At 60.5% G+C, this 57671-nt stretch carries 44 protein-coding genes, 1 tRNA gene and 1 pseudogene (1 of these 46 running past the window's edge); 18 read left to right on the top strand and 28 right to left on the bottom strand.

Going from position 1 to position 57671, the window contains the following annotated elements; genetic code table 11:
• Nucleotides 1-795 carry the 5' portion of a hypothetical protein gene (locus tag ACTHND_RS02630; RefSeq protein ID WP_440175737.1) on the bottom strand. The gene continues 444 nt to the left of window position 1, outside the view, so 795 of the gene's 1239 nt are visible here — the first part of the coding sequence; its start codon is at nucleotides 793-795; its stop codon lies beyond the left edge, outside the window.
• Nucleotides 795-2027, bottom strand: coding sequence for a hypothetical protein (locus ACTHND_RS02625; protein WP_440175736.1), 1233 nt, complete (start codon nucleotides 2025-2027; stop codon nucleotides 795-797). The genes ACTHND_RS02630 and ACTHND_RS02625 overlap by 1 nt, the downstream gene beginning before the upstream one ends.
• Before the next feature lie 220 nt (nucleotides 2028-2247).
• On the opposite strand from ACTHND_RS02625, the gene ACTHND_RS02620 reads away from it, so the two are divergent.
• The gene (locus tag ACTHND_RS02620; protein ID WP_440175735.1) at nucleotides 2248-3417 is read left to right on the top strand and encodes a glycosyltransferase; all 1170 of its coding nucleotides are present in this window, start codon (nucleotides 2248-2250) and stop codon (nucleotides 3415-3417) included.
• 167 nt (nucleotides 3418-3584) lie between these two features.
• On the opposite strand, the gene ACTHND_RS02615 is transcribed toward ACTHND_RS02620, so the two are convergent.
• From ACTHND_RS02615 to ACTHND_RS02605, 3 genes are all read right to left on the bottom strand, one after another.
• The gene (locus ACTHND_RS02615) at nucleotides 3585-4016 is read right to left on the bottom strand and encodes a glycine zipper domain-containing protein (protein ID WP_440175734.1); all 432 of its coding nucleotides are present in this window, start codon (nucleotides 4014-4016) and stop codon (nucleotides 3585-3587) included.
• Between the two features lie 160 nt (nucleotides 4017-4176).
• The gene (locus ACTHND_RS02610) at nucleotides 4177-4659 is read right to left on the bottom strand and encodes a glycine zipper domain-containing protein (RefSeq protein WP_440175733.1); all 483 of its coding nucleotides are present in this window, start codon (nucleotides 4657-4659) and stop codon (nucleotides 4177-4179) included.
• Nucleotides 4660-4851: 192 nt separating this feature from the next.
• The gene (locus ACTHND_RS02605; protein WP_440175732.1) at nucleotides 4852-5280 is read right to left on the bottom strand and encodes a hypothetical protein; all 429 of its coding nucleotides are present in this window, start codon (nucleotides 5278-5280) and stop codon (nucleotides 4852-4854) included.
• Nucleotides 5281-5437: 157 nt separating this feature from the next.
• Between ACTHND_RS02605 and ACTHND_RS02600 the strand changes: the two genes are divergently transcribed.
• Nucleotides 5438-6694 carry a class I SAM-dependent RNA methyltransferase gene (locus ACTHND_RS02600; protein WP_440175731.1) on the top strand — a complete coding sequence of 419 codons (1257 nt, stop codon included), beginning with the start codon at nucleotides 5438-5440 and terminating at the stop codon, nucleotides 6692-6694.
• A complete protein-coding gene (locus ACTHND_RS02595) occupies nucleotides 6691-7362 on the top strand; it encodes a glycosyltransferase (RefSeq protein WP_440175730.1) in 672 nt (223 codons plus the stop codon). Before ACTHND_RS02600 ends, ACTHND_RS02595 begins: the two co-directional genes overlap by 4 nt.
• Here ACTHND_RS02595 and ACTHND_RS02590 read toward each other — a convergent pair.
• Nucleotides 7359-9569, bottom strand: coding sequence for a transglycosylase SLT domain-containing protein (locus ACTHND_RS02590; RefSeq protein ID WP_440175729.1), 2211 nt, complete (start codon nucleotides 9567-9569; stop codon nucleotides 7359-7361). The genes ACTHND_RS02595 and ACTHND_RS02590 overlap by 4 nt on opposite strands.
• 250 nt (nucleotides 9570-9819) lie before the next feature.
• Entirely contained in the window at nucleotides 9820-10485 is a 666-nt protein-coding gene (locus tag ACTHND_RS02585; protein ID WP_440175728.1) for a uracil-DNA glycosylase, read from the bottom strand.
• A 309-nt stretch (nucleotides 10486-10794) separates the two neighbouring features.
• On the opposite strand from ACTHND_RS02585, the gene ACTHND_RS02580 reads away from it, so the two are divergent.
• The 3 genes from ACTHND_RS02580 (at nucleotide 10795) to ACTHND_RS02570 (ending at nucleotide 15263) form a co-directional block, all read left to right on the top strand.
• Complete coding sequence (locus ACTHND_RS02580) at nucleotides 10795-12483, top strand: electron transfer flavoprotein-ubiquinone oxidoreductase (RefSeq protein ID WP_440175727.1); 1689 nt, start codon at nucleotides 10795-10797, stop codon at nucleotides 12481-12483.
• A 135-nt stretch (nucleotides 12484-12618) separates the two neighbouring features.
• On the top strand, nucleotides 12619-14364 hold the full coding sequence (locus ACTHND_RS02575) for a tetratricopeptide repeat protein (protein WP_440175726.1): 1746 nt from the start codon (nucleotides 12619-12621) through the stop codon (nucleotides 14362-14364).
• Nucleotides 14365-14369: 5 nt separating this feature from the next.
• A complete protein-coding gene (locus tag ACTHND_RS02570) occupies nucleotides 14370-15263 on the top strand; it encodes a 4-(cytidine 5'-diphospho)-2-C-methyl-D-erythritol kinase (RefSeq protein ID WP_440175780.1) in 894 nt (297 codons plus the stop codon).
• Here the strand turns inward: ACTHND_RS02570 and ACTHND_RS02565 are convergent.
• Both ACTHND_RS02565 and ACTHND_RS02560 read right to left on the bottom strand, forming a co-directional pair.
• Complete coding sequence (locus ACTHND_RS02565) at nucleotides 15201-15668, bottom strand: DUF6157 family protein (RefSeq protein WP_440175725.1); 468 nt, start codon at nucleotides 15666-15668, stop codon at nucleotides 15201-15203. The two genes, ACTHND_RS02570 and ACTHND_RS02565, sit on opposite strands and share 63 nt — an antisense overlap.
• Nucleotides 15669-15729: 61 nt before the next feature.
• Nucleotides 15730-17043 carry an AmpG family muropeptide MFS transporter gene (locus ACTHND_RS02560; RefSeq protein ID WP_440175724.1) on the bottom strand — a complete coding sequence of 438 codons (1314 nt, stop codon included), beginning with the start codon at nucleotides 17041-17043 and terminating at the stop codon, nucleotides 15730-15732.
• 128 nt (nucleotides 17044-17171) lie between these two features.
• Here ACTHND_RS02560 and ACTHND_RS02555 point away from each other — a divergent pair, with 128 nt between their 5' ends.
• The 5 genes from ACTHND_RS02555 (at nucleotide 17172) to ACTHND_RS02535 (ending at nucleotide 25073) form a co-directional block, all read left to right on the top strand.
• The gene (locus tag ACTHND_RS02555) at nucleotides 17172-18065 is read left to right on the top strand and encodes a glycine--tRNA ligase subunit alpha (protein WP_440175723.1); all 894 of its coding nucleotides are present in this window, start codon (nucleotides 17172-17174) and stop codon (nucleotides 18063-18065) included.
• Nucleotides 18065-20341 carry a glycine--tRNA ligase subunit beta gene (glyS, locus tag ACTHND_RS02550; RefSeq protein WP_440175722.1) on the top strand — a complete coding sequence of 759 codons (2277 nt, stop codon included), beginning with the start codon at nucleotides 18065-18067 and terminating at the stop codon, nucleotides 20339-20341. The genes ACTHND_RS02555 and glyS overlap by 1 nt, the downstream gene beginning before the upstream one ends.
• 187 nt (nucleotides 20342-20528) lie before the next feature.
• The gene (gene ppdK, locus ACTHND_RS02545) at nucleotides 20529-23195 is read left to right on the top strand and encodes a pyruvate, phosphate dikinase (RefSeq protein ID WP_440175721.1); all 2667 of its coding nucleotides are present in this window, start codon (nucleotides 20529-20531) and stop codon (nucleotides 23193-23195) included.
• A gap of 146 nt (nucleotides 23196-23341) precedes the next feature.
• Nucleotides 23342-24274 carry an OmpA family protein gene (locus tag ACTHND_RS02540; RefSeq protein WP_440175720.1) on the top strand — a complete coding sequence of 311 codons (933 nt, stop codon included), beginning with the start codon at nucleotides 23342-23344 and terminating at the stop codon, nucleotides 24272-24274.
• A gap of 127 nt (nucleotides 24275-24401) precedes the next feature.
• Nucleotides 24402-25073, top strand: a complete 672-nt coding sequence (locus ACTHND_RS02535) for a hypothetical protein (RefSeq protein ID WP_440175719.1) — start codon at nucleotides 24402-24404, stop codon at nucleotides 25071-25073.
• Nucleotides 25074-25080: 7 nt separating this feature from the next.
• Here ACTHND_RS02535 and ACTHND_RS02530 read toward each other — a convergent pair whose 3' ends face one another.
• Both ACTHND_RS02530 and ACTHND_RS02525 read right to left on the bottom strand, forming a co-directional pair.
• Nucleotides 25081-26034, bottom strand: a complete 954-nt coding sequence (locus tag ACTHND_RS02530) for an NUDIX hydrolase (protein WP_440175717.1) — start codon at nucleotides 26032-26034, stop codon at nucleotides 25081-25083.
• Between the two features lie 4 nt (nucleotides 26035-26038).
• The gene (locus ACTHND_RS02525) at nucleotides 26039-26677 is read right to left on the bottom strand and encodes an HD family hydrolase (protein ID WP_440175716.1); all 639 of its coding nucleotides are present in this window, start codon (nucleotides 26675-26677) and stop codon (nucleotides 26039-26041) included.
• A gap of 139 nt (nucleotides 26678-26816) precedes the next feature.
• Between ACTHND_RS02525 and ACTHND_RS02520 the strand changes: the two genes are divergently transcribed.
• Nucleotides 26817-27659 (top strand): universal stress protein, encoded by an 843-nt coding sequence (locus ACTHND_RS02520; RefSeq protein WP_440175715.1) that lies wholly within the window; start codon nucleotides 26817-26819, stop codon nucleotides 27657-27659.
• Nucleotides 27660-27665: 6 nt separating this feature from the next.
• Here ACTHND_RS02520 and ACTHND_RS02515 read toward each other — a convergent pair whose 3' ends face one another.
• Genes ACTHND_RS02515 through ACTHND_RS02505 form a run of 3 tightly spaced genes read right to left on the bottom strand, consistent with a single transcriptional unit; the run spans nucleotide 27666 to nucleotide 32236 of the window.
• Nucleotides 27666-28823, bottom strand: a complete 1158-nt coding sequence (locus tag ACTHND_RS02515) for an FkbM family methyltransferase (RefSeq protein WP_440175714.1) — start codon at nucleotides 28821-28823, stop codon at nucleotides 27666-27668.
• Between the two features lies 1 nt (nucleotide 28824).
• Entirely contained in the window at nucleotides 28825-30357 is a 1533-nt protein-coding gene (locus ACTHND_RS02510) for a tetratricopeptide repeat protein (protein WP_440175713.1), read from the bottom strand.
• Nucleotides 30347-32236: a tetratricopeptide repeat protein gene (locus ACTHND_RS02505; RefSeq protein ID WP_440175712.1), complete on the bottom strand. Its 1890-nt coding sequence runs from the start codon at nucleotides 32234-32236 to the stop codon at nucleotides 30347-30349. The genes ACTHND_RS02510 and ACTHND_RS02505 overlap by 11 nt, the downstream gene beginning before the upstream one ends.
• A 199-nt stretch (nucleotides 32237-32435) precedes the next feature.
• Between ACTHND_RS02505 and flbT the strand changes: the two genes are divergently transcribed.
• Together flbT and flaF are read left to right on the top strand one after the other, a co-directional pair.
• Nucleotides 32436-32831: a flagellar biosynthesis repressor FlbT gene (gene flbT / locus ACTHND_RS02500; protein ID WP_440175711.1), complete on the top strand. Its 396-nt coding sequence runs from the start codon at nucleotides 32436-32438 to the stop codon at nucleotides 32829-32831.
• Complete coding sequence (gene flaF, locus ACTHND_RS02495) at nucleotides 32821-33213, top strand: flagellar biosynthesis regulator FlaF (protein WP_440175710.1); 393 nt, start codon at nucleotides 32821-32823, stop codon at nucleotides 33211-33213. Before flbT ends, flaF begins: the two co-directional genes overlap by 11 nt.
• Before the next feature lie 52 nt (nucleotides 33214-33265).
• Here flaF and ACTHND_RS02490 read toward each other — a convergent pair whose 3' ends face one another.
• From ACTHND_RS02490 to ACTHND_RS02480, 3 genes are all read right to left on the bottom strand, one after another.
• A complete protein-coding gene (locus tag ACTHND_RS02490) occupies nucleotides 33266-34660 on the bottom strand; it encodes an efflux transporter outer membrane subunit (protein ID WP_440175709.1) in 1395 nt (464 codons plus the stop codon).
• Between the two features lies 1 nt (nucleotide 34661).
• A complete protein-coding gene (locus ACTHND_RS02485) occupies nucleotides 34662-37838 on the bottom strand; it encodes an efflux RND transporter permease subunit (protein WP_440175708.1) in 3177 nt (1058 codons plus the stop codon).
• An 86-nt stretch (nucleotides 37839-37924) separates the two neighbouring features.
• Nucleotides 37925-39085, bottom strand: coding sequence for an efflux RND transporter periplasmic adaptor subunit (locus tag ACTHND_RS02480; RefSeq protein WP_440175707.1), 1161 nt, complete (start codon nucleotides 39083-39085; stop codon nucleotides 37925-37927).
• A 228-nt stretch (nucleotides 39086-39313) separates the two neighbouring features.
• Here ACTHND_RS02480 and ACTHND_RS02475 point away from each other — a divergent pair, with 228 nt between their 5' ends.
• The gene (locus ACTHND_RS02475; RefSeq protein ID WP_440175706.1) at nucleotides 39314-39943 is read left to right on the top strand and encodes a TetR/AcrR family transcriptional regulator; all 630 of its coding nucleotides are present in this window, start codon (nucleotides 39314-39316) and stop codon (nucleotides 39941-39943) included.
• A 12-nt stretch (nucleotides 39944-39955) separates the two neighbouring features.
• On the opposite strand, the gene ACTHND_RS02470 is transcribed toward ACTHND_RS02475, so the two are convergent.
• The 8 genes from ACTHND_RS02470 to ACTHND_RS02435 form a co-directional block, all read right to left on the bottom strand.
• Nucleotides 39956-40924, bottom strand: coding sequence for an alpha/beta hydrolase fold domain-containing protein (locus ACTHND_RS02470; RefSeq protein WP_440175705.1), 969 nt, complete (start codon nucleotides 40922-40924; stop codon nucleotides 39956-39958).
• A gap of 103 nt (nucleotides 40925-41027) precedes the next feature.
• Nucleotides 41028-41492 carry a hypothetical protein gene (locus ACTHND_RS02465; protein ID WP_440175704.1) on the bottom strand — a complete coding sequence of 155 codons (465 nt, stop codon included), beginning with the start codon at nucleotides 41490-41492 and terminating at the stop codon, nucleotides 41028-41030.
• Nucleotides 41489-44797, bottom strand: coding sequence for an amidohydrolase family protein (locus tag ACTHND_RS02460; RefSeq protein WP_440175703.1), 3309 nt, complete (start codon nucleotides 44795-44797; stop codon nucleotides 41489-41491). The genes ACTHND_RS02465 and ACTHND_RS02460 overlap by 4 nt, the downstream gene beginning before the upstream one ends.
• 32 nt (nucleotides 44798-44829) lie before the next feature.
• Complete coding sequence (locus ACTHND_RS02455; protein WP_440175702.1) at nucleotides 44830-46086, bottom strand: amidohydrolase family protein; 1257 nt, start codon at nucleotides 46084-46086, stop codon at nucleotides 44830-44832.
• Nucleotides 46083-47552, bottom strand: coding sequence for an amidohydrolase family protein (locus ACTHND_RS02450; protein ID WP_440175701.1), 1470 nt, complete (start codon nucleotides 47550-47552; stop codon nucleotides 46083-46085). The genes ACTHND_RS02455 and ACTHND_RS02450 overlap by 4 nt, the downstream gene beginning before the upstream one ends.
• 85 nt (nucleotides 47553-47637) lie before the next feature.
• Nucleotides 47638-49779 carry a TonB-dependent siderophore receptor gene (locus ACTHND_RS02445; RefSeq protein WP_440175700.1) on the bottom strand — a complete coding sequence of 714 codons (2142 nt, stop codon included), beginning with the start codon at nucleotides 49777-49779 and terminating at the stop codon, nucleotides 47638-47640.
• Between the two features lie 248 nt (nucleotides 49780-50027).
• Nucleotides 50028-51098: a PepSY-associated TM helix domain-containing protein gene (locus tag ACTHND_RS02440; protein ID WP_440175699.1), complete on the bottom strand. Its 1071-nt coding sequence runs from the start codon at nucleotides 51096-51098 to the stop codon at nucleotides 50028-50030.
• A 14-nt stretch (nucleotides 51099-51112) separates the two neighbouring features.
• Nucleotides 51113-52612, bottom strand: coding sequence for an amino acid permease (locus ACTHND_RS02435; protein WP_440175698.1), 1500 nt, complete (start codon nucleotides 52610-52612; stop codon nucleotides 51113-51115).
• Nucleotides 52613-52739: 127 nt separating this feature from the next.
• Here ACTHND_RS02435 and ACTHND_RS02430 point away from each other — a divergent pair, with 127 nt between their 5' ends.
• Complete coding sequence (locus tag ACTHND_RS02430; protein ID WP_440175697.1) at nucleotides 52740-53546, top strand: AraC family transcriptional regulator; 807 nt, start codon at nucleotides 52740-52742, stop codon at nucleotides 53544-53546.
• Here the strand turns inward: ACTHND_RS02430 and ACTHND_RS02425 are convergent, their stop codons facing one another.
• Nucleotides 53547-54164, bottom strand: coding sequence for an FMN-binding negative transcriptional regulator (locus tag ACTHND_RS02425; RefSeq protein ID WP_440175696.1), 618 nt, complete (start codon nucleotides 54162-54164; stop codon nucleotides 53547-53549).
• 204 nt (nucleotides 54165-54368) lie between these two features.
• A tRNA-Thr gene (locus tag ACTHND_RS02420) sits at nucleotides 54369-54444 on the bottom strand.
• Between the two features lie 174 nt (nucleotides 54445-54618).
• On the opposite strand from ACTHND_RS02420, the gene metG reads away from it, so the two are divergent.
• Complete coding sequence (gene metG, locus ACTHND_RS02415; protein ID WP_440175695.1) at nucleotides 54619-56334, top strand: methionine--tRNA ligase; 1716 nt, start codon at nucleotides 54619-54621, stop codon at nucleotides 56332-56334.
• Nucleotides 56335-56414: 80 nt separating this feature from the next.
• Nucleotides 56415-56819: a DUF805 domain-containing protein gene (locus tag ACTHND_RS02410; protein ID WP_440175694.1), complete on the top strand. Its 405-nt coding sequence runs from the start codon at nucleotides 56415-56417 to the stop codon at nucleotides 56817-56819.
• Nucleotides 56820-56987: 168 nt separating this feature from the next.
• Here ACTHND_RS02410 and ACTHND_RS02405 read toward each other — a convergent pair.
• Nucleotides 56988-57622 (bottom strand): annotated as a pseudogene (locus ACTHND_RS02405) (IS5 family transposase); the annotation flags it as partial.
• Between the last annotated feature and the right edge of the window lie 49 nt (nucleotides 57623-57671).

The raw sequence follows: 57671 nt of genomic DNA, 5'->3' as shown, positions 1-57671 counted from the left end.
CGAAGCCGTGCTCAGGCCTAGGGCCGAGGTGGTGGCGAAGAAGCCGATACCGGGCTGTTCGAGGATGACGATGGCCTTCAGCGCCGTATGCCAGTTGGCACTGAACCGGCCGGCGGTCAGGAGGAGGGCCAGCAAAGCACTGACGGCCACTGTGGATGATAACAGGAAGGTGCGCAGGCGGGCCATGAGGGGCCTGTCCTCCAGCACCAGGACGACGAGATAGGTCACGAATACAGGCTTGATCAGCGCGCCGCAGATAACGATAGCGATAAAGGGCAGGCGCGATTTCGACATATGCAGGGCGGCAAGTATAGTCAGGGCGTGCAGCAGCAGGCCGATATTACCGCACGACAGCACACTGCCGACCATGGCCGCCAGCGTCATCAGGCGGAAATGCCAGGGCGCCTTGTCCATCGGTTTCAAAATGGCATACCAGAACAGCCACAGTATGGCGGGGGCATAGACGAGGGCGAAAGCCCAACGCGCGCCTTCCAGGCCAAATGCCTGCTCAAGCGGTGCGAAGAAATGCCCGACCTGTGGAGCGTAAACATAGGGTGTGGGGCGGATGCCGGCACAGACCGGATGCAGGCTGTAAGGGGATATCCCGCGCGAGACATTATGCGCCCCGCAGATCAGGGCGTCGAAATCCGGCAACCAGTAGCGCGCCTTGGTCAGGCGGCTGATCAGGTTGCCGACCAGGGGGCACAAGAAGAACAGCGAAAAGAACCACAGGTTTCGCTTGCGGGCGGTGAAACATTCAAACCAGGTGAGGGCGTCCGTTGATAAGCGGGGCATCAGTTCACCGCCGTTTCGGATTTGCGCGCAAAGGTCACATACGGCGCCAGGATGTGCGGCAGGCGCGTGCGGATCATGTGCTGACCGAGCCAGAGGACGTACAGGCAAAGGCAGAGCAGGGCGACGGGTTCGCTGTAATCGGCCAAGCCGGTCATGGCGCCGGCGAGGGCAAAGACGCACAGCGCCAGGACAATGCCGCGGCCATACCTGAGCATAGTTTGGCCTTGCCCGTTCAGACTGGCGCTTTTGTCGGCCAGGATCAGCAGACCTGGTCCGATGAGGCAGATGTCCTCGCTCATGATGCGCGGAATAAGCAGGGCGGCGAGGCTGAGGCCCAGCCAGATGCGCTCGCGGCGGTTCAGTTGCAGCCCTTTGACCAGGGCCAGACCGCTGACGGTAATCAGGCCGGCAAAGACGAGATAGGCGAGCTTAACGCCGACATGCGCCGGGTCCAGGCCAATCAGGCTTGTCCAGCCGAAGAAGCCGACACCCGGCGTGACCTCGTAAACATAGTGGGACAGCAGGGCGTACCATTGCTGGGTCAGGGCGCCGCCGGTCAGGATGAAATGACCCAGCGGCAAGAGGCCGATGATGACGCCTGAGGCCATCAGACCGATACGACGCCTGAGCGGGATGTCGAGCAGCAGGACGACCATCAGGTATGTGAGGAAGGTCGGCTTGACCCACGCCGCCACGGCCACCGCCGCGATAAACAGCCACGGGCTGATCTCGATCGCCAGCGCGCCGACAAGGACAAGGCCGTGCAGGATGACGGCGATATTGCCGAGCATGAAGGCGCTGCTGCTTAAGAAGACGGCAAAGGGCAGTTTGTCACGCCAGTTGCCGGGTGTCTTGCGGGCGGCGAGGGGGAAATAGATCAGGGCCGCCGCCGCGGCCAGGTAAAAAACCAGGTAGAGTATCAGGAAGCCGGGTTCGGTCAGGAGGCGCTCGAAAAAGGCCGCCATCTGGGCCACGCCCGGCAAATACACGAAACTGGCAGCGCGCATTCCGGGGCATTGCAGATCCAGGGCATAGATGGGCGCGCCCTGCAACGCTTTCAGCCCGGCGCAGGCGACAGACTGGTATTCGGAAAAGATATATTTTGACCGATAGAGTTTGGCGATGACGCCGACGATCAAGGGTAGAAAAAAAAGCACGGGCAGCCAGTAAAGGGCTGGCACCAGGGCCGGCGAAGTGCGGCCGGGGAGGGGGGGGAGGTTGAGTTTGACCATTGAACTCTTGGCTCTAAGCGGATATTGAGCGTTTCTTGTTTGGGACTTATCGAGTCCGGACGGCGTTAGTTTGGCCTGATTGTTTCAGGTCTGATGCGGGTTTCGGATCGCGGGGTGGGGGCCACCATAGATTTGCCATCCTCTGCGGTCTTAAGAGGACCAGGCGATTTTTATTGATGGCGGGAGGCCCTGACGGGCGGGGCGCCGGGGAGTTTCTTTTTTGACGAATATCGAGCGTGCTTCGGCCTTTACCGGTCAACCGGATCTCAGCCTGATCATCTGCACCCTGAATGAGGGCGCGGCCATTCGCAGCGTCGTCACCGAGATCAGCGATACCCTGGCGGGCATCAGCCATGAAATCATCGTCGTGGACGATAACTCGGCCGATAACACCGCCGCCGAAGTGCTTGATCTGGCGCGCACACATCCTCATGTCCGGCTGCATGTGCGCGTCAATGAGCGCGGCCTGTCCTCGGCGGCCATCAAGGGGTGGGATATCGCCCACGGTAAATATCTCGGCGTCATGGATGGCGACGGGCAGCACGACCCTAAGGCGATCCGCGCCCTGGCCGAGATGATCATGAAGGGCGACAAGGATCTGGTTTGCGTGTCGCGCTATATCGGCACCACGGAAACCGGCCTGAGCGGCATCCGCGACCTGGGCTCGAAGGCGGCGACCTGGGCCACCGGCCTGGTGCTGAAGGTGCCGCTTTCTGATCCGATGAGCGGCTGCTTCCTGATGACGCGCGAATATTACGAATCGGCGCGACCCAAGCTGACCGGCATCGGCTTCAAGATTTTGCTCGATGTCGCGGCTTCCGCACCGCGCAAGCCGCGCTTCGGCGAGGTCAAGGCGGCTCTGCGCGAACGCCAGGGCGGTGTTTCCAAGCTCGATCTGCGCGTCGTGCTCGATCTCGGCGCCCTGTTGGTGGAAAAGGCGACCGGCGGGCTGCTGCCGGCCAAGTTTGTCCTGTTTGCTGGCGTTGGCCTGAGCGGTGTGGTGGTTTACACCATCCTGCTCTATCTCGGTCACCACTTCCTGACCGTGCCCGGCCAGTTTCCTATCTACCGCTACCAGTACAACAAGGAAGACCTGGTCAATTACAGCCTGGCGATCTGGCTGTCGATGACGTGGAACTTCTTCCTCAACAACCTGATCACCTTCCGCGATCGCCGCCTCAAGGGCTGGCGCATGTTTGGCGGCCTGATCCGTTTCTACATCGCCTGTTCGCTGGGCGCGCTGATCAGCCTGTGCCTGTCGCTGTTCATGAAGGATCAGTTGCATATTCATTATGTGGTTGCCGGCATTATTGCGACGCTGATTTCCAGTGTCTGGAACTACTGGGCGTCGACCCTGCTGTCATGGCGTGATAAGAAAACCGGAGGCTGAGCCACCGGTTGCGATTAGAGCCCGACCCGATATGATGGATCTGGATCGTGCTCTAAGTTTTTGTTTTGACGCGCATCTTTGTCCAAAGAGTGCGTCACACTTTTTGGGATGCACTCTAAAAGGCCCGGACCAATCGGTTCCGGGCCTTTTCTCTATTGGGGAAATGCTTACCAGCGATCGTCGTCATGGCCGTGGTGATCGTTGCGGTCGTCCCAGCGCTCGTGACGGCGGTCTTCGCGGCGATCCTGACGGTAGTAATAACGATCATAGCGATCATGCCGGTCATAACGATCGCCACGACGGTCATCGTAGGCATAGCGCTTATCGTAACGGCACTTGGTATTGTTCTTGGCGATGGAAGACCCTACAGCCGCCCCGACAACTGCGCCAATCACCGTGCCGGTGCCCTTGTTGCGGGTATCCGCGGCACTGCCACCGATCAGCCCGCCGGCCACGGCGCCAAGCACCGCGCCTTCGGTCTGCTTGCCTTCGCAGGGGCGCGAACGGGCCTCGGCCATGCCGGGCAGGGCCAGCCCCGCCATGGTCGTTGCGATCAGAGCGGGAACAAGGATATGTTTCATGAAGGAGAATGGGGGCATCGCCTGGGTTCCTGTTTGCCCGGCAGAGTGCCGGTTTCATAATAGTCACCCTAGAGGGCTCAAGATGAACGGGACTTGATAAGTTCGTTCATCTCCGTTCATCTATGAGGCCAGTTAAAGAAAACCTCCGAACCTGAGGTTCGGAGGTTTGGCAGGTCAGTTACCAATGATCGTGGTGACGGTCATGGCGGTCATCCCGATCGTAGCGATAATAGCGATCACGACGGTCGTAGCGATCATGACGATCGTAGCGATAATAGCGGTCACGATAGTAGTAGCTGCGGGGCTCAACATAAACGGTTCCGCCGTAATAGGGCCGTGACTGACGGTAGTAGCGGCGGTCGCTGTAACCATAGTCGTTATCGTAGCGATAGCCGTCATCATAGCGGCAATTGTCATTGCTGTCGTCGATTGCCGCACCGGCGACGGCGCCGATCACAGCCCCGGCGGCCGTACCGGCGCCTCGGTCATGACGACCGGCGGCGGCGTTACCGATGGCGGCGCCGGCAATGGCGCCAACAATGGCGCCATCGGCATTGCTGTCGCGGTAGCATTGGGCGGCGGCGGGCAGGGCCATGGCTGCGGCGGCGGTGACAGCCGCGGCGGAGAGGACCAACTTGTGAGTCAATGTCATCCTGGACATGAAAATCTCCTTCTGTTACGGCGCGGATAAGCAAAATGGCGTCGTTGTGATGACCTTTATACAGGAAGCCAGATGAACGGGATTTGAGTGCTTCGTTCATGTCTGTTCATATTTTAACCATACAGCGCCTCCGGATGCGGTGACGAAATAGGCCTTATTGTTCGGCAGAATAAGCAGGGCGTAAGTCATAAATTAGTAATCGCGGTAATCCTTGCGGTAGCTGTAGCGGCTTGAATGCCGGCTACTACGGACGTATTCATGTTCGCCCTTCCAGTTATAGACGCGGTAATAGGCGCCACGGCCGCAATAGCAGCTATAATCCCGGCCGTTGTAATCCCGCTCGTAACTGCGGGAATAGCCGTAGCGCCGGCCGGTGCGGTAGGGACGGTCGTACTGGGCGTGATAGCTGTCATCGAGATTGGGGTAATAGCCCAGGCTACCGCCGGTATAGCGCCCGTCTTCATCGTAATAATAGGCCGGGCGCCCGTATCCGTAACCGTCGCGGTCGCCGGCATTGGCGGCCGTTGGCAGGAGCAAGGCCAGTAAAATCGCCAGAAGGATGCCGCCTATGAAAACCGGGCCAGCATGAAGCGGGTGGGGGGCATGTGAGAAACGGGACATGTTGTGAAACCCTGTTTAGCGGCGGATGTGGTTAATATCTCCCCTAAGGCGAAAAGTTCGGGTTGGCTTGTCACGGCGAAATTGCAAAATATCGATAAAAACTTGATTTTTGGAGGGTGTGCTTTAAGCGGACCTCTTTGTCAGGCTTGGAAGTGTTATGGCGGAATTTGAAGCGCTTATCAGCAAGGTCGGCTTTCAGGGCGATGGCCTGACCGCCGGTGGCCTGGTTGTCCCCCTGACCCTGCCGGGCGAACGCGTGCGGGTGCGGCAGGGCAAAGCCAACCCTTCTAATGAGAATAGACTGGAACTGGTCGAGGTGCTGGAGGCCAGCCCGGACCGGGTAAATCCGCCCTGTGTCCATTTTTCGGCCTGTGGGGGTTGTGCCCTGCAACACTGGGATATCCCGGCCTATAGCGCCTGGAAGCGTGATATGGTCGGCAATCTGTTGCAGCGCGCCGGGCTGGTAACGGAACTGGCCCCCATACTGACCACGCCGCCCGCAAGCCGTCGCCGCGTCGGCCTGCACGCCCGAAAGGTCGGCAAGCAGGTCGAACTGGGTTTCAAGGCGCGCAAATCGTGGAATCTGGTCGCCATCCGCGAATGTCCGGTCAGCGATCCGGCGATTGTCGCCGCGCTGCCGCAGCTCAAGGCGTTGGCGGGCTATCTGTTCGAACACCCCAAGTCCGCGCCTATTCTTCATATTACGCTATCGCTTACCGGTCTTGATATCGATATTTCCGGCGTCGAGCGTTCCAAATCCGGCGGGTTGTCGGCCGATGCGCGCATGAACATTGCCATGTGCGCCGCCGAAGCCGATTTTGCCCGAGTCTCCATGGGCGAGGACATGCTCTACATGGCGCGAACACCCAAGGTGCGTTTTGGCAAGGCTATGGTGGGCCTGCCGATCGGTCCCTTCCTGCAGGCCAGCGTGCCGTCGGAAAACGACATGGCGCGGCTGGCCGTCGAGGGTATTGGCGAGGCGAAAAAGGTGGCCGATCTCTTCTGCGGTGCTGGCACCTTCACCTTTCCGTTGGCCGAGAAGGCCGTGGTCTATGCCGCCGATGGATCAGGACCGGCCATTACCTCGCTGAAGGCGGCGATCGGCACGGCGCCCGGCCTCAAGACGATCACCGCCGAGGCGCGCGACCTGTTCCGCCGGCCGATGCTGGCCGAAGAGATGAAGGGCTTTGAGGCCATTGTCTTCGATCCGCCGCGCGCCGGCGCCGAAGCGCAGGCCGCCGAGATCGCCCGCTCGAATGTGCCGCGCGCGGTAGCCGTATCGTGCAATCCGTCGACCTTCGTGCGCGATGCTAACATCCTTGTGAAGGCCGGGTTTTCGCTGGACAGGGTGACGCCGATCGATCAGTTCTTGTGGTCCGGTCATGTCGAGCTGGTAGGAGTATTTTCGCGTTGATTTCCGTTGTCATGCCGACCCTGAATGCCGAAGGCCATCTGGCGCGCACGCTCTCCGCCCTGGTGCCGGGGGTGGTGCAGGGGCTGATCAAGGAGGTCATCATTGTCGATGGCGGTTCTGATGATGCCACGCTTGAAATCGCCGACTCGACCGGCTGCCGGATCATCCGGACCGATCACGAGCGCGGCCTGCAACTCTGGCAGGGCTGCCGGGCGGCACGGGGCGACTGGCTGCTGATCCTGCATCCGGATTCGCAACTGGGCGAGGGCTGGATGGATCAGGTCCAGGCGCATATGAAGAATTTTCCCCTGCGGGCCGGCTATTTCCACCTGCGCTTTGATGATCCGTCGATCCTGGTCGGGCTGTGGGCGGAAATGCTGGCCCTGCGCGCCCGCTGGCTGGCCATGCCGAGCGGCGACCACGGCCTGCTTTTGTCGCGGGCGCTTTACGACACGACCGGCGGCTACAAGGATCAGGTGGCGTTTGAGGATGTGGCCCTATCGATGGCGCTCGGCCGCGCCCGCCTGCGTCCTATGGGGGCGTCGCTGACCACCAATGCCGATCGTTTCCACGCCAGGGGAGCCCTGTGGCGCGGTATCGCCAAAAGCTTTCGGTTCCTGGCCTATATGTTTGGATTTCCGCCGAAACCGCCGGTCAAGAAAGCCTAGTTTTCAGCTAAAGCGACATCACCGACCGGCGCCGCACTGGCCTCCTGTACCGGCGAGTCGGCCGACAGGCTGATGATCTTCGCGTCGCTGGCCGCCTGAGCGAGGGTCTTGCTGTCCTTGCCCATGATCTGGCGATAGATCCAGTAGTTGGCGACGACTTCCTCGACATACTGCCGCGTCTGAGCCACCGGAATCGACTCCATCACTAGCAAGGAATCGGCGTCGTTGCCCAGGGAATCGACGGCGTCCTTCACGGGGCGGGCGCCGGCATTATAGGCGGCGATGGTGCGCAGCAGGTCGCCATCGATGATCGAGGAGTTTTGCAGGCGGTTGATATAGTTCTGGCCGACGCTGATATTGACGGCTGGGATGAGCAACTGCTTTGGCTTGGAGTTGAAGCTGTTGTCGCCCTGGACCAGGGCAGCCGTGGCCGGCATCAGTTGCAAGAGACCATAGGCGCCGGCATAGCTGTGGGCCTGGGCATTGAACTTGCTTTCCTTGCGGGCGATAGCGAAAATCAGCGCCTTGTCGACCTTGTAGCCTTCCTTTGGGGCAATGTCGGGGATCGGGTACAGCGACACATCGAAGAGATGGTCCGTCGGCTTTAACTGATTGATGCGGATGTGGGTCTTGGCGCCGAAGGCCAGCCAGCGGTCGCGTTCCTCGCGGTTGGGCGACGACTGGATCGCGGCCTGTAGTTCGGATTTGGCGTCTGAGTTAAGACCGACCTGGACGAGGGCATTGAGGCGCTGGGCACGCGGGTGGTTTTGTGCCCAGCTAAAGTCTTCGGTCAGGCTGGCGGTAAGCGCCGAGCGCTGCTCACGACCGAAAGTGGGCGGCAGGCCCTTTTTCGCCAGGGAGATGGCCGAATCGACGCCCAGGCGTTCTTCGGCGAGCAGGCCATAGAAGGTGAAGGGGAAGCTGGCGGCCAGTTGCAGGAAGGTTTCGGCGTCATCGGTGCGGCCCAGCTTTTGCGCACTGCGGGCGGCCCAGTAGGCGCCGCTCGATTGCGTCCAGGCATTGGTGCTGGGATCGGAACTGACGAATTTGAATTCCGCCAGGGCTTCCTCGTAGCGCTTGAGCCGCCAGCAGGCGAGGCCGGCCACCCAGTGGTCGCCGATCTGGCGGCCGAGCGTAACGGCCTGGGCCAGTTGACCATTATTGTAGGCTGAACGCGCCGACTTGGGTGTCAGGTCCGTATCACTTGAAGGCGCGGCGGCATCGGGGCGGCTGACCGTTGTGCTGTCGGCAAAGCTTGTAGAGGCGGAGAGCTGGATGCCCGCGCCGCCGGTCAGGGCATCGCTGCGTTGGGCTGTGGCATTGGCCGCGAGCAGGGGGAAGGCCGGATCCGGCGCGCCTTCGGGCTTCTTGCGCTTGGCCAGTCCCCAGACCTTCATGGCCATGGGGTGGTCGCCATAAGCGGCAAGCCAGGCGGTCAGTTCTTCATAGGTCGACTGATAACCGGCACTGAACAGCTTGTGATAGAGGGCGTAACCCATCAGGCGTTTGTCGGTCACCTGCGCCAGTTGCGCGTCGGCGTCGGCGTAATCAGCCTTGTCCATCAGGTCGAAGGCGGTACGATAAAGCGCGGCATCGGTGGGCGACAGGGCGTCGGTCAGGGGAGAGGGGGCAATCGGCGTGCCCTGTCCGGCGACGGCATTATAGGGCACGGGGCCGGCGCTTACGGTCACGGCCGGGGCTTCCTGTTTGGGGAAGAAGGGCGCCGGCAGGAAGGTGATCCGCTTGGATGCCTCAAGCTTGGCCACCAGTTCGCGGTCGGCCTTTTTCTTCTCGGCCTTGGCGGCTAATTGGGCGGCCTTACATTTTTTTGTCTTGAGCTTGGCCTTGGTGCCGCAGGCATCCGCCACGTCGGTCCGGCTGTTTTTCTTGGCGACCGTCTTTTTCGATGTTTTCGCATCAGCGAGGTCGGTTTTTTTCTTTTTGCCCTTTGTTGGGGTATCGTCGGCAAGCTCGGTCTTCTTCTTGCCTTTGGCCGGTGTGTTGTCGGCGATGTCTGTCTTTTTTTGCGTCTTGCCAGTGGACCTGGTGCCGGCTTTTACCGTCCTGGCATCATCGCTTGCTTTTTTGCCGGCTTTTGTCGTTTCGGCCTTTTTTACCGTTTCTGTGGCGGGTTTCTTTTTCGCCGATGAGGCGGTTCGCAATTCAGGTTCGTGCTTCGTGGCCGCCCAGCCAGGCGTCGAGGCCATGAGGGCAAATCCAAGAACGGTGAGGCTGATGAAGGCGCGGTGGCGAAACGTCAAAACGGCTTCCCTTTGCTGGTGGCTGTCAGGCGCAAACAGGGCAAGCCTGACGCATTTACAAAAGCCGGGTGAGCTTATCTAAAATTAACTTTATGGCAACCCGCAAGGATTGCCCGTTAATAACTATATGTCATTGAGGTCACAAATAAGGCAATTCACGGAACCTGTGGGTTGTATCACAGTCTGTTGATACCGCTCACAGTTTAGCGCCGACCACCAGTTGCAGCAGGTCGCGCCAGAAAAGCCCCTTGGCCTGGGGCTGTTTCATCAGGAAATTGGGCGGATAGCTGGCCATGACGGGCAAGGGCGTCTCGGTGCCATAGCTCACCTGGCGGCCGCGCAGTTTGGCCAGGCTTTGGTCGAGATTGAGCACGCAGGATACGGCCGAGGCGCCCAGCAGCAAGATGGCCTTCGGCGCGGCCAGTCTGATCAGGGCGTGCATGAAGGGGGCATTGAGGGTGACGTCTTCCGTCGTCAGGGGGCGTCCGCCGGCCGGCCGCCAGAAGACACAAGGCGTAAGCATGGCCTTGTCGAAAACGCCCGCGGCTTTCAGCGCCTTGTCCATCATCTCGCCGGGCTTGCCGGCAAAGGCGCTGGAGGCCGCGTCTTCGTCCTCATCCGGGCATTCACCGATCACCAGCAGGTCCGGATCGGGATTGCCGCGAAAACGGACAATGCCCTTGCCGCCTTCATGGCTGAGCGGCATGTGCTGGAAGGCGGCGAGCTCGGCGTAAAGCTCATCGAGCGTCCGCGCCGCCGAGGCGCGCTGGCGGGCTTCATGCAATACCATGGCCGGGTCAAGGCTGGCCAGACTTTGCGGCTTGAGCGCGCTGACATTGCCGCCGGTGGGCGCGGATGTCACATGAATTTGCGCAGGTACCGCTGGGATGCGCTTAAATGCCTGTTTATTTTCGGAGAGAGTCCGATTAAGAGGCTCTGTTTCGTATGCGTCTTCCAGTTCGTGATCGATCAGAAAGCCGAGATAGCTTTCGATCTCTGAACGGAGGTCATCAGACGGAATCATAACGGGCAGGGGCCTTGGCAAAAACAATGCGTCCACTCTTATCGGGAGCCGGACCAAAGTTCAAAGCAAAACCGATGTCCCCGAAACCGAAGATGTAACCGAAGATGTTGTGAAGGCGCCAAGCGCCGTTTCAGGAGCGAGTGTTTGATGTCCGATACCCCAGAGACCGAACCGGTGATCGAACGCGAAGCCATGGAATATGACGTAGTCATCGTAGGCGGCGGTCCGGCGGGCTTGTCAGCGGCGATCCGGCTGAAGCAACAGGCCCAAAAGGCCGGTCAGGACATCAGCGTGGCCCTGCTGGAAAAGGGCTCCGAAATCGGCGCACATATCCTCTCGGGCGCGGTGATCGATCCGTCGGGGCTGTCGAAGCTTTTCCCCGACTGGAAAAATATGGGCGCGCCGCTGGAAACCCCGGTGACGGACGATAAATTCATCTATCTCGGTCCTCAGGGCGCCATGGATATCTCGGCCCTGCCCAAGCCCGGCTATATGAGCAATCACGGCTGCTATATCGCCTCGCTTGGCAATCTGTGCCGCTGGCTGGCGGAGCAGGCCGAGGGGCTGGGCGTCGAAATTTATCCGGGCATGGCCTGTTCGGAAGTACTTTATGATGCCGACGGCGCCGTGGCCGGTGTGGTGGCCGGTGTGTTCGGCATTGCCCGTGACGGCCATCACAAGCCGGATTATCAGCCGGGCCTTGAGCTGCGGGCGAAATATACCCTGTTTGCCGAAGGGGCGCGCGGCTCCCTGTCGCAGACCGTCATCCGAAGGTTCGAACTCGACGCCAAAAGCGATGTGCAGAAATACGGCATCGGCCTCAAGGAATTGTGGAAGGTCAAACCCGAAAAGTTCAAGCCGGGCTTGGTGCAGCATACCCTGGGCTGGCCGCTGAATGACAAGACCGGCGGCGGCTCCTTCCTCTATCACTTCGGCGATCACTATGTTTCGATCGGCTTTGTCGTCCATCTCAACTACGAAAACCCCTACCTCTCGCCCTTCGATGAGTTCCAGCGCTTCAAGCTGCATCCGTCGATCCGCGAGGTGCTGGAAGGTGGCGAGCGCGTGGCCTATGGCGCCCGCGCCATCAATGAGGGTGGTTATCAATCGGTGCCACGCCTGGTCTTTCCTGGCGGCGCGCTGATCGGTTGCTCAGCCGGATTCGTCAACCTGCCGCGCATTAAGGGCAGCCACAACGCCATGAAAACCGGCATTCTGGCGGCGGACGCCGTGGTCAAGGCGCTGGGGTCGGTCGAGGCGCCGAAGGTGCTCGAAGGCTATCAGAAAGCCTATGAGCATTCCGATGTGGCGAAGGAACTCAAGCTCGTCCGCAACGTCAAGCCGATCCTGACCAAATTCGGCACCAATCTTGGCACCCTGATCAGCGGTGTGGAAATGATGCTGACCAATCTGATGGGCGGCTTTTCCTTCCTCGGCACTTGGCACCACAAGAAGAGCGACGCGCATTCGCTAAAGCCGGCGGCGCAGTTCAAACCGATCGCTTATCCTAAGCCCGATGGCGTGGTGACCTTTGACAAGCTGTCTTCGGTGTTTATTTCCGCCACCAACCACGAAGAGGACCAGCCGGTCCACCTGAAGCTGAAAGACCCCCATATCCCGATTGACATCAATCTGGCCAAATATGCCGAACCGGCGCAACGCTATTGCCCGGCGGGGGTTTATGAGATCGTCGGCCTGGAAACGCGCGAACCGCGCCTGCAGATCAATGCGCAGAATTGCGTCCACTGCAAAACCTGCGACATCAAGGATCCGACCAATAATATCGTCTGGGTCTGTCCGGAAGGCGGCGGCGGTCCCAATTATCCGAACATGTAAACTTTTATGTTACGTATTTTAGCCCTATATTGAATGTATGTTTTTAAAAACGGGCATCAGGCAGAGGCAGATCGTAACGTGAAAAAGAGTGTGCTGCGGAAATCCGGTTTAGGGTTTGTGGTGATCGGATTGGCCATGGCCGGACAGGTTTATGCCAGTGAGAAGGTGGCGTCGCCACGGGTTATCTATGGCGATGCGCGCCAGGAACTGAGCGTCTATCCCAGCCCCTATGCCAATTACCTGATCGGCCGCTTCGCCATGGCCCAGGGCGATGTCTCGACCGCCGCCCAGGCGATGAGCGCCGCCACCCTGGCGGACCCTTCCGACGGCGACCTGCGCGAAAAAGCCTTCCTTATCAGTATTCTGAGCGGAGATATTGATCGGGCATCCACGGTGGCGCAGGGCATGACCGCGACCACCGACACGAGCCGGCTGATGGTGTCGCTGATTGGTGCGGTCAAGGCTGTCAAGGCCGGCAAGCCCGCGCCGGCCCTGAAAGATATCGATGCCCTGCTCAAGGTCAATCCGCATGACCGCAACGGTCTGCTGCTTCGCCCCTATATCCTGGCGATGAACGGCCAGTGGAAGGCGGCGCTGGACGAGTCCGGCGATGCGGCGCTGCAGGGCAATGACCGCGATCGTCTGTTGTCCTACCTGATCAAGGCGGACCGGGCGCGGATCAACGAACTGAAGGGCAATGCGGCCGATGCTGAGGCGATCTACAAATCGCTTTATCAGCCGGGCGCGGCCACCTTTATCTTCGGGCCTGACTATGCCGCTTTCCTTGAACGTCAGGGGCGCAGGGATGAGGCAAAAACCATCTGGCAGGCGATTGCGGACCAGACCAGTGACGCCGTGGCGGTGCAGGCCCTGAAACGGCTGGCGTCCGGTGACAGCCAGGCACCCGCCTTGCCGGGATTGGTCGAGAGCATGTCACAGGCCCTGTTCGTGTCCTCGACCGTTTCGTTCAGCGAGCATGACAGTGAATTCGCCCTGGCGAGCTTGCATCTGTCGCTCTATCTCGATAACACATCCGACCGCGAGCGCATCTTTCTGGGCCAGGTCCAGCAGGAACTAAAGGATAGCGAAGCAGCCGATGCCGCCTGGGCCAGTATCAAGCCGGCCTCGCCCTTTTATAATGAGGCCACCCTGCGGCGCATCTGGGCGATGCGTAATGACGAAAAACTGGATCAGGCGCTGGTGCTGGCTAACCAGGGGCTTGAGCACGATCCGGACAATCTCAGCCTGATCGTTGAAAAAGCCGGCATCCTGCACGCCATGGACAAGGACGCGGACGCATTGGCCTTGCTGGATGCGCGGATTGGCCGCGTGGGCGACAAAGACTTCGGCTGGCAGGCGCTTTACACCCAGGCTGTTGTCTATGAAGGGCTGGATCGCTGGAGCGATGCCGAGGCCGCCATCACCAGGGCGCGCGCCCTTAATGGCAATCAGCCTGAAATCCTCAACTTCCTGGGCTATGGCTGGGTCAATCGCGGCGAACAGGTCGATCAGGGCATGGACCTGATCCGGCAGGCGCTGAAGGTCAGCCCGAAATCCGGCGCGATCATCGATTCGCTGGGCTGGGGCTATTACAAGAAGGGCCAGTACGACCAGGCGCTCGACTTCATCGAGCAGGCGGTCCAGATGGAACCGGCTGATCCGGAAATTAACGAGCATCTGGGCGATGTGTACAAGGCGCTTGGCCGTGACACCGAGGCCGGTTACGAATGGCAGCGTGTCCTGACCCTGAAGACGACGGAAAAGCAGGCGCAAGCCGTGCGCCGCAAGCTCGACGCCAATGCCGCCAGCCTGAAAATGGCCAATGCTAAGCCTAAGGCGACCACGACGGCGCTGAATGACGAGCGTAAATCACGCCCGTGACGACGATGCTGGCGCCATCCATTCTGGCAAAAGCCAAGGTCAATCTTTACCTGCATGTCGCGGCCCCCGATTCGCGCGGCTATCATCCGCTGCAGAGTCTGGTGGTTTTCGCCGATATTGGCGATGACGTGTCGTTTTTACCTTTTCAATCAGCGGGTTCGTCAGAGGACACAACACCACATCTGAGCATTGACGGGCCGTTTGCCGAAGGGCTGCAAGCGGATAAAGACAACCTGATCCTGAAGGCCGTGCGTCACTTTGAGGCTGTCGCTGGTGTCAGGGTGGATGGTCACGCCGTCCGCCTGACCAAGAACCTGCCGTTGGCGTCCGGGATTGGAGGCGGCAGCGCCGATGCCGGCGCAACCCTGCGGGCGCTTAGGGCGCTCTATACCCCGGACATGGCCGATAGCGACCTGGCGGTGATTGCCGGTGCGATCGGCGCGGATGGCGTCATGTGCCTGTGGAGCCGGTCGGCATTCGCGGAAGGTTATGGCGAAAGGTTGACGCCGGTAACACTGCCCGCAGTACCAGCCGTCCTCGTCAATCCGGGCGTCGAATGTGCCACGGCCAGGGTTTATGGCGGGTATGATGCGGCGGGGCGTTTCAACGAGATTGAGGCGAAATCAGGCTTTTCAGGCGTAAGGGATGTCCGGCAATTGGTCTCGGCACTGAGCCATACGCGCAATGACCTGCAATCGCCAGCCATTCATTTACAGCCCATAATCGCCGAGGTGCTGACGGCACTGGAGGCGCAGGATGAAACCCTGTTTGCCCGCATGTCGGGTTCAGGCGCCACCTGTTTTGCGCTGTGCGAGACGGATGAGGCGGCAAATGCCTTAAGCGTGCGAATGCAGGCGATGATGCCGGCCGCGTGGGTGCGGGCCTGCCGCTTGGGATGAGGCCGGGCGTTTTGAGCGCATGGCCATCTCGACCCTGTTTTCAGGATCATTGAGCAGTTTGCGATAAGCAACTGAATCGACAGGATAAATGGCAATCTTTCCGGCGCTGTTATAGTGCGCGCCGAAGCCGTGCGTCTTGGTCAGGGGCGAGGCGCGCATACAGGGGTGCCCCTTGGAGAAAAAGGCCGCGCGGTGACTTTCGCGGTCCGCTTCGTCAATATCATTGCGCCGGCACCAGACTTCAAAATTGAAGCTGTCAAGGTCATATTCGTAAGGGTGTTCGGCCAGCAACTCATAATGCAGGCGCGCCACGCTGGGCTTGCCGGCCTGGAGTTTGGGGACGATGCCAATAATGGCGGTGCTGTCATCGGCCTGGACGATAAAGGTGTTGGTGATCTTTTTCATGCGTCACTCCCCCTGTTCGGTACGATGTAAGTCCACGTCGCATAAAAAGACCATATGAATATCAGGACGAGAATACGCCTTTTTGCCGCAGTCGCCAGCACAGGAACAGACAGGGCAGCCCGATGGCCGCAGTAGCGATAAAGAAGACTGAATAGGCGTTGAAAAGACCAAAGTGCGGCGTCATCAGATCGACGGCCCAGCCGGTGAAGCCCTTGAGGATCTTTCCGGTCAGGGCGGCCACAGAATACATCAGGGCATAGTGGGTGAGGGTATGCTCGCGGCCCTGTTCGCTGTTCAGCACTTGCTGGGTCATGAAAGCGACAAAGGCCGTTTCGGCAATGCCGTTGGCGAAGTTGTCGCCGATCAGGGTAATGGCGAAGACGATAGGATCGCCGTGCGCGACCGACATCCATGAGAAACAGACATTCGATACGGGGCCAAGCAGGGCGCCAAGCCAGAAGGTGCGCTGCACGCCTAGCAGCAGCAGGCAGGAGCCGCCGGCGGCGATTCCGGCAAAGGATGCCGCCAGACCGATGGTGGCGCGCATGGCCGCGATGGTATCGGAATCCAGTCCGGTATCGACATACATGGCGCCGGCGATATTGGTCAGGTAGTCCGGCAGGCGGTAAAGCGCCAGGGTTAGCAGGATCAGGCCGGCCGCGCCCTTATGCGCCCGGAAGAAGCTGACGAACGGCTCGACAATCAGTTGATACAGGGTTTTGGTCGGTGCGTGCGTCCGGGTTTCGATCACGCTGCGCGGCGACAGCAGGGTAACGGTCACGCCGATCAGCATGGCCAGGGCCAGTATCTGGTAAGACAATGGCCAGCCGACGCGCTTGGACAGCACCAGGATCAGGGCGTCGGTCGTCAGGATGGCGATACGGAAACCGTAGGCATAAAAGCTGGGATTGAGCGCCTGATCAGCGGCATTTTCGGTTTGCTCAACGCGCCAGGCGTCGATGGCGATCTCCTGCGAGGCCGCGGCAAAGGCGACAAAAAGAGCGGCGCAGATAAAGGCGGTCAGGTGGTGCGGGCCGTAAAGGGCCATCAGACTCAGGCCGGCAGCGACACCAAGCTGCGACAGCAGCATATAGCTGCGTCTCTGGCCGAGCCAGCGGTAGAGCAGGGGCAGGTGGAACTTGTCCATCCAAGGCGCCCACAAAACCTTGGCGCCATAGATGATGCTCACTGAGGTAATAAAACCGATCAAAGTCAGGGAAATACCGGCACTTCTTAACCAGAAACTCAAGGTGCCGCCAACGAGCAGGAAAGGCAGACCGGCGGAAAAACCCATGCCGAACAGCAGCCATGAGGTCGGCTGTTTCAGCGCCTTGAGTACGGCTTTCAGACGGTTTTTGGTATCACTGGCGATCATATGCGCAGTGAAGCCAGATTCTCGGTCACAGGCACAGGTTTTCTTTTAAATTACCGGGTCTTTTGGCTTGCCCGATAGCGGTCGCCCCTCTATGTTCGCGCCAAATTTCCGCTATTTGCAGATTGATTATGGCTGACGCCCCCAAAGAGCCCTTGTCCTTTCAGGATTTGATCCTCACCCTTCACGCATACTGGTCCGAACAGGGCTGCGCGATTCTCCAGCCTTATGATGTCGAGGTCGGCGCGGGGACGCTGCATCCAGCGACTGTGCTGCGCGCGCTCGGCAGGAAGCCGTGGAAGGCCGCCTATGTTCAGCCGTCGCGCCGCCCGGTCGATGGCCGCTATGGCGAGAACCCCAACCGCCTCCAGCATTATTACCAGTACCAAGTCATCCTGAAGCCGAATCCGGAAAACCTTCAGGCGCTCTATCTTGGTTCGCTGAAAGCCATTGGGCTTGATCCGCAACTGCACGATATTCGCTTTGTCGAGGACGACTGGGAAAACCCGACGGTCGGCGCCTGGGGGCTTGGCTGGGAAGTCTGGTGCGACGGCATGGAGGTGACGCAGTACACCTACTTCCAGGGCGTCGGCGGCATCGAGGTCGATGTCGTGTCGGGCGAACTGACCTACGGGCTGGAGCGTCTGGCCATGTATGTCCAGAACGTCGACAATGTCTACGACCTGAAGTTCAACAAGGCCGGCGTGAAGTACGGCGATGTGTTCAAGGAGCAGGAGCGCCAGTTCTCGGCCTTCAATTTTGAGGCGTCGGATGTGGCCACGCTCAAACGCCAGTTCGAAGACATGGAAATCCAGGTGAAGCGTATTCTGGAAACGAAAAATTCGCTCGGTTATCCGCTGGTCCTGCCGGCCTATGACCACGTGCTCAAAGCGTCGCATCTGTTCAACCTGATGGATGCGCGCGGCGCCATCGCCGTGGCCGAGCGCCAGAGCTATATCGGCCGTATCCGTGATCTCTGTAGGGCCTGCGCCACCGAGTGGGCGCGCCAGGAGGAGGCACGCTGATGGCTCAACTGTTGATCGAACTGTTTTCGGAAGAAATTCCGGCCCGTATGCAACTGGGCGCTGCGCGTGATTTCGAGCGCCTGTTTGGTGCCAAACTGGCGGCGGCTGGTCTGAGCTATCAAGCCTTGAAAGCCTATGTCGGTCCACGCCGTCTGGCGCTGGTGGTTTATGGCCTGCCGATAGAAACGGCTGCCGTGACCGAAGAGGTCAAGGGGCCGAAGGAAAGTGCACCGGCGCAGGCCATGGAAGGTTTCCTGCGCAAGGTCGGCCTGACGCAAGACAAGCTGGTTCTGGAAAACGGCGTCTGGATGGCGCGTATCGAGAAGCCGGGAGTCAGGACCGCCGATGTGCTGGGTGAGATGCTGCGTGAGGTCATTCTCAGCTTCCCGTGGCCGAAGTCGATGCGCTCCGGCACCTCGACCTTCCGCTGGGTGCGTCCGCTGAAGCGCATCCTCTTCCTGTTCGATGGCGCGGTTATTCCGTTCGAACTGGAAGGTTTGACCGCCGGTAACCTGACCGAAGGCCATCGCTTCCTTGGCTCAGGTCAAGCGTTGATGGTTGGCGATTTTGCCAGCTATCAGAAAGCCTTGGCTGATAATTCAGTCATTCTGGATCATGCGGAGCGCCAGAAGATCATTCTCGAACAGGCCAAGGCGGTCTGCGCCGAGGCCGGATGTGAACTGATCGAGGACCAGGGGCTGCTGGAAGAGGTGGCGGGGCTGAATGAATTCCCTGTGCCGCTGCTGGGCGATATGGACCCGCAGTTCCTGACCCTGCCGCCGGAAGTCATCAAGACCTCGATGCGGACGCACCAGAAGTATTTTGCCGTGCGCGACAAGACAGGCAAGATGGCGGCCAAGTTTGTCATCACCTCGAATATGAAGGCGATCGATGGCGGCGCGGAAATCAAGCGCGGCAATGCCAAGGTGCTGTCGGCGCGCCTGTCTGATGGTGTCTTCTTCTGGAAGGAAGACAATCGTGAGGGCAATTTTGATCAATGGTTGACCAAGCTGAATGGCGTGACCTTTCACGCCAAACTCGGCACCATGGCGCAGCGCGTGGCGCGTATTGTCGAACTGGCCAAGGCCATCGCGCCGTTCGTCCATGCCGATGCGGCTGTGGCCGGAGAGGCGGCGCGTCTCGCCAAGGCCGACCTGGCTTCCTACATGGTGGGCGAATTCCCGGAACTGCAAGGTGTGATGGGCGGCTATTATGCCGATGCCGCCGGGTTGATACCGGACATCGCCAATGCCATCCGCGAGCACTACAAGCCGCAAGGCCCTTCGGACACCGTGCCGGAAGCTGCCGTCTCGGCCACCCTGGCCCTGGCCGACAAGCTCGATACCCTGATCGGTTTCTTCGCCATCGATGAAAAGCCGACCGGCTCGAAGGATCCGTTTGCTCTGCGCCGTTCGGCACTGGGTATCCTGCGCATCCTGCGCCAGCATAATGTTCGCGTTGAACTGAACGAACTCGTCGGCTTCTGGTACAAGAGCCTGCTGATCTATGCCGGGCCTGATCGCGCTGTATATGTCGATACCGACAACTGGCGCGGGTCTGCCGGGCCGCGCGTGGCCGAAGGCGAGGGCGAGATTTTCGACAACTACCTGCGCGATTTCAAGCAGGGGCTACTGGAAAGCCCGGTCTGGGTGATCCCGACCGATCGAGATTACGACCTCGACATTATGTACGAGCATGTACCGAATGTCCCCGAAGTCGAAGGCGCCTTGCTGAACTTCCGCAGCTATGGACAGGTCAGTACCGAAATTGAAGACTTCATGGCCGATCGCCTGAAGGTCCAGCTCAAGGACGAAGGACATCGCTTCGACGTCATTGAGGCCGTCTTTAATCTGAAGGATAGCGATATCGTCCGCCAGACACACAAAATCGCCGCCCTGGAAGCGATCCTGAAAACACCGGAAGGCGAAAGCCTGCTGGCCGCCCATAAGCGCGCCGCCAATATCCTGGCCGCCGAAGCGAAGAAGGGCGACCTGCCGGAGGCCGAGCCGCGGGCCCTACCCGGTGCGCCGGCAGTGGAAGCCGCGCTGTTGACGAAAATCAACACGGCCAGACGTTCGGTTGGCACGGCGCTTGAACAGGAAAAATATATTGACGCTTTGCGGGAAATTGCTGCAATGCGAGAACAAGTCGACGCCTTCCTTGATGGCGTGCTGGTCAATGCGGAAGACGCGGGTGTTCGCGCCAACCGCCTGGCCATACTGAAAGCTGTGTGTGACCTGTCCGGTGAGATTGCCGATCTGAGCAAAATCGTCTGATTGAATATTTATAATAATAAGGAAATCAAAGAGTTTCCGTAAGCACTTCGCTTAAGCGCTTTCCGAAAAGTGTGACGCACTTTTCGGATTAAAAAGCGCGAAAACAAAAAATGCAGGTGCTTGTTCGCTCTCAGATATGGGCGAACAAGCACCTGGATATCAAGTTATGACTGAAAAGGGAAAGTTCATGTCAAAGCACTGGGTTTACGCCTTCAAAGCCGGAAAGGCTGATGGCAATGCCTCTATGAAGGCCCTGCTGGGTGGCAAGGGGGCCAATCTGGCCGAAATGTCGTCGCTCAACCTGCCGGTGCCGGCCGGTTTCACCATCACCACGGAAGCCTGCGTTCACTATTTCAGGAACGAACAGGCCCTGCCGGACGGTCTGGTGGACGAGGTCGAAAAGGCGCTGGCAGATCTGGAAGCCAGCACCGGCAAGGGCTTTGGCAGGGTTGAAAACCCGCTGCTGGTGTCCGTCCGTTCCGGCGCGCGCGCCTCGATGCCGGGCATGATGGACACGGTGCTCAATCTCGGCCTTAACGATGAAACGGTCGAAGGTCTGGCGACCCTGACCGGCGACCGCCGCTTCGCGCTGGATTGCTATCGCCGTTTCATTACCATGTACTCGAACGTGGTGCTGGGCGTCAGCCATCACAGCTTTGAAGACATTCTCGACGACCACAAGGATCGCCTGGGTGTCTCGGTCGATACCGATATCACCGACAAGGACTGGGCCAAGATCATCGCCGATTACAAGGCGATGGTGAAATCCGAACTGGGTGAGGATTTCCCGCAGGATCCGAAAGAACAGCTCTGGGGCGCGGTAAAGGCTGTCTTCAGTTCGTGGATGAACGATCGCGCCAAGTTCTATCGCAAGATGCACGACATCCCCGAAGACTGGGGCACGGCCGTCAATATTCAGTCGATGGTCTTCGGCAATATGGGCCAGACGTCGGCCACGGGCGTCGCGTTCACGCGCAATCCTTCGACCGGCGACGGTGATCTCTACGGCGAGTTCCTGCTCAATGCCCAGGGCGAAGACGTTGTCGCTGGCATCCGAACGCCGCAGGCCCTGACCAAAAAGGCGCGTGAGGAAATGGGCGAACGCGCGCTTTCGATGGAAGAATCGCTGCCAGAGGTGTTCAGCCAGTTCAAATCAACCGTTGATACGCTGGAAAATCATTACCGCGATGTGCAGGACGTGGAGTTCACGGTCGAGCAGGGCAAGCTTTACATGCTCCAGACCCGCAATGCCAAGCGCACGTCCAAGGCGGCGCTCAAGATTGCGGTGGATATGGCCAAAGAGGGCCTGATTACGCCGGAAGAAGCGCTGATGCGCATCGATGCCTCTGCGCTCGATCAACTGTTGCATCCGATGCTCGATCCCAAGGCCGAGAAGGTGGTCATCGCGCGCGGCCTGCCGGCCTCGCCGGGTGCCGCTTCGGGCAAGATCGTCTTCACCGCCGATGACGCCGTGCGTTTTGCTGCCGCTGGCGAGGACGTCATCCTGGTGCGTGACGAGACCTCGCCGGAAGATATTCACGGGATGCACGCCGCAAAGGCCATCGTCACCGCGCGGGGCGGCATGACCTCCCACGCGGCGGTCGTGGCGCGAGGTATGGGACGTCCGTGCGTTTCCGGCGCCGGGGAAATGAACATCTATGCCGAGCGCGGCGAGTTCGTGTCGCGTGGCCAGACCTTCAAACACGGCGAAATTATCACGCTTGATGGTTCATCGGGCGAGATCATGAAGGGCGCCATCCGCATGATCGAGCCGGAGTTCTCGGAGGACTTCCACCAGATCATGAAATGGGCCGACGAATACAAGACCCTGGCCATCCGCACCAATGCTGAAACGCCCGCCGATGCGCGGACGGCCATCGGTTTCGGTGCCGAGGGTATTGGCCTGTGCCGTACCGAGCATATGTTCTTCGATGATGAACGTATCTCGGCGGTGCGCGAAATGATCCTGGCCGATGATGAGGCCGGTCGTCGCAAGGCTTTGGAAAAGATCCAGCCGATGCAGAAGGCCGACTTCGCCGAACTGTTCTGGATCATGGACGGCCTGCCAGTGACGATCCGTCTGCTCGATCCGCCGCTGCATGAATTCCTGCCGCACACCGCGGATGACATGAAGGCCGTGGCCGAAGCCTCGGGCGTTGGCGAGGAAAAGCTCTACAAGCGCACCAAGGAACTTTCCGAGACCAATCCGATGCTGGGCTGGCGCGGCTGCCGTCTGGGCGTCACCTTCCCGGAAATCTACGAGAGCCAGCTTCGCGCCATCTTCGAGGCGGCGGTGGAAGTGGCGGCTGCCGGCGGCAATCCGAAGCCGGAGATCATGCACCCGCTGGTCGCCACGCGTGAGGAAATGGCCTACCTGACAACCATGACCCACAAGATCGCCAAGGAAATCTTCGCCGCCAAGGGCAGGGAGATCGCCTATATGGTCGGCACCATGATCGAACTGCCGCGCGCCGCCCTGCTGGCTGACAAGCTGGCGGAAACGGCGGAGTTCTTCTCCTTCGGCACCAATGACCTGACTCAGACGACCTTCGGCATCAGCCGTGATGACTCGGGTCGCTTCCTGAACCCCTATATCGAAAAGGGCATTTTCGAGAAGGACCCGTTCGTCTCGCTCGATCAGGATGGTGTTGGTGCGCTGATCAGGATTGCCGCCGAAAAAGGCCGCAAGCAACGCCCGGATATCAAGATGGGCATCTGTGGCGAGCATGGCGGCGATCCGGCCTCCATTGCCTTCTGTCATGGCGCGGGCCTCGCCTACGTCTCCTGTTCGCCCTATCGCGTTCCGGTAGCGCGTCTGGCGGCGGCACAGGCGGCGATTGCGGCTAAAGGCTGACTTGATCCTGCCTGGGTCGTTACATCGAAAGCACATCCGGGAGGGGGCAATTTATTTGTCCCCTCTCAGTTGTTTTGGGTGGTTGTTTGTTGCGGCCGCACGCGATAAAAAGGTTAACGCAATCTGAATTCGTGTGGGGGTAACCGATGACAGCCAGGGTCGTATGGATCGCAGGGTTTTCAAGCCTCGCCATTCTCAGCGCCGTGGGTCTGTATCGTGTGCTGCCGGCCATGGAAGCCGATCTGAAGCGCAGTGTTGATCAGGCCCTGGCGAAGCGCGGGTTTGATCAGGTCAAGGCGAATGTGTCCGGTCAGACCGTGACCCTGAAGGCGGCGAATGATACCCCGGAAGCCAGGACGCAACTGGCGCAGGCCCAGGCGACACTGGCTGACGTGACGATGAATGCACCGGTATTGCCAGGCGGAAAACTCGTCAACAGCCCCATCAGTAATATTGTCGTAAAGCTGCCGGATGAGGCGCGTCAGAAGTCGAATACGGTTGTCGCGGCAGGAGGCACGCCCGTTTCGTCTTCCGTCAGCGCTGTCTCCGAAGCGGCGGCTTCATCGGTTTCAACGCCGCCAGCGTTTCAGCCCGTTAAAGGGCAGCCTATTGATATCATCCACGGCGACGGCGCCACAGCGGTGGCCTATGCCGGTGATCGTCCCCGCGTGGCGGGGGATAATGCCATGGACGCCAGTACCCAGGCGGCGCGATCCTGTGACCAGGATATTGCCGCGGCGGTCTCCGGCCGTCAGGTGAGCTACAAACCCGGCACCTACGACCTCACCCCGGAAAGCGATGCCTTGATTGGCGATGTCTACAAGGTCGTGGCGGCCTGCCCTGTGCAGGTGCGCCTGACGGTTTCGGGATATACGGATAATCTCGGCGACGGCATGGTCAACCAGACTATTTCGCAGGCCCGCGCACAGGCCGCAGCCGATGCCTTGATTGCACGGGGCCTGGCGCCGGATCGCATTATCGTGCGCGGGTTCGGTGGCGCCCTGCCGGTGGCTGATAACCTCACGGCCGAAGGGCGGGCGAAGAACCGCCGGGTCGTTTTTACCGTCAACGCAGGATAGGGGGCAAATATGCTGCATCTGGTTATGGAATTGCGCTGGCTTCTGGCGGGGGCGGCTGGTCTCGGCCTGATCACCGGCTTTGTCGCCAAACGCGTCAGTAAAGCGAAAGTGAAGCGGTAAGGGTAAAATGACGATTCTGATCCTGAAATCGCTGGGCCTTATGCTGGGCGCGTTTTTGATTTCGGCCTGGCTGGGCTGGAACCTGTCACGCCGCGCCCAGAGCTATCACAGCGCCTTTGAAGGACGGCCGCGCGTCAGCTTCGATGAAGAGCCTGTAGCGACGCCTGAACCCGCCGCCGCGCCGCCACCTCAGCCGGTTACCTATCTCGATGCCGCCGCTGAAGCCTTTACCACGGGGGTGGTGGTGCCGTTTGATCCACCGAAGGCGACCGAGTGCGACAAGGCACCCTATGCGCCGCCGCAACCCGCCCCGCGCCTCGATACAGCCGCCAGCAATGTGCTGATCCGCCGTGAGGACAACAGCCTGCAAAGGCGCGTATCGAGCCTGGCCGCCATGACGCCCGAAAGCATTCAGGCGGCGGTGCAGCAGGCCGGCACCGGGCTGGAGCCCATTCGCGTGGGTGTGCCGCAAAGCCCGCCGGATGACCTGACCGTCATTTCCGGCATAGACTCCGCCCGGCAGCGTGAACTGAACAGCCTTGGCATCTTCTATTACTGGCAGGTCGCCGGCTGGTCGCCGGAAAATGTGGCGTGGATTTCCAACCGCATCCTGTCGCCTGAGCGGGTCGCTCGTGAAAACTGGATGTCGCAGGCGGCGCGTCTGGCCAGACTTCATTAGGCACTTTTCAGGCTCTGGGCAGGCTCAGGCCCAGCGAGGGAGCGAATCTGAACTGTTCCTGGTCATAGGTGTATAGTTCAGCAGGCCGTCCGCCGGTATCCTCGCGCATAATCCCCAGCGGCTTGACGAATCCGGTCCGTTCCAGACCGCGGCGGAAATTCTGCTTGTGCAGTCGCAGGCCGCACAGCGCTTCGATCGATTTCTGCAACTCCAGCAGGGTAAAGCGTTCGGGCATCAATTCGAAAATAACCGGGCGGTATTTCAGCTTGCCGCGCAGGCGTGACAGGCCGGTCGCCAGGATACGGCGGTGATCCGAAGCCATGGGTTCGCCCGCGGAAACGGTGCCTTGGGCCCCATCCGCCCGGCGGGCCTCGGCGGCCAGCCCGGCATTGTACAGCAGTTCGTAACGGTCGAGGACGCGTTCCTCGTTCCAGTTATCGAAGTCCTCGGGGAAAAGCGTGGCCACCCGCCGCAGGCGCAGCGCACGTTCACTGGCGGTTTCGGCGCTTTCACACCATTTCGAAAGGGCTGGACGCAGGGCTTCCAGGTTGGGGTTCACCTCGTTGTTTCGCCAGTCTTCCCAGGGAAAGAAGCGATGAAACGGCACCCAGGCGGCGTCGAAGCGCGCCTGATTGCCGGCCTGGGGGGTGAGCGCCAGATAGCCGACCGATACGACGCGGTCGACCTCCGGGTCATTGGCGGGGGCGGTGGCGGCGATGCCCTGCCGGCCATCGTCGCCGAAGCTGTAAAGCTGCTCGACATAGCCGATGGCGAAGCCGGTCTGTTCACGCACGAAGGCCCGCAGCGCCAGATCGAAGGTGCGGTGACTGTCCGGCAGGAAGGGGCCGGAGGGCAGGGCATAGGCTTCCGGACTGGTCTTCGGCAGGTTCAGGCACAGGACCAGGGCCTCATTGTCCCGGACCGTCACCACTACTGCCGAAAGTTCGATCGCCAATGACATGCGCTCAGCCCTTCAGCTTCATGAGCGCATCGAAGCGGGTGACGAAGGCTTCACGCGCCTGCTTGTCGGGCAGAGGCGTGATGGTCAGGCTGTATCCGGCCGGCGGGTCGCCGAAATACTGGCGTGCCTCGCTGTCAGTAAAACCGGCGAGTTGCGTTGCTTCAAAATAGGCGCAGGCATGATCGGCCCGTTTGATGAGTGTCTTGACCGGCGCGGGCATAACCGCCGGCAGACCGAAGCGGATAAATATCGATTGTTCGAGATGGGTCTCGAAGCGGCGGTAATCGAAACCGAGTGCCGCCTTGAAGGGCGAAATCATGTCGCCAATCACATATTCCGGCGCATCATGCAGCAGGGCCATCAGCCGGTGCTCGGGTCTGAGCGCAGGATTGATATGGACGCAGATATCATCAACCACGAGGCAGTGCTGGGCCACGCTGAAGCCGAATTCGCCGAGGGTCTGGCCGTTCCAGCGCGCCACGCGCGACAGGCCGAGCGCAATATCGTCGATCTCGATATCGATGGCCGCCGGATCAAGCAGATCAAGCCGGCGGCCCGAAAGCATACGCTGCCAGGCGCGCGGCGGCAGGGCGGCGGAGGTGCGGCTTCTGGAGGCAGGAGATTTCGCTTTGGCTGTCGGCATCGGGTTTCGCAAAATGGCTATAATCGGCGCTTGCCGAATTTGTCGCATCGGGTTTTTATCCCGAAAGGTATATAAGTATAGCACAGGCGGAGGTTTGGGCCGCCAAATGCAAATCTATACACAAAAAATGGAGGCGCTGATGTCGGATGCAATTGCCCAAAAGCAGGCCCAGGGACAGGCATGGTCACGGATCAGCGTGCCGGTCAGCGGCACGGCTGGCGAAGCTTTGGCGCTCGAACTGGCCGCGCAACTGGCTGCCGCCTTCCAGGCGCAGTTGAATGTCCTCTTTACGCCGCCCGATCCCGCGGAACTGGCGCCCTGGCTGGGGGAAGGCTTCATGGGCACGGTCCAGATGGCGACCATGGAAAGCCTGAAAACAGCCGCCGAGGAATCCGAACTGGCGGCGCGGGCGCAATTCGCCGCTGTCGATTGTCCGGGCAAGAGCTTCACCGCCCTGAATTCGCCGGTGTGGCAGGATCTGGCGATGGAAACGCGGCTGTCGGACCTGATGGTCTTTTCCGATGTCAGCGCCAGGGGACAGGGGATGCTTTCCGAAGCCTTCCAGCAGGTGCTGATGGAAGAACGAACGGGCGTTTTCATTGCCCGCAAGCCGTTCAACATCAATGGTACGGCCGTCGTGGCCTGGGACGGTAAGGAGCCTTCGTCACGCGCCGCCCGTCGCGCGCTGCCACTGCTCAAGAAAGCGTCACGGATCGTGATTATCGGGGCGCCCGTGGGGGATCAGCCGCCCGAACTGGAGCGCCTGGCGGCCTATTATGCGGCCCACGGTCTCACGGCCGAGGTCGATATTTTGCCGAAGGGCGATGTTATCCAGGCGCTGACGGCGGCAGCCGAGCGGTACAAGGCCGATTATATGGTCGCTGGCGCCTATGGTCGGTCACGGCTGCGCGAATTTGCTTTCGGCGGCACGACACGGGCGCTTTTGCAGCACACGCAGCTCAATCTTTATATGGCGCATTAAGCCGGATCAGAGCGCGTAGATGACCGTATCGTAGATGATCGGCGAGTAATGCCTCAAGGTCAGGCGGTAGTCGTCGCGAAGGTCTGAGAGCATGTCGAGCAGCGTCTGGAAGTCATCCGCCCGGTGATAGGCGCTGATCGCCAGTTTTGGCTTGTGATCTGCAATCAGTCTGTGCGCGCCTTGCAGGGCCTGAACTTCAGCCCCCTCGACATCGAGTTTGATCACGCTGACCGGGCCGAGGTCAAGATTATCCATGGCGTCGAGCGGAACCATCGTGGTTGACGTTTTGCTGATCCGGCTGCCGTCGTCCGGGCGATGCTCGATCCCCATCTGCGTTTTTTCATTCCAAAGCCCGACACGATGCAGCGTTACATTGGGCGTGCCTTGCGTTTTGAAAGTGAAGGCGTCGGCATTGGCCGGGTCGATCTCGAAGGCATGGATATGGTCGTACCGGCCGCCTGTACGCGCGCTGAACGACCGCACGGTATCGCCATCATAGGCGCCGCCGTCGACGAGGATTTCGTACTCGCCCAGCGGCATGGCATCCGGTTCGAAATAGATGGCTTTTTCGGGTCGGGCGACGGCGGCAATATAGCGGCTGTCCCAGGTCAGGCGGTACATCATGATAGCGTCCAGCGTTCGCCGGCTTAAGGTATCGGTGAAGACAGCCTTTGCTTTTTCATGCAGGGCCATAACCAGATCCGCATTCGAAAAGGATGGCATGAAACCGAGGCGATGGCCGGCGGCCTCGGGCGGTAACTGGCTCAGTACATCGAAATAGCTGAGCAGCGGTTGCGGTCGCTGGCCCCAGATGCCTTTGAAATAGGCAATGGCGTTTTCAGACCCGCAGCACAACACGCCGATTGCTTCGGGCGTTTTGGCCAGCAGGTCGGGCAGGGCGGTATCGCCGACATAAGGAATGCCATGCAGGTTCTGCCCGGCGCGGGCATTGTCGATCAGGGCCACGACCTTGCCGTGGGCGATGGCGTAATTGACGAAGGGCTGGGCCAGGACGGCCCCGGCCCCCAGCAGGATCAGCGGATGCTTCAGGACATCGCGCGCCGCCTTGCGCTCGGCGTAAGCCTTCAGCCATGCCTGCACCTCGCTGTCGTTGAAGTCAACCTCTCCGAGGGGCACGGGCAGAAGGGGGGCAGCCTGTATCATCTTAGTGCTCCTGTAAGCGGAATGTGTCTGTCAGCGCATCGCGCGCGCGATCGAGTGCCGATTTCCAGTTCATCAGCGATGTCGGGGCAAACAGGCGCACGCCCGGATACCAGGGATAGTGATCCTGTCCCAGTTGCAGCCAGCTTCTGGCCGGGCTCAGGAACCAGGTCGGCACACCGCAGGCGGCGGCAATATTGCTGGTGGCGTTGGATGGCGACAGGATGACATCCATAGCCGAGCATAGCGCGGCGAGGTCGTCCAGATCATCTTTCAGGTCGATGCCTTCGGGCGTGTGGATGCTGAGGCCATTGGCCGCCGCCCAAGTCATCTCGGCGGCGCTGTCACCATATTGCAGATTGATGAAGGTGACGCCATCCAGCCTGAGCAGGTCTGTCCAGTCTTCAAAGGCCGGGAAATAGCGATCGCGCTGGGCGCCGGATTTCAGGCTTTTCCACAGGATGCCGACTTTGGGTTTGTCGCTGATGGCGGCCATCTGTTCCCGCCAGTAGGCGACCCGCGCCGGATCGGGCTTTAGAAAGGCGTTTTCCGCCGGGAAATCGCTGACCTGCCGGCGATAGAGCGGCAGGAAATCACCCATGACGGCCCAGCCGTCGGTCGCACCATTTTCCAGGCCTGGGAAACTACGTTGCAAAATACCATCGATCGTTTGGGTGCGGTGTGCGATCACGTGCGTCGCCGGAAAGCTGCGTTGGAAAAGGCTTTGCAGGCGGGGCTCGACAGCCAGCCACAACGCGCCTTCCGGACCGATATCGCGGATCAGATCGGGCAGGATGGAAGCAAACAGCACTTCATCGCCAAGGCCCTGCTCGCCGCTGACCAGAAGCTTGCCGTTTGCAAGGGGTTGGCCTTCGCGCCAGCGCCGGGACCACAGCGAATAGTGGACCTGGCGGGCGGTCCCGTAGCGCTCGCGGCCCTCATAGGCGCGCCAGCCGGGTTCCAGTTGCCCCGATGCCAGCAGGGCTTGGGCATAGGCGATCTGGGCTGAGGACAGGTTATCCGGATCATCGAAGGCGTCAACGCAGGCGGCCAGGTCTTCGAGGCCGGCGCTCTCGTTTCCCTGGTCGATCAGGGTACAGCCGCGATTGAAACGGGCGTGCAGGTTATCGGGCTCAAGGCGCAGGGCCTCGTTGAAGAAGGTCAGGGCATTATCGGTATCGCCCTGCGCCGCCATGACCGTGCCGAGACCTTCCCACAGCGACGCTTCTTCCGGCCGCTGGTTCAGGACGGTTTTCAGCACATCGACGGCTTCGTCATATTTCGATTGTTCGCGTAAAGAAGCGGCATAGCCGGTGATGATCGCCATCTCATGGATGCCGTGGGTGATGAGATGGGCGTAGAATTTCTCCGCCATCGGCCACATGTTCAGCCGGAAGGCGAGCACCGCCAGCCGTCCGGCGATTTCGAGCGAGTCCGGCGCCAGTTTCAGCGCCTCCTCGTAGGTATCGAGCGCCTTGACCAGGTCGAGATTAGTCTCAGCTTCGGCCGCCCTGGCGACCAGGGTTTCAACCGACATCGACGAAGGTCTCGATCAGTGCGGCCTTGATACGGCCCATTACCGGCGCCCAGTCGAGCAGGGAGTCCGAGAAGAACACGCGCGTTGAGGGATACCAGGGGAAATAATCCGTGCCGAGGCAGATCCAGGCATCTTTCGGCGTGATCAGCCAGACCGGGGCACCGGCCGCGCCGGCGATATTGCTGGTGGCATTGGCCGGGCACAGGATGCAGTCCATGGCAACGCACAGGGCTGACAGGTCATCCAGGTCGTTCTTCAGGTTGATGCCGGGGGGCGTCCAGATATCCAGCCCCATTTCCTTCGCCAGGGCCAGTTCCTCGGAGGTATCGCCATATTGCAGGTTGACGAACTGAATGCCTTCGATGCGCAGGATGTCTTCCCACTGCGCAAAGGGGGAATAGTAGCGATCGCGGCGTGAGTGCCTGATCAGCGATTTCCACAACAGGCCGACCTTCGGCTTGTCGTTGACGGCGGCAAGGGTCGTTTTCCAGTAGGCAATGCGCTCCGGGTCGGGCCTGAGCCAGCTATGTGGCTTGCCGTTCTCGAAGCGCGGAAAGTCCTCGATCTTTTTGCGATAGCGGCCGAGGAAGTCACCCATGATGCCCCAGTAATCATAGCTTTCCCAGTCGGTGACATCTGGGAACAGCCGGACCGGCAGGTTCTTGTGCTTGGTCGTATGGTGTTTGACGACGGTGGCCTGCGGAAAGGCTTTCTGGAAGATCGGCACCAGCCGCGGCTCAACGCCGATGGCGAGGTGCCCGTCCGGGCCGAGTTCGCGTTGCAGGTCGGGCAGGACATTGGAGAACATGATCTCGTCGCCCAGGCCCTGCTCAGCGGACACGAAGACGCGCTTGCCTGCCAGTGGCTGATCCGGCGTCCAGCGGGGCCGGTTGATCAGGTAGTGCACCTTCTCCGACGTATTGTCCTTGTCGCGCGCTTCATACCATTTCCAGCCTTCCTCGTAATTGCCGAGGTGCAAATGGCAGAAGGCGATGCTGAGCTTGCAGGTGTGGATATTGAGCGGATCTGTGAACAGGGGCAGGGCGGCCATCAGGTCTTCCAGCCCTTCCTCGACACGGCCGACCGATGCCTTGGCATTGCCGAGATTGTAGCGGGCATGGACGTGTTTCGGATCATGCCGCAGGCCCTCTTCATAGAAGATGACGGCATTGTGCAGGTCGCCCTGGGCGTTGACCACCGTGCCCAGGGCATTCCACAACTGCACATTGGTCGGATTGGCGCCGATGGCATCACGCAGCAGGTCTACGGCGTCATCCAGGCGATTCAGTTCGCGCAGGGCGCTGGCCAGGTTGTTGATCGCCTCGACGTGTCCGGGGCTCTTGTTCAGGAAGAAGCGGAAGAACTTCTCCGCCAGTTCATTCAGCCCCATCTTGTAGGCCAGGCGGCCAAGGTCGTTGGCGATGGCCGGGTTTTCCGGTTGCAGCCTCAGCGCCGTTTCGTAACAGGTGATGGCGCTGGCGAAGTCGTTGCACTTGTCGCGCGAGACGGCGAGGATATGCCAGGCTTCGCCGCTTTTCTCATCGATATGCAGGGCCTTCAGGGCGCACTCGCCGCCGCCCTGCCAGTCGTCTTTGCGAAAGAGGTCGAGCGCCTCCCTGAGCAGTTTCAGCGTGTCGGTGCGCTTGATGTGCTCGGTGGCGCTAAGCAGGATTTTCAGGGCCTCGGAAGAGCCAGAATCGCCCAGAATCTGGGCGGCCGGATTGAACACCTCCACCGGTTTGAAGATCGGGGCCTCAGCGCCGACAGGCATGGCGGGCGGTGTAAAGGGCGCCGGTGTTTCCTGCGCAGCACCGAACAGCAAAAGGCCCGATTGGGTCTTGGCGTTTGATTTCTTTTGCTGTTTTACGCTGAGCGACATGACTAGCTCCGAGGGCACTGACGTGCCATTGTGTAGACAGAGATTCGCTTAAAACTCCCTAAAGAAATAGGGGCGCGCCATCTTGAGGGAGATCAAATTCCCGGCATATTAACTTTAGTTGAAACCTGCTGTTAACTCGACATGCGCTATAGGCTTGCGGTACGGGCCTGTGCGTTTCGGCAGACCCGAAGGAAAAAAAATGCCCTTAAAACTGTCCTTGAAGCCTGGGGAAAAGTTCGTTCTGAATGGCGCCGTCGTGCAAAACGGCGACCGCCGCTGTTCGCTGGTCCTGCAGAACAAGGCTTCGGTGCTCCGCGAAAAAGACATCATGCAGCAGGAGGACGTCAACACGCCGGCGCGTCACGTCTATTTCCCGGTGATGATGATGTATCTCGACGAGGCGGGGGCCGACAAATATTACGATGAGTTCCTGCGCCGCATGTCGGAATTCATGGGTGTGATCTCCAATCCGGTTATCCTGGCGGAATGCGTTGCTATTTCCAAAAGCCTCATGGCACGGGAATACTACAAGGCGCTGATGAGTTGCCGCCGGCTGATAGAGTACGAAGACGAAAGATTAGGACATGTCGCTTAAGGCGTATCAGACCACGGCTGCCCGCGCAGAAGACCCCCGCCAGACGGAATACCGCCTGTTCGGCCAGGTGACGCGCGCGCTGATGGAAGCGGAACAACTCGACCGGAGTTTCATCCGCGAGCGCATGGATGCCCTGGACTGGAACCGCCGCATGTGGTCGATGCTGGGGGCGGATTGCTCGCTGGCCACCAACGGCCTGCCGGAGCAGTTGCGGGCCAATATCATTTCGCTGTCGATCTGGGTGAACAAGCATACCTCGCTGGTCATGCGCAACAAGGAAGACTTCGGACCGCTGATCGATGTCAACCGCATCATCATGCAGGGCCTGCTGCCACAGGAGCAGGCGCAGACAGCAACCACGGTTCGCCAGTCCTACGGCTGATTTTAGCCATATATCCAAAGGAAAAGCCCTTGCAGATGTTGCAAGGGCTTTTTTATTCTGACAGGTAACCGCCACCCAGGGCACCATAGAGGTTGATCAGGTTCAGCGACCGCACCAGACGGACAGCGATAAGCTGCTGTTGCGCGCCGTAAAGTGTGCGCTCGGCATCGGTCAGGGCCAGGCGGGAATCGATGCCGCGATCAAAGCGGGCCTGGGCCAGTGTGCGGCTGTCCGCCGCGGCCGCTACCACGTTGGTCTGCGCCGCCAGACGGTCGTCGATGGTGGAACGCGTCGCCAGTTGATCGGCCACGTCGCGGAAGGCTGACTGGATGGCGCCTTCATATTGAGCGAGCGCGATGTCGCGGCTGGCCTTGCTCGCCGCGAGATTGGCCGTATTGGCGCCGCCGGCAAAGATCGGCACGGAAACGGACGGAGAGAAGGCCCAGGTGTCGGTGCCATCGAACAGGTTGCCGAGATCGGTCGACGCCTTACCAACGGAACCCGTCAGGGAAATACGGGGGAAAAAGGCGGCGCGCGCCGCGCCGATATCGGCATTGGCGGCTTTCAGGCTGTATTCTGCTGCCATCACATCGGGGCGTTTCAGCAGGATATCGGAAGGCTGGCCGGCCGGCAGGTCGGCCAGGATGGCGTGATCCGGGAAGGTATCCGGCAGCAGTTCGGGTGCGATATCGCCCCCTGCAAGCAGACGCAGGGCGTTCTTGTCCTGTTGCACGGTGGCCGTCAGGGCCGCGACATCAGCGCGCGCCTGTTCCGTCAGAATCTGGTTCTGGCGCAGGGTCATCTGGTCCGTACTGCCAAGATCGAAACGCTTCTGAGTCAGGCTGAGGCTTTCCTCGCGCAGGCGCAGGGTCTCGGCCGACAGGTGCAACTGATCCTGGTCGGCGGCCAGGTTCATCCAGGCCGAACCGACAGCGGAAATCAGGCTGATCTGCGCTGCCTTGCGGTTTTCAGCCACCGCGAAATAGCTTTGCAGCGCCGCCTGGCTGAGCGAGCGAACCCGGCCGAACAGGTCGAGTTCCCACGAGGCGCCGATATTGGCGCTGTAGAGTTCGGTCGTGCCGATCGGCGTGCCGGTTGAATCGACCTCACCCGTATTACCGCGTGTGCCGGAAACCGTGCCATTGACCGCAGGGAACAGGCTGGCGCGCTGGATACGGTACTGCGAACGCGCTTTTTCGACGTTCAGCACCGCCACCCTCAGGTCGCGGTTATTGGCCAGGGCCTGTTCGATGACGCCTTGCAGGCGTTCATCCAGAAAGATCTGGCGCCAGGGCAGGGTCTCCGCCGATTGTCCTTGCGCGGTCGCGGCCGTGGGGAACTGGTCCGGCACCGGCAGGGCCGTGCGTTCATAACGCGGGGCCATGGTGCAGGCGCTCAAAACCACGAGGCCGGCGCCTAAAAGGGTGAGCTTGAAGACAGAGGTCATCCTAATGTCCCTTATTGTCGGTGTCGGATTTATCGAGCAGGGCCATGGCCTCGCGCTCCAGCGCCAGCTTCTGGAGGTGTTTTTCATCCGCCTTGAATATCTTTTCAATGATGACGAAGAACAGGGGAATGAAGAAGATGGCCAGCAGGGTGGCGGATAGGATGCCACCGACCAGTCCCGTGCCGATAGCGTTCTGGCTGCCCGATCCCGCGCCATTGGCAAAGAACAGGGGCAGGATGCCGAAGGTAAAGGCCAGCGACGTCATGATGATCGGCCGCAGGCGGATACGGACGGCTTCCAGCGTGGCGTCGATCAGGTTCATGCCGTTCTCGTGGTTATGCTTGGCGAACTCCACGATCAGGATGGCGTTCTTTGAACTGAGGCCGATAATGGTCAGCAGGGCGACCTGGAGATAGATGTCGTTGGTCAGGCCGCGCAGCATGGTGGCCAGCAGGGCGCCGAGCACGCCCAGCGGAATGACCATGACGATGGCGATGGGGATCGACCAGCTTTCATAGAGCGCTGCCAGCAGGATAAAGACGACGAAGATCGACAGGGCGTAGAGCATCGGGGCTTCGGCGCCGGACTGCTTTTCCTGAAGCGACAGGCCGGTCCATTCATAGGAGATGCCCGGCGGCAGGGTGGCGATGATCTTTTCCATCTCGGCCATGGCCTGACCGGAAGACTTGCCGGGGGCGGCCATGCCCTGAAGATTCATCGAAGGCGCACCGTTATAGCGTTCGAGACGCGGTGAGCCGTATTCCCAGTGCGAGGTGGCGAAGGCCGTGAATGGGACCATTTGCCCCTTGTCGTTGCGGACATACCACTGGCTGAGATCCTCCGGTTTCATGCGGAAGGGCGCATCGGCCTGGACGAAAACCTTCTTGACGCGGTTGCGGTCGATGAAGTCGTTAACATAGGCACCGCCCATGGCTGCCGACAGGGTGGCGTTGATGTCGGACAGGCTGATGCCCATGGCGCCGGCCGCGGCCTGATCGATCTCCAGCTTGAGTTCGGGCGTATCCTCCATGCCGTTCGGGCGGACGGCCATCAGGTTTGGATTTTGCGAGGCCATGCCCAGCACCTGGTTGCGGGCATTGAGCAGGGCCGCATGGCCCAGGCCGCCGACATCCTTGAGTTGGAGGTCGAAACCGGACGAATTACCCAGCTCGGTCACGGCCGGCGGCACGATGGCGAACGCCATGGCGTCACGGAACTGGCTGAAGGCCCCCATGGCGCGACCGGCGACGGCGGGCGCCTTCAGGTCAGGCTTGTGGCGTTTCTCGAAATCCTTCAGGCGTACGAAAGCCATGCCGGCGTTCTGGCCGGGACCGGAGAAGGAGAAGCCGGAAACCGTAAAGGCGGATTCGACGGCCGGGTCTTTCTTGAAGTGGTCGGCAATCTGATCGAGTACGACATTGGTGCGTTCTTCCGTGGCGCCGGGCGGCAACTGGACGATGGTGAACAGGATGCCCTGGTCTTCGTCCGGCAGGAAGGAGGTGGGGATGCGGGTGAACAGCAGCACCATGACGCCAACAATGACGGCGAAGACGGTCATGTAGCGCGCCGACTGCCCCAGTATCTTGCGAACGATATTGCGATAGCCCGAGGCGGCGCGGTCGAAATTACGGTTGAACCAGCCGAAGAAGCCCTTCTTTTGCTGATGTTCGGCGTCTGAAGCGCGCAGCAGGGTGGCGCACAGGGCCGGCGTCAGGACCAGGGCGACGACGACCGACAGGGCCATGGCCGAGACCAGGGTGATGGAGAACTGGCGGTATATGACGCCTTGCGAGCCACCGAAGAAGGCCATGGGGATGAACACCGCCGACAGGACGAGCGCGATGCCGATGAGGGCGCCGGTGATCTCCTCCATCGACTTGATGGTGGCGGCCAGCGGCGGCAGCTTTTCCTCGTGCATGACGCGCTCGACGTTTTCAACCACGACAATGGCATCATCGACCAGCAGGCCGATGGCCAGCACCAGTCCGAACAGGGTCAGGGTATTGATCGAATAGCCGAAGGCGGCCAGCACGCCGAAGGTGCCCAGCAGGACCACCGGCACGGCGATGGTGGGGATCAGCGTGGCCCGCCAGTTTTGCAGGAACAGGAACATGACGAAGAAGACAAGGACGACGGCCTCGATCAGCGTCTTGACGACCTCATGGATCGACAGGTTGATAAAGGGCGTGGTGTCGAACGGCACGACATAATGGTAGCCCTTGGGGAACTGCTTCGACAGTTCATCCATCTTGGCCTTCACAGCCTTGGCGGTATCCAGCGCATTGGCGCCTGTGGCCAGGCTGATGGCCACGCCGGTGGCCGGACGTCCATCGTACTTGACGGTGCCGCCATATTGCTGGGCGCCCAGTTCGATACGCGCCACATCTTCAAGACGGACGACGGCGCCTTCACTTGAGTCCTTGACGATGATCTTGCGGAACTGATCGATATTGGTCAGGCGGGATTGCGCCGTGATGGTGGCGTTGAGTGCGGTGCCCTTGACGGCGGGCAGTCCGCCCAACTGGCCGGCGGACACCTGGGTATTCTGGGCCCGGATGGCGGCGATGACATCCGTCGGCGTCAGGCTGTAACTGGTCAGCTTGGCCGGATCTAGCCAGATGCGCATGGCGTATTGCGCGCCGAAATTCTGGATGGTGCCGACGCCGTCGACGCGGCTGATCTGGTCGACCAGGGTAGAGGACATATAGTCGCCAAGGTCGGTGTCGCTGACCGCCTTGTCGTCTGAATAGAGACCGATGACCATCAGGAAGCCGCTCGACGCCTTGGCGACGGTCAGGCCCTGTTGCTGCACTTCCTGCGGCAGGAGCGGTACGGCGGATTGCAGTTTGTTCTGGACCTGGACCTGGGCGATATCGGGATCGGTGCCTGCCTTGAAGGTAAGGGTGACGCTGGCCGCGCCGCTCGAATCCGAGGTCGAGTTCATATAGAGCAGGCCGTCAATGCCCTTCATCTGCTGTTCGACGATCTGGGTTACCGAGTCCTCGACCGTCTTGGCCGAGGCGCCGGGATAGAAGGCGCTGACCGACACCTGTGGCAGGGCGATCTGCGGATATTGCGCCACCGGCAGGTTGGCGATCGACAAAAGGCCGGCCATCATGATGACGATGGCGACAACCCAGGCGAAAATGGGGCGATGAATGAAGAAGCGCGAAATCATGCCGGTATCCTTGAGGCCGTAGCCGGGCCTGTCTCAGAGGGCGGTGTCCGTGACGGACGGGTTCAGGTTGGACAGGTTGTCCGTGATTACTTTTCGGCGGCGGCGCCCATGACGGCCGGCTTCACCGGCGCATCGGGCTGCACCTTTTGCAAACCTTCGACAATCACGCGTTCTCCGGGCTGGAGACCGCCGGTGACGAGCCACTTGTCGCCCACGGTCTGCGCCACCTGAATCGGGCGGACGGCGGCCTTGTTGTCCTTCGTCACCACCATGACCATGGCATTGCCCTTGGGATCGCGGGTCACGGCCGGCTGCGGCACCAGAATGCCGTTATTGACCACGCCGGAGACGATACGCGCCTTGGCAAACATGCCCGGCAGCAGGGTGCGGTTTGGATTGGGGAACAGGGCACGCAGCGTCACTGTGCCGGTGGCTTCATCAACCGATACGCCAGAAAACTGCAACTTGCCTTTCAGCGGGTAGACCGTGCCATCTTGGAGGATCAGTTCGACATCGGCCGTATTGGCCTCGCCGACCGTACCCGAAGCGGCGGCGCGCTGCAGCGCCATCAGATCGTTCACCGATTGATTGATGTCGAGATAGATCTGGTCGATATTCTGTATCTTCGCCAGTTCCGTGGCCTGCGAGGCGGTGACCAGAGCGCCGGGTGTAACCGACGACTTGCTGATAACGCCGGAAATCGGCGCAATCACCTTGGTATATTGCAGATTGATGCCAGCCGTCTGCAGGGCGGCATTGGCCGAGGCGACGGAGGCATCAGCCTGGGCCAGAGCGGCCTGGGCGTCGTCGTTGTCCTGTTTGGATACTGCGTTGATCTTGACCAGTTCGGCATAGCGCTCGGCCTTGAGTTTGGCGGTCGTCTGCGCGGCCTTGGCCTGCGCGACAGCCGCCTGGGCGCTGGCATATTGGGCCTGGAAAGGCGCCGGGTCGATCTGGTATAGCGACTGGCCCTGTTTGACATAGCCGCCTTCGGTGAACAGACGCGACTTGATGATGCCGCCCACCTGCGGGCGCACTTCCGAGTCCAGGTAGGCCGACGTGCGCCCGGAGAGTTCCGCGGTCATGCTGACCGGCCCTGAACTGACCACGACGACGCCGACATCCGTGGCGCCGCCCATGGGCATGGCCGCCGGCTTCTTGCCGCAGGCCGTAACGCCAAGGCTGAGCGCCAGCAGGACCGCCGCGGGTACGGCGCTGGTTTTCAGAAAGGAATGGGGCGGTTTCATACGGAAAGTCTCCGGTCTGTCGGGCTTCAGGAGGGCGGTGCAGCAGGTATGCGGAACTGTTTTGCAGTGCAGACTGACAAATAAGCGTCAGCATGGTCACAAATGGCGTGAGAGTGAACGATCATTCTCATTTTTCTGGCAGTAAGCGGCTTTTGGGTGTATGTCAATTGCACCGCCACATTAAAAAATGTTCAGATCCCTGTGGCGGCAAGGAATTTGCGTAAAATAATGAGTAACCCTGTTATAGAGAACGGCGCGATATCGAAGCCCCGCCAGAGCCGTGAGGAACGCCAGCAGCACATTCTGAATGCCGCCCTGCGCTGTGTCCGACGCTCCGGTTTTCATGGCGCCAGCATGTCAGATATTGCTGCGGAAGCGAAGATGAGTGTCGGGGTCATCTATCGTTACTTCGCCAACAAGGAGGCGATTGTCGAGGCCATCGTCGCAAACGATCTGGCGGAAATGCGCGCCATGTTCGCCGAATGGGAAAGCGTACCCGATGACGCCTTGCTGGATACCCTGCTGGACACGCTGGAACGTGCGATCGAGCACAAATATACACTGGATAATGCCGGCCTGGCGCTGGAAGTCCTGGCGGAGGCGGCGCGTAATCCGCGCGTGGCGGCCATTGTCGAAAGGGCAGATGCGCAGGAGCGCGACCTGGGGCGCTCGCTTTCCCGCCGGATTACACCCGGCCGAAATCAGGTCCAGCTTGATGCGCGCGGCGAAATTATCAGCATGATCTTCGACGGCATGATGATCCGGGCAATTTCCAATCCGCAGACCGACCGCCAGGCGCTACTGGCGGCTCTGCGTCAGGTGATGACCGTGCTTTTCACCTTGCCCGATCATCCGTAGAAGCGCGGTCGATTACAAGTGTTCCCGCAACCAGGTTGACGTATCGCTGAAGGCTTTTTCGGCAATGTCGGAAATAGAGACGGCTTCCAGAAAGCTGTGCGTCGCACCTTCATAAACGACGGCGCGGGTCTCGACGCCGGCGCTGCGCAGGCGACCGTCCAGAAGCAGGCTTTGCGTAGTCAGCACGTCGCACTGCGGCACGCACAGGTAGGCGGGCGGCAGATCATGCAGGTCCGCCAGCAGGGGTACGGCCAGCGGGTTTGAACGATCCTGGTCGCCGGTGAGGTACTGGGTCCAGAAATAGGCCATTTCCTCGGCCGTCAGCATATAGTCCGGCCCGCCATACTTACGGACATCGTCCGCCGACAGGTCGATACCGAAAGCGCCATAGTTGAATACCAGGGCACGCAGCCTGTAGCCGGCCCCGGCGTCGCGCAGAGAAAGGGCGGCGCTCAAGGACAGATTGGCGCCGGCGGAATCACCGCCCAGGGCCAGCCGGTCGGGATTGATATCAAGAGACACCGCGTGGTCATGGACATGACGAACGACAGCGACGACCTGTTCAAGCGCCACAGGGAAGCGCGCTTCGGGCGACAAGGCATAATCGACACCGATAACGCAAATCCCCGCGCGTGCCGCGTATTCGCGCATGATGCGGTCATGCGTATCGAGGCTGAACATCACCCAGCCTCCGCCATGGACATAGATCATGGCGGGCTTATTCGCGGTACTGTCCGGGTTATAGACGCGGATGCGAACGTCACCGTGCGGGGTCGGGACGCTGTGTTCAACTATGGAAAACATGACCGGACCGCCGGTAACCCAGGGGGCGCGCACCTTTTCGGCCACCAGGCGGGCATTGAGGGCATTTTTCTCCAGGCCGGCGCCATGCGTAGCATAGGCTTCACCGGTGATCCGGATAAAATCACGCACGCCGGGATCGAGGTTCGGGCCGGCCTGGGTTGAAGTCGTATTGAGCACAATTGAATCCTGTAACGCGAGTTCAATGACTTTTAGCGGCGCGCGGCCAGGCCGGACTACGATGTGCGGATCAATAAATGTTCCGAACGGGCCAAACGACGGCTTACCGGCTGGCGGTCGCCAGATAGTCGGCGGCGGTCGTCGGGCCTTTTGCGGCCGTGTCGGTGTGTTCGGCGATATATTTGCGGATCTCGAAGAAGAAGTTCGATCCTGACGGCAGGCCGACCTTGTCCCAGGCGGCATCAAGTGCCGCGGCTTTTTCCGGCGGGGTGTGGGCCGGCTGGATGATCATGAAGTCCCAGTCGGCCCCGTCGCTGTGGACGTAGAGCTGGCGGGGCGGCAGGCCGGCGAGTGTGTTGGCCTCGTCGCACTTGGCGATGAATTCGAGAAAGGCCTGATGCTGGCCCGGCGCGATGCGATAGATTTCGACCTGGGTAAGGGGCACCGGCGTGGGGGCGGGGGCAGGCGCGGGATTCACAACGGGCGCAGCCGCGGGCGTTTTGGGTTTGGCTAAGGCGGGCGTGACGGCCGTCAGCAGACCGGCGGTGATAAGAATGGATTTGATCATTTGGAGGCTCCGGCGGCGGGATATTCATCGGCGAACCACGGTGTGGTGGCGGGCACGACATCGGGCCAGACCTGACTGAGATCATTGGCCTGATAGAGACGGCCGTTTTTCATGACCTGATTGATCTTCCAGGCATTGGTGATGTCGGTGCGGGGATCGGCATCGAGGATCAGCAGGTCGGCGAACTTGCCGGGTGTCAGGCTGCCGATCTCACCGACGCGGCCGATGGTTTCGGCCGAGCCGAGCGTGCCGGCGTGCAGGGCTTCTTCCGGCGTCATGCCGCCCATGACATGCGCCTCCAACTCCCAGTGGAAGCCAAGGCCGGGTGTATTGCCGTGGGCGCCGATGCCGACGAGGCCGCCGGCGCGCTGGATATCCGCCGCCCCCCTGGCGACGGTCGGAAAAGCGTATTCCGACAGCGGCAGCCACTGATCGAGGCGCGTCGTCATCTGGGCCAGGGCGAAGTGCGGCGTGAAATAGCGGTATTTTTCGCTCGATGACGGATTGTCGCGGGCGATAAAATAATCCTGGCCGGTGGCGCCGCCATTGGTGATCTGAAGTGTCGTCGTATAGCTGGTGCGGCTCTGCGCCAGCAACTGGATGACATCCTTGTAGATCGGCAGGGCGACGAGCGCGTGTTCATTGCCGGAATAGCCATCCATGATCTGGCTGAGGTCGAGCTTGAGCGACAGCGCGCCCTCGGTGGTCGGTTGCAGCTTCTCGTCGAGGGCCGCCATCTGCACCCATTCGCGCACCTTGCGCGGGCCGACGCGGTAGGACTTGATATTGCTCAGGCCGTAATCGGCATGGAAGCGGCTGAGGACTTTTTGGGTGTCCTCCAGCGACGAGAACCGGTTGAAACTGAACAGGGCCATGCCGGTGGAAGGCAGGCGCGGGCCGATCATCAGACCGGCATCGAGCATGTCCTTGTAGACAATTTCATCGATCGTCAGGGTCGAGGGATCAAAACTGGTGGTGACGCCGTAAGCCAGGCGTTCGCGCAAAGCCCAGTCTTCACTATCGAGCACGTCACGGCGCACTGTGCCTACGTGGTCGTGCGTATCAATGAAACCCGGCATGATGGTCTTGCCAGAGACATCGCGGATGGTGGCGGCGGCCGGAACATCGAAGCTGCCGCGCGGGCCGATTTTGGCGATGCGGTTGCCATCGATCAGGATGTCGGCACTGGCGATGGCCGGCGCATCCATGGGCAGGGCGGTGGCGCCGCGCAGGAGAAGCAGGCCCTTCGGTTCATCGCGCGGGACGACGACATCGGCGTGGAAGCGGTCCGGCTTGCCGGGATCGGGCGTCCAGTTCGGCTTGTCATCAAAGCTGATGCTGTCGAGCGAGCGCTCGTAGAAGGTCGAGCCCAGGGCATAGGTCAGGGTCTTGCCGTCGGCCGACCATTCCATGAAGTCCGCGCCGACATCGGTAATGCGGCGGTGCCGGATCTTCGGATCGGACAGGTCGATGGCTTTGACGTCGGCCGCGGGGCGCTCGACCACGTGCAGTTGCTGACCGATGATGGCGGCGATCCACTTGCCATCGGGTGACAGACGCAGAGAATCCACGGGCACCGGTCCATCCTGGAAATACCAGCCGGGACCATTGACTGACACAATATCGGTGACCGCGCCGGTTTTCAGGTCAACGCGCGACAGTCCGCCGCCGGTTTGCAGGTAGGCCGCGTCCGGCTCATTCGTGAAGGTCGGGCGCTGGCCCATATAGGTGGTGACGATATCGCGCACCGCACTGCCATTGACCGGCAGGCTGACCAGGGTGGCTTCGCGCAAGGGCCCATATTCCATGTAGAGGCGCAGGCGGTCGCGCTGGGCGGAGCGCTCGGTAAGCACCTGTGTGCCGTCAGGCGTAAAGACCGGGTAGGTGTAGTAGTCCGAACGTGCACTGATTTTTTTCGGTGCGGAGCCATCCAGCGCCACGGTCCAGACATCGCCGGAGTTCCGCGCCGACCATGTGACATAGGTCAGGCTCTTGCCATCGGGCGACCATGACGGCTGCCAGCCATCGGCGATCTGACGGGGTGTCGCGTTGGGAGCCAACGACATGACATAGATCTTGCCGAGCGCTGAAAACGCCAGTTGCGACCCATCCGGCGACATCTGCGGCGTCTGGATGATGTGGGCGTGGATCGGGCCGGTGTCTTCGGTGATCTTTTGCCGGCTGAGCGCGCCCAGCGCCAACTGCACATGGGCCGTGAAGGGGATCGGCGTTGGCGCACCATCAAGCGCGATGCGCTGGAACTTGCCACCGGCGGTGATCAGAATCGACTGGCTGTCGGGTGCAAAACTATAGCGCGGCAGCAGGTCCAGCCAGCTATTGGCCTGGAGTTGGTCGTGCGTCACCGGGAAGGCCAGCCATTTGTCCTCTCCGGTTTGCAGGTCGCGCAGGCGCAGGCCGGTCTGGTTGTCGAAGCGCGTAGCGTAGGCGAGGTAGCGGCCATCGGGCGAGACCACCGGGCGGAAATAGGCGCCGGGATTGCGGCTGTGGCCGGAACCGGAGGGCTCGGCGACCACGGTGGTTTCGCTGCCGGTGGCGAGATCGCGTTTGACGATGGTCCACTCGTCGCGCTGGTCGGGATCGACCGGACCGATATGGCGGGCCATGTAGAGCGACTTGCCGTCCGGCGAAGGCGTGGCGCCCAGTGTGCTTAGCCAGACATCGCGGCTCTGATCGGCGGTGGCCTTGGAGGGCACGATCAGGGTTTCCGTGCCGTTCATGCCATATTGCCACAGTTCATAGGCGTTATAGCTGGGGCGATAGCGGCTGAGGTAGACGGTCTGGCCGTCCGGCGCCCATTCGGGCGACACCAGTACTGTATCGTCATCACCGAAGCTGACCTGGTGGGCGCCCGTGCCATCGGCCTTCATGACCCAGAGATTGTCGGCGCCGGAGGCATCGCTGATAAAAGCGATCTGTTTGCCATCCGGCGAAAAGACCGGCTGCGACTCGAATGGCAGGCCAGTGCGCAAAGGTTTTGCCGCGCCGCCCTTCTTATCCAGGGCGTAGATATCGCCCAGCATGTCGAAAACCATTGTCTTGCCGTCGGGCGAAACGCCCAGCGACATCCAGGTGCCCTCGTCGGTATCGAAGCTGATCTTGCGCGTCGGCTTCAGCGGCAAGACCTGCCCTTTGGCCTGTCGCGGACGAACATTGTCGACCGCGCCGGCGCCGTCCTTGATCCAGCCGACGGCATTGCCGAAAGGCACGGGCAGGTCGTCATCATGGGCGTGAACGGCGGTTGAGGCGAACAGGGCGACGAGCGCGATGAGGGGTAGGGTTTTCATTTCTGTCAGTGTCTTCATTTTTGCCAGAGTCTTCATTTCTGATAGACTGGGGGCAGGGCAGACGGCTTGGCATAGCGGTCGCGCAGCAGGGTCTGGCGCGTTTCCAGCGAGGCTTCTTGGCCGGCGACGAAGATCTTCCATGGGTAGGTGCCGGGCTCCAGCGGATCGCCATCCCAGATGACGATGTCGGCTTCCTGATACTTCGCCAGGGTGCCATAATGGTCATTGAGGCCGAAGATGGCGGCGGGGTTACGCGTCATGGCGGCCAGGGCGTCCTCATAGGGCAGGCCATTGGCGACGGCGAGGCCGGCCACTTCACGCATGGCTTCGCCCGCATCGTAGGAGAGGTAGATGGTGTTGCCGGAGGCATAAAAGGCCAGTTGCACGCCGGCCTTGCCGAGGATGGCGGCATTATCCAGCCGCGCGCCGATCTGGTCGAAGCTGATCGGCAGGTTATCCATCGGATCGAGGATCACGGGGATCTTCGCCGCGGCCAGCGCATCGGCGCAGCGCCAGGCCTCATCAGCGCCCATCACGGCGACGCGCAGTTTGAAATCACGGGCAAGGGCGATGGCCTGACGGATATCGGATTCGCGCTGGGTTAGGATCACCAGCAACTGGCCTTTCAGCACCTGTTGCAGGGCCTCGGCATCGAGGCGGCTGATCGGCTGATCGGGCTGGCCCGGCTTATAACGGCCGGCCTCGGTCAGGGCATTGCGTAAAAGCTGCCACTGGGCGCTGCGCGAACCGCCGGCGGCGGAAAGCGTAGCGCTGCCGATCTGCACGTACATAGCGGCCTGGGGCCGTTCGAGAATGTCGCCGGTCTCTGTCAGGTGGATAGTGGCGGCCTGTCCCATGAAAGGGGCCGTGCCGGCGGCACCGGGATAGCTGACCGCACGGGTCAGGCCATCGGCGCGGGCCACGGGCAGAAGCACGCTATTCGAGTTGAGCGCGTACTGGATGTCGAACGAGGCCCCCAGTGTGGTGTTGGTGCTCGACTTGTCATTGGTTTCATCTGCCGCACCCGTCTCGACCAGGCCCAACTGGGTAGCGGCGTTCATCAGGCCAGGCGTCAGCATCCGGCCACCGGCATCGATCACAGTAGCGCCCTGAGGCACTGCGCCGGAAGGGGTGACCGAGACGATCCGGCCGTCATGTACGACGACGGTCGCGTCGGACACCTTGCCGGCGCCGGTCATGGGCCAGGCTTCGGCGTGGGTTATGGCCAGATCCTGAGCGGTGGCCGTCGCAGGAAGCAGCAGAAGAGCGAGCGCAAGAGAGCGTATCATTGGGCAACTCCCGCCTTGCGGCCAAGCTGGAAATCACTCAGCGGCTGATAAGCCGGATCGTGTCGGTCATAGGCGATGGCGCCATCGATCAGAACGGTATCCGCCTTGGTATAGATGCTGAACGGATCGCCCGACCAGATGACGATATCGGCATTGTAGCCTGGCGCGAGCGTGCCGATCCTGTCTTCGAGACCCAGAACCTTGGCCGGATTGCTGGTGATCCATTTGATGATGTGCTCCGGTGGCTCCGGCAGGCCCATGTGCCGGCCGGCGGCCGCGGCCTTGGCGGCTTCGATGTTCAGCCTCTGGCCGATGACCGGCGAATCTGAATGGACGGTGACGCAGGCGCCGGCGGCATCGAGAATGGCGGCATTTTCGCGGATGCCGTCATTGGCCTCCATCTTGAAGCCCCACCAGTCCGGCCAGACGATGGCGCAGGTGCCGGTTTTGGTGAACAGGTCGGGATTCTTGTAGCCCTCGACCGTGTGGTGGAAGGCGATGATTTTGAAATCGAATTCGGTGGCCAGGGCCTGCATCTCGGCCATGTCGTCGGCGCGATAGCAATGAATATTGACCCGCAGGTCGCCGTCCAGAACAGCCGCCAGGGTATCGAGCTTCAGGTCACGCGATGGTGGCGGGCCGTGCGGATCGGCGTGATAGTGGTTCCACTGGTCACGATAGGCTACGGCCTGGCTGAAAATATCACGAAAATTGGCCATTTCACCCTGCCGGCTGTTCGGCCTCATGCCCTTGCCGCCGTAATAGCCCTTGGCGTTCTCGCCGCATGACATCTTCAGGCCCGTCGGGGCATCGGGGAACTTCATGGCGGCGACCGAGGTGGCGGGGATCGGATGCAGCGTCACCGCCCGGCCGCCGATCTGCGGCGTGGAACCCGGCAGGATCTGGAGCGTAGTGACCCCGCCTTGCAGCGCATACAGGAAGCTGGCGTCCTGGGTATTGATCGCGTGCTCGATCCAGGTGTCGGCGGCGATCGGCGAACTCAGTTCCGAGACGTCGGACGAGTCGCTGTCGATCGAGGTCAGCGGCATCGAATAGGTGCCGTCATGGCTGTGGGGATCGATCAGGCCGGGGGTGACCCAGCGGCCTTTGGCGTCGATTACGCGGGCATTACCGCCGTCAAGCTGTTGTCCGACAGCGACGATCTTGCCGTCGTGGCTGAGGACATCGGCGTCATCGAGGCGATGACCGGCGCCATCGAGCACTGTGGCGTGGGTGATCAGCACATCCTGGCGGGGCAGGGGCTTGTAGGTGCTCGGATTGGTGCCGAGCAGGAAGGGGATGGGATGTTCCTGTGCTTTTTCAGCGACAAAGTCAGGCTTTGGCTTTTCATCGCGTGTCACGGGCGGTCGATGCGACACGCGGTGCGGTACGGCGGCCCAGGTCGCGGGGCAAAAGAGGGACAGGGCAATGAGGGGCAGCCATACCCTGGAAAATGAACCCTTCATCGAACAGCCCCTGTATCGTCAGTTTACGCTTATGAAATATATGGCAAAGGCCCGCCTCCGGATACCGGAAACGGGCCTCTGTGGATCAGAACTTCCGCGTCAGTGTCGCGGTCCAGTTCTGGCCGGCGCCGTAGGTACAGCCGACCGAACCGGAGCAGCGGGCAACATACTTCACATCAGTGATGTTGCTGCCGTTCAGAGCGATGCGCCAGTCCGGGGTGTCATAGTGGACAGCCGCGTCGAACAGGGTCGATTGCTGGCCCCAGATGCCGGTGCCATAGGAGCCGAGGCTCTTTGAGTTATAGCGAACACCCAGGCCAAAACCGAGACCGCCGAGACTGCCGGATTTCAGCGTATAGTCGGCGAATAGCGAGAACTTGTCCTTCGGCGTCGTCGGCATCGGGCCGCCGATTTCGGCCGGATTGTTGGAGGCCAGGACTTCGCTGTCCGTGTAGGTATAGGAGCCGTTGATCGAGAACTGCTCGTTGATACGGGCCACAAACTCGGTCTCGAAGCCCTTGACCTCGACTTCCCCGATCTGGGTGCTGATGAAGGTCGGGTAATAGACCGTCGAGACGACATTAGTCTGCTTGATGTCGTAGAGGGCGGCGGTGGCGAAGAGCTTGACACCATTATCCAGTGTGCGGCCGTCATATTTCACGCCGATTTCCGACTGCTCGCCTTCGGTCGGGCGGAAGCCAGTGCCGATGACCGGCTCAAACGAAGTCGAATAGCTGGCATAGGGCGCGACGCCATTGTCGAACAGGTAGTTGGCGCCGACACGGTAGGTGAACTTGCTGTCCTTGGTCGTCGTCGCGGGCAGATAGGTCTTGGTGACGATCTTGTCCTCGTCATAGCGCCCGCCCAGCGTGATGAACAGCTTGTTGATGCCGATCTGATCCTGGACATAGAGGCCGGTCTGCTTCAGATCCTGATCGTTATAAGGATTCCATGGAGGCGTAACGATTGTGGAGGCGTCGCTGTAGACCGGATTATACAGGTCGATCGACGAAGCCATGGCAAAGCCGTACTGTGCAAAGTTCTTGACATCACGGTAGTCGATACCGGCCAGAACCTTGTGCGTTACGCTGCCGGCGGTGAAGGTGCCGTCCAGGCGATTATCGATGGCGAAGCTCTCGACATTTTCCATATAGGGGAAGCTGTAGCGGTCGACCGTGCGGTTATCGGCTTCAAGCGCCGCCCCATAGATCACCTTGCTGTTCTCGCGGTACTTGCTGTACTTGGCGTTTGACGAGAAGGACAGGTTGTCGCTGAAGGTGTGCTTGTAGTCGTAACCGACGGCCCACTGGTTGCGCTTGTAGATGTTGTAATCCGGCTCACCGAGATTGGTCGATTCACTCACCTGGCCGTTCGGATTGGGCAACAGAGTACCAACTTCAGGCAGGAAGCCATTGGTGTCGCCGTCAACCTCGTCATCCTGCAGATAGGCCAGGCCCGTCAGGGTGTCGTTGTCGGTGATCTTCCAGGTGACGGTCGGGGCGATCAGGCTGCGTTTGGCCGAGACGCCGTCGCGCTCTGCGCCGCGGTCGAGATAGAGGCCGGTCAGACGGGCCGAGACATTGCTGGAAAGGGCGCCGGTGACCGTGCCGGCTATCGACTTGTAGTCATAGCTGCCGAGCTTGCCCTGGATTTCACCGCCGAAAGTGCGGCTGGCACGGCGGCTGGTCTCATTATAGAGGCCGCCCGGAGGCGAATTGCCGTAAAGCGTGGCGGCCGGCCCCTTGATGATGCTGGCCGTATCGAAGGCGTAGAGATCGACGCCGGTCGAGAAGATGGTGGTGGTGACTGGGGCGGCCAGGCCATCGACATATTGCTTGGGCGTAAAGCCGCGCATGGTGACGAAATCGTAGCGCAGGTCCGGGCCATAGTTTTCACCAAAGGCGCCGGAGGTATAACGTACCGCCTGTTGCAGGTCGGTGAAGCCCAGCAGGTCGATCTGGTCGCGGTTGATGACGGAAACCGACTGCGGCGTCCGGATCAGGGGGATGTCGGTCTTGTTGGCCGACATGGCGCCGCTCGGGACAAAACGCTTGGACCGGATGATGACGACGGTTGCGCCGTCAACGGTTTCCTTGGTGGTCTTGAGGCCATCGCCGGTGTCGTCCTGCTGTGCCAGGGCGGTGCCGCCCATGCAGGCCGTGGCCACGGTTGCCATCAGCAGGGCCCGTGTAATGGTTTTGTTTATCGAAGTCCGTTGGGTCAGCATTTCAATTCCGCTCCTTATTGAATTGCCCATGACATGAAGCTGTCTTGGTAACGTGACGAAACTGTAACTCTCTTTTTTTGAGGCCCGATGTCTAGCTGAGGACAGTTTATCTTGCGATCAGGCCGCGTAAAGTGGATGTGGGATCTTATGTTGCCAAAGTGCTTCAGTTTCGGACGATTTGGACGAAAAAGGGCGCTCCGCGAGATAGTTTTTTGTGCAATGCAATATTTTTGAAGTGCGCGAGGCGATCAGGACGCAGACTTTTTCCTGGCAAGGCGTTCGCGTGTCCACCACAGGCTGATTCCCAGTCCCGCCATGGCCATCAGCCAGAGGCCAATGAGCAACTGCAAAATACGGCCTGCGATCCCGCCGATCTGCCCGGTATGCAGCGGGTAAACAGTGTCCATTACCAGTCGGACCGGGCCATGCGCCTGACGAGGATCATACGCGCTTAAAATCCGCCCGTCATGCGCATCTATATACACAGTTGTCAGTCCCCAGATGCGTGGTATTTCGCCCTTCGCCCGCAGGCGGACCTTGTACCAGGGCGTATCTTCGCCAGGCAGGGAGAAGCCGGAAAGGGTGGCGCCGGGATAGGGCGCCAAAGCCGCCGTCAATGCGACGGATGGCTTGATCCTGTCGCCTGAAGCCGGCCTTACCCCCGCGGGCGCCGGGATTTCGGCTTTAAGAAGCCCCTCAAGACCATGGTCAAAGGCCAGCAGGACGCCGGCGGAAATAGTGATAAAGGCCGGAACGGCGACCCACAGGCCGGCGGTACGGTGCCATCCGTGGAGCAGGGGAAGGGCGGCCTTGCCTTTAGGGCGGCCCAGTGCCTTCAGCCACTGGCCGGCGCGCGGCCAGGCGAGCTTGAGACCCAGGCCGATGTTAGTCAAAAGCAGGAGACCACTGAGGCCGAGAAAGGCCCGGCCGGCATCTCCCAGCATCAGGGCCATATGAAGGTCGCTCAGGCGGTCGAAGATATTGCCGTCGGAGAGCGTGTCATTGCGCCGGTCGCGCAAAGGTTCGCCCTGTCCATCGACACGCAGGGTCCGGTCCGCATCAGCCCGGCTGTAGAAGATATCGAAGCGGCTGGCGCTGTTATTGGCCGACCAGACAGATGACACATGTGTGTCGGGCTCGAGGACCATACTGTCCAGTCGCGCGCCCAGGCGTTCGGCCTGGAAAGCGGAGCGCGAGCCGGCAACACCGTTGTCGTCAATATCCCAGCGGAAGACGATCAGGCAGCCGGTGACCGCCTGAAAAACCCAGAGAGCGGCAAAAACGAGACTGACATAACGGTGGATGGTCCTGATCTGCATGGTTCGTCTCCGGTTTATTCAGTGTCTGGCCGGCGGGCGTTGCGATAGCCATAGAAGGCGTAGATCAGCACGCCCGCCAGCAGATACAGGCCGAGGAATATGGCCGGCAGGACGTCGCCGCGCCCGGCCTGCGAAAGAATATCCATGCCGACGGGTATAACCATGCCGAAGCACAGCACAATGGCCATCAGGGGGACATAGCCGATCCATATCTTGCCGATCGTGAAACCGCCCAGCGGCACGCGAAAGGGCCGGGGCAGGTCGGGGCGGCGATTGCGCAGCCAGATCAGGCTGAAGGCGACGATTGAAAAAGCGAGGGCCGTGCCGAAACTGACCATGTCGCCCAGCACGGAAATGGGCAGAAAGGCCGCGATGACCGCCGAGGTGAGGCAGACAGTGATCGTGCCCCAGACCGGCGTCCGCAAGCGCGAATGGACCTTCGAGAACAGCGGCGGAATCAGGCCGTCGCGTCCCATGGCGTAGCAAATGCGCGAATGTCCGTAGCCATTGACCAGCAGGACGGAGGCGAGGCCGGTCAGGGCGCCGATCTTGATGATAAAGGCAAAGGCCGGCTGGCCGATACGGTCAACCGCCACGGCGATCGGGTCGGCCACGCCCAGTTCCCTGTAGGGTACAAGGCCGGTCAGTACGGCTGCCACCGCGATGTAAAGGGCTGTGCAGACGAAGAGCGCGCCCAGTATGCCGATCGGCATATTCCTTTGCGGGTTTTTCGTTTCGCTGGCGGCGGTCGATACGGTTTCAAAACCCAGATAGGCAAAGAACAGGATGGAGGCGCCGCGGACGATGCCCTGCCAGCCGAAGGCAAAGCCGCCTTCATTGGCCGGAATAAAGGGGGTCCAGTTGGCCGGCTTCACCGCGCCGCTGCCGACAGCCACGAAGGCGACCAGCACGGATATCTTGATGAACACAAGGATGGTGGTGACAAGGGTAGACTTTGAGACCCCCGCCGACAGGATCACGGCGCTGATCAGCAGCGCGATTGCGGCGATCAGGTTGACCCCGCCGCTCAGTGAAAAGCTGGTTCGTCCGTCCACGACCGTGGAGACCACCGAAGGCGTGGAGAGCCAGGCTGGAATATGGACGCCGAAATCACCCAGCAGGCTGACCAGATAGCTGGAAAAGCCGACGGCGAGGGCGGAGCCGGCAAGACCGTATTCCAGCATCAGGAGCCAGCTCAGTCCCCAGGCCACGACCTGGCCCAGGGTGGCGTAGGCATAGGTGTAGGAAGAGCCGGAGACCGGAATGGTGGAGGCCAGTTCGGCATAGCACAGGGCGGTAAAACCGCAGGCGGTCGCGGCCAGAAGGAAGGACAGCGTGACGGCCGGCCCGGCGAAATGGGCCGCCGCCGTGCCCGTCATGACGTAGACGCCGGCTCCGACAATGCAGCCGATCCCCAGCAGCATGAGCTGTAGGCCGCCGAGCGTCCGGTGCAGGGGGTGTTCTTCAGCCTGCAGGGCCTCAATGGATTTTCGCGCGAACAGTCTGGCAGGCATGAATGGCTCCGGTGCTGGGGATGTAAAGGCAGCAGGACTCTCGGACGTATAGTATGCGGATAATTTTTAACGCGCTGTGTCTGGCGCGCTACAGCGAATGGAGCGCAAATCATCTACAACGGGCCACATGATGACACGCAGCACGCATGGTGAAGATTATCAGAAGGTCAATCGCCCGATCGCTGTGCTGATTGACGAATATTCACCGGATCATGTCGATCCGCCGCACAGCCACGAACGGGCCCAGTTGCTGTACGCCACATCTGGTGTGATGTCGGTTATAACCGATGAGGTCAGTTTCACGATTCCCCCGCAGCGCGGCGTATGGATGCCGGCGGGCGTGCGTCATGAGGCCCATTGCCGGGGGCATGTGTCGCTGCGCACGCTTTATGTCGAGCCGGATGCCGACAGCCGGATGCCGAAGCGCTGCCAGACGTTGAAGATATCGCCCTTGCTGCGTGAACTGATTATCGAGGCGGGCAACCTGCCGATCGAGTACAGCCTCAATGGCCGCGAGGCGCGCATCATGGAGCTGATTCTCGACGAGATCGCCGAGGCGGTCGAGCATCCGGCGTCGGCGCTCAACATACCGATGCCAAAGGATCCGCGCCTCTCGCGCATATGCCGGAAGATCATGGATGATCCGGCGGCGGAAGATGACCTCGATCACTGGGCCGCGGTGGCCTGCATGGGGCGCCGCACCTTCACGCGCGCTTTCCGCCGGGAAACGGGCATCACCTTTTCAGAGTGGCGCCAGCAGGTCAGGCTGGCGGAGGCGGTATCCATGCTGGCCTCCGGCAAGTCGGTGACGACGGTTGCCTACGAGGTCGGGTATAACAGCCCCAGCGCGTTCGGCACCATGTTCCAGCGCGCCTTCGGTACGCCTCCCAGCCAGTATTTCAGCCAGCTCACAAAGCCGGCTGCGGACACCTGATCAGCGGTCCGGATTCTGCCGGCGCATAGCGGTTGCCAGGTCTGTTTCGCCCGCGCGGTCCAGCGCTGTAAGGATTTCGCCATATTCCCGCGCGGCTTCATCCTGGCCCATTTTGAAAGCCGGCTGTACATCTATAATCCGGGCGTGAAAGCCCACTACGCCCTGCGCCAGCCGTGCCGCGCGTTCGCCCATGTCGTCCAGCGACCAGGCATTGTCGCGGCCTGCCTCCATGGTGTCGATAAGATCGCGCAGGAGCGCCTCTATGCCGGGGGCATCTTCAATCAGGCGGATGTCGCAATCGAAAGCGACGCTGGCATAGTTCCAGGTCGGGGCCTGGGTGCGGTCTGTCAGCCAGGAGGGCGAGATGTAGCCGTGCGGGCCGGTGACCAGTAGAAGCGCACGCGGGTGGGCGCGCAGATGCGCGATCTGGGGATTGTTGCGCCCGAAATGTCCGATCAGACCGGCCAGTCGACCGTCTTCCATATATGGCCGAACCGGAAGCTGGGTGGCGCCGAATCCATTGGCAGCCGTAACGATCCAGGCAAACGGATAGCGCGTGACGATATCGAGGATATCGGCGTCGGATTTCGGGGCGTATTTGGCGGGTTTCGGGTCCATCAGCCGGTTCTACCGCGATAACCGGCGAGGTTACAGCCGCTATTCAGGCCCAACGATCATGTTTTCGGGCCAAATACTTGCGGGGTCATGGAGAGGAAGGTGGTGCCGGTTGCAGGAAACGAACCCCCGTTTGCTTTAGCAAACAAATGAGCGGATTCGCGGGTTCATGCAGGGAATGAATGTAATCGGTAAGCGTGGGAGAAGTGGTGCCGGTTGCAGGAATCGAACCCGCGACCTGATGTTTACAAAACAACTGCTCTACCATCTGAGCTAAACCGGCGCACATATTCCGGACCGTCGGGTCCGAGGAGGGGTCTTATGCCGATGGCAGCGCGGCTTGTCCATATCTCATGCGCGGATTTTTTTGCTCATTTGCGCATCATCCCTATATTTCAGCCGCCGAAATGGTTTATGACCACGGCCTTCTCACCATTAGAGAGCTGAAAGACCCCATATGTCCCGCATCCTGATCACCTCCGCACTTCCCTATATCAACGGCATCAAGCACCTCGGCAACCTGGCCGGCTCCATGCTGCCGGCGGATGTTTTCGCGCGCTTCCAGCGGGCGCGGGGCCATAATGTGCTCTATATCTGCGCCACCGACGAACACGGCACGCCGGCAGAACTGGCCGCTGCGAAGGCCGGGCAGGATGTGCGCACCTACTGCGATGAGCAGCACCAAATCCAAAAGAACGCCGGCGAAGCTTTTGGCCTGAGCTATGACTGGTTTGGCCGCTCATCCTCGCCGGAAAACCGCGAATTGACGCAAGCCTTCTGCGAGGCGCTGGATAAAAACGGCCTGATCGAGGAACGCGTCGACAAGATGGTCTTCTCTATCGATGATGGCCGCTTCCTGCCGGATCGTTATGTCGAAGGCACCTGTCCGCATTGTGGTTACGACAAGGCGCGCGGCGACCAGTGCGATAACTGCGGTCGCCTGCTGGACCCCACCGACCTGATCAATCCCTATTCGGCCGTTTCCGGTTCGCGCAATCTCGAAGTGCGCGATACGCGCCACCTCTACCTCCTGCAAACCAAGGTCGAACCGCAACTGCGCGAATGGATCGCCGGCAAGTCCGAGTGGCCGCCACTGGCGCTCAGCATCGCCAACAAGCATCTGGAAGAGGGCCTGATCGACCGTGGCATCACGCGCGATCTGAAGTGGGGCGTGCCGGTAACCAAGGATGGCAAGCCGCGTCCCGGTTTCGAGGACAAGGTCTTCTATGTCTGGTTCGACGCGCCGATCGAATATATCGGTTCGACCAGGGAATACTTCACCGCTCAGGGTAACCCCGACGGCTGGCAAAAGTGGTGGCGCCTCGATCGCGGGGCCTCTGATGTCCGCTATGTCGAATTTATGGGCAAGGACAATGTCGCCTTCCACACGGTTAGTTTCCCGGCCACTATTCTGGGTTCCGGCGAACCGTGGAAGATGGTCGATACGCTGAAAGCCTTCAACTGGCTCAACTGGTACGGCGGCAAGTTCTCGACCTCGATGAACCGCGGCGTCTTCATGGACGAGGCGCTCGAAATCCTGCCGGCTGATTACTGGCGCTGGTATCTGATCGCCAATGCGCCGGAAGGCTCGGACTCGTCCTTCACCTGGGAGCAGTTCCAGGCCACGATCAACAAGGATCTGGCCGATGTGCTCGGCAATTTTGTCAACCGCATACTCAAGTTCACCGAATCGAAGTTCGACGGCATTGTGCCGGCGGGCGGTGAGGCGGGGCCGCTCGAAGAAAAGCTTTATGCCGATATTTCAGCCTTGCTGGTCGAGGCGACGGAAGCTTTCGAGGCGATGGAAATGCGCAAGGCCGCCCAGGCCGTTCGCCGTATCTGGGTGCTGGGTAATGAATACTTGCAGGAAGCCGCGCCCTGGACCGCCTTCAAGACGGACGTGGAACGCGCCGGTGTGATCGTGCGCCACGGCTTGAACCTGGTGCGCCTCTATGCCGTTCTGGCTCAGCCGATCATTCCGTTTGCCGCGCAGAGCATAGCCGATTGCGTTGGGGTTGAATTGCCGCTGGCCTGGCCGTCGATGGACGCCAAGGCGGAACTGAGCCAATTGCTGGCCGGTCAGAAGGTGCAGTCCGGCGAAGTGCTGTTCAAGAAGATCGATGACGACATGATCGCTGAATGGGCCGAGCGGTTTGGCGGCAGCGAGGCGTAAGGTTACGGCGAATTCAGTAGGATAACCGTTTTAACCGCGTATATTCCGTTTCATTGTGAAACAATGATCGGGGGTATGTCATGAATCCCGTCCAGTTCCTGTTCAGCTTTCAGGGGCGCGTGCGCCGTCTGCATCTGTGGCTGTTTTTCCTTGTCCTGTCGGTGCTTTACGGCGGCATTTTCTGGCAGTTCGGCCATATCCATGTCGATTACGGCAGCGGGTGGGCACATGGTCGCCATGACTGGTATGGCCCCGGCTTTTGGTTTATCGAGCACAATCCGGGCTTCGGGCTTTTGGGAATCGTGGCGATCTGGATGAAGCTTGCGGTCATCGTCAAGCGCTGGCACGACCGCGACAAGTCCGGCTGGTGGATACTGATCACCCTGATCCCGTTTATCGGCTGGCTGTGGCAACTGATCGAGTGCGGCTTCATGGACGGAACCCAAGGTCCGAACAAATACGGGCCGTCACCGAAAGGGCTATGACCGCCGAAGTGTTTCTTTAAAATGCCAGATATTTTGAAGTTTATTACCGGAGGGCTGATTCTTTCCCGGCTTTTTAGAGGGGGAAATATGTCTCTGTTTCAGACACTCTTTAGGCTCAGGACTCATTGATTGATCCAGAAGGCTACAGTTTTGCAAACATGTTCTCGACCTGTGGCGCTGTTTGTAGAGCCGTTTGTCGTAGTCGACCTGGATTTTTCGGTTTTGCCTTGGCGGAATGCAGGGCGTAATACCTTTGTCAATCAAGGCTTTGCGGAACCAGTCAGCGTCATAGCCACGGTCAGCCAGCAGGTCTTTAGCCTTGAGCAAAGAGTCAAGCAGCAGGGCCGCACCTTTATAGTCGCTCATCTGGCCTTCGGACAGAAGCAGCACCAAAGGCCGCCCCTGGCCGTCTGTCACAGCGTGGAGCTTTGAGTTGAGGCCGCCTTTCGTGCGACCGATGCAGCGGGAAAGAGCCCTTTTTAAGGAGGCTTGCCGCCGTCCGATGTGCCTTCAGATGGGGTGCATCGATCATCAGCCGGTCAGGCTCACCGGCATGTCCGGCCAGAGCCGCGAAAATGCGGTTGAATACACCCAGCCGGCCCCAGCGGATAAACCGGTTGTATAGCGTCTTGTGTGGGCCGTAACCTGACGGCGTATCTTTCCACTGAAGTCCATGTTTTATAACGTAAATAATCCCGCTCACAACCCGAAGTCATCCACACGCGGTACACCGTGCGACAGCGGAAAATACGGACGCGATGCGGGTGGAACTGGCGCTCAGACAGCAAAAACAAATCACTCATGGCAAGTCACTCCTGAAAAGAGTGAAACACAACAAACCTGATTTCGGAA

It is taken from the genome of Asticcacaulis sp., from assembly GCF_051954415.1.
Classification (GTDB): Bacteria; Pseudomonadota; Alphaproteobacteria; order Caulobacterales; family Caulobacteraceae; genus Asticcacaulis.
This window is presented reverse-complemented; position numbering and strand designations above follow the sequence as displayed.

Coding starts and splice junctions, on each gene's coding strand:
- ACTHND_RS02625 (WP_440175736.1), bottom strand. CDS start 2,027: ATGGTCAAACTCAACCTCCCCCCCCTCCCCGGCCGCACTTCGCCGGCC.
- ACTHND_RS02615 (WP_440175734.1), bottom strand. CDS start 4,016: ATGCCCCCATTCTCCTTCATGAAACATATCCTTGTTCCCGCTCTGATC.
- ACTHND_RS02610 (WP_440175733.1), bottom strand. CDS start 4,659: ATGTCCAGGATGACATTGACTCACAAGTTGGTCCTCTCCGCCGCGGCT.
- ACTHND_RS02605 (WP_440175732.1), bottom strand. CDS start 5,280: ATGTCCCGTTTCTCACATGCCCCCCACCCGCTTCATGCTGGCCCGGTT.
- ACTHND_RS02600 (WP_440175731.1), top strand. CDS start 5,438: ATGGCGGAATTTGAAGCGCTTATCAGCAAGGTCGGCTTTCAGGGCGAT.
- ACTHND_RS02590 (WP_440175729.1), bottom strand. CDS start 9,569: ATGGCCTCGACGCCTGGCTGGGCGGCCACGAAGCACGAACCTGAATTG.
- ACTHND_RS02580 (WP_440175727.1), top strand. CDS start 10,795: ATGTCCGATACCCCAGAGACCGAACCGGTGATCGAACGCGAAGCCATG.
- ACTHND_RS02575 (WP_440175726.1), top strand. CDS start 12,619: ATGGCCGGACAGGTTTATGCCAGTGAGAAGGTGGCGTCGCCACGGGTT.
- ACTHND_RS02570 (WP_440175780.1), top strand. CDS start 14,370: ATGCTGGCGCCATCCATTCTGGCAAAAGCCAAGGTCAATCTTTACCTG.
- ACTHND_RS02565 (WP_440175725.1), bottom strand. CDS start 15,668: ATGAAAAAGATCACCAACACCTTTATCGTCCAGGCCGATGACAGCACC.
- ACTHND_RS02560 (WP_440175724.1), bottom strand. CDS start 17,043: ATGATCGCCAGTGATACCAAAAACCGTCTGAAAGCCGTACTCAAGGCG.
- ACTHND_RS02555 (WP_440175723.1), top strand. CDS start 17,172: ATGGCTGACGCCCCCAAAGAGCCCTTGTCCTTTCAGGATTTGATCCTC.
- glyS (WP_440175722.1), top strand. CDS start 18,065: ATGGCTCAACTGTTGATCGAACTGTTTTCGGAAGAAATTCCGGCCCGT.
- ppdK (WP_440175721.1), top strand. CDS start 20,529: ATGTCAAAGCACTGGGTTTACGCCTTCAAAGCCGGAAAGGCTGATGGC.
- ACTHND_RS02540 (WP_440175720.1), top strand. CDS start 23,342: ATGACAGCCAGGGTCGTATGGATCGCAGGGTTTTCAAGCCTCGCCATT.
- ACTHND_RS02535 (WP_440175719.1), top strand. CDS start 24,402: ATGACGATTCTGATCCTGAAATCGCTGGGCCTTATGCTGGGCGCGTTT.
- ACTHND_RS02530 (WP_440175717.1), bottom strand. CDS start 26,034: ATGTCATTGGCGATCGAACTTTCGGCAGTAGTGGTGACGGTCCGGGAC.
- ACTHND_RS02525 (WP_440175716.1), bottom strand. CDS start 26,677: ATGCCGACAGCCAAAGCGAAATCTCCTGCCTCCAGAAGCCGCACCTCC.
- ACTHND_RS02520 (WP_440175715.1), top strand. CDS start 26,817: ATGTCGGATGCAATTGCCCAAAAGCAGGCCCAGGGACAGGCATGGTCA.
- ACTHND_RS02515 (WP_440175714.1), bottom strand. CDS start 28,823: ATGATACAGGCTGCCCCCCTTCTGCCCGTGCCCCTCGGAGAGGTTGAC.
- ACTHND_RS02510 (WP_440175713.1), bottom strand. CDS start 30,357: ATGTCGGTTGAAACCCTGGTCGCCAGGGCGGCCGAAGCTGAGACTAAT.
- ACTHND_RS02505 (WP_440175712.1), bottom strand. CDS start 32,236: ATGTCGCTCAGCGTAAAACAGCAAAAGAAATCAAACGCCAAGACCCAA.
- flbT (WP_440175711.1), top strand. CDS start 32,436: ATGCCCTTAAAACTGTCCTTGAAGCCTGGGGAAAAGTTCGTTCTGAAT.
- flaF (WP_440175710.1), top strand. CDS start 32,821: ATGTCGCTTAAGGCGTATCAGACCACGGCTGCCCGCGCAGAAGACCCC.
- ACTHND_RS02490 (WP_440175709.1), bottom strand. CDS start 34,660: ATGACCTCTGTCTTCAAGCTCACCCTTTTAGGCGCCGGCCTCGTGGTT.
- ACTHND_RS02485 (WP_440175708.1), bottom strand. CDS start 37,838: ATGATTTCGCGCTTCTTCATTCATCGCCCCATTTTCGCCTGGGTTGTC.
- ACTHND_RS02480 (WP_440175707.1), bottom strand. CDS start 39,085: ATGAAACCGCCCCATTCCTTTCTGAAAACCAGCGCCGTACCCGCGGCG.
- ACTHND_RS02475 (WP_440175706.1), top strand. CDS start 39,314: ATGAGTAACCCTGTTATAGAGAACGGCGCGATATCGAAGCCCCGCCAG.
- ACTHND_RS02465 (WP_440175704.1), bottom strand. CDS start 41,492: ATGATCAAATCCATTCTTATCACCGCCGGTCTGCTGACGGCCGTCACG.
- ACTHND_RS02460 (WP_440175703.1), bottom strand. CDS start 44,797: ATGAAAACCCTACCCCTCATCGCGCTCGTCGCCCTGTTCGCCTCAACC.
- ACTHND_RS02455 (WP_440175702.1), bottom strand. CDS start 46,086: ATGATACGCTCTCTTGCGCTCGCTCTTCTGCTGCTTCCTGCGACGGCC.
- ACTHND_RS02450 (WP_440175701.1), bottom strand. CDS start 47,552: ATGAAGGGTTCATTTTCCAGGGTATGGCTGCCCCTCATTGCCCTGTCC.
- ACTHND_RS02445 (WP_440175700.1), bottom strand. CDS start 49,779: ATGCTGACCCAACGGACTTCGATAAACAAAACCATTACACGGGCCCTG.
- ACTHND_RS02440 (WP_440175699.1), bottom strand. CDS start 51,098: ATGCAGATCAGGACCATCCACCGTTATGTCAGTCTCGTTTTTGCCGCT.
- ACTHND_RS02435 (WP_440175698.1), bottom strand. CDS start 52,612: ATGCCTGCCAGACTGTTCGCGCGAAAATCCATTGAGGCCCTGCAGGCT.
- ACTHND_RS02430 (WP_440175697.1), top strand. CDS start 52,740: ATGATGACACGCAGCACGCATGGTGAAGATTATCAGAAGGTCAATCGC.
- ACTHND_RS02425 (WP_440175696.1), bottom strand. CDS start 54,164: ATGGACCCGAAACCCGCCAAATACGCCCCGAAATCCGACGCCGATATC.
- metG (WP_440175695.1), top strand. CDS start 54,619: ATGTCCCGCATCCTGATCACCTCCGCACTTCCCTATATCAACGGCATC.
- ACTHND_RS02410 (WP_440175694.1), top strand. CDS start 56,415: ATGAATCCCGTCCAGTTCCTGTTCAGCTTTCAGGGGCGCGTGCGCCGT.